Below are 56325 nucleotides of genomic sequence, written 5' to 3'. Positions count from 1 at the left end.
TTCAACAAGGAGCTGGCGCGCTATAATACGACGCTGGACTTTGCGGATGGTGGTCAGGATCGCGTGGGTGCATATTTTCACACGGGTGGGACCACGGGTATGCCCAAAGTGGCCCAGCATCTCTATTCGGGTATGGTTTACAACGGCTGGCTGGGGCAGCGGCTTTTGTTTACTGAGAAAGACAATATCATGTGCCCGCTGCCGCTGTTTCACGTGTTTGCCGTGCATGTGATCATGCAGGCGGCGATTGCCTCTGGCGCGCATGTGGTGTTCCCGACGCCAGCCGGATATCGCGGCGATGGCGTTTTTGACAACTTCTGGAAGCTTTGCGAGCGCTGGAAGATCAGTTTTATCATCACGGTTCCCACGGCGGTTTCCGCGCTGATGCAGCGGCCGGTGGATGCCGATATCTCGACCATTAAAACAGCATTTTCGGGATCGGCACCGATGCCGATGGAGCTGTTCAAGCGGTTTGAGAGTACCTGTGGGGTTGATATCGTCGAAGGCTATGGGTTGACCGAGGCAACCTGTCTTGTGTCATGCAATCCGCCAAGCGGCGCCAAAAAGGTTGGTTCGGTTGGATTGCCCTTTCCCCATACGGATGTGCGCATTTACAAGGGCACGCCGGATGGCCCGGTCGAATGCGGTGTTGACGAGGTAGGTGAGATTTGCATCTCTAACCCGGGTGTTTACGCGGGCAATACCTATACTGAGGCGGACAAAAACACTGACTTGTTCTATCACGAAAAGTACTTGCGCTCTGGGGATCTGGGACGCAAAGACGCGGACGGCTATTTGTGGATCACGGGCCGCGCTAAAGATCTGATTATTCGGGGCGGGCATAACATTGATCCTGCAGAGATCGAAGAGGCGCTCTTGGCCCATCACGACGTGGCCTTTGCCGGGGCGATTGGGCAGCCGGACGCCCATTCGGGTGAGGTGGCCTGTGCCTATGTCGAATTGATCGATGGTGCGTCTGTAAGCGCTGAGGACCTGCTCAAACATGCCAAGGTGCATGTGCATGAGCGCGCTGCACACCCCAAGCACGTTGAGGTGCTGCCCGAATTGCCCAAGACAGCAGTTGGCAAGGTGTTCAAGCCCGATCTGCGCAAGCGGGCGATCACGCGGGTTTTTGATGCGGTCCTTGAGAAAGAGGGTGTTGACGCGCGTGTGGCGCTTGTTGTGGATGACAAGAAACGTGGTTTGGTCGCGCAGTTGTCCGGGCAGGGTGCTGTTTCGGACGAAGATGTTTCTAAAGTGCTGGGTGCGTTTGTGGTGCCATGGGAGTGGGCCGCAGCATAACAGTAGGGGAGGGGGCCAGCCCCCTCTTTTGCCCAAGGCAAAATTTACCCCCGGGGTATTTCAGGACATTGAGAAGCGCATTGGCTCAGGACTTTAGCGCCAGTGCCAGATCCATGACGTTTGTGCCGGTTGGGCCCGATGTGAAGAGGGCGGTGCGTCGGCGCAGGAACACGCCGCTGTTTGCGTCGGTCAGGAAGGTTTTTGCCTCGTCCTGCCATGTGGAGCCGTCGACCAACCCGCCTGCGGCCTTTGTTGGACCGTCGGTGCCATCGGTGCCCGCCACAAGTACCGTAAGGGTATCTTGATCTGTAATTTCCTGGGCGAGGGCCAGCGCAAGCGCTTGGTTGCGCCCCCCTTCGCCCGGGTTAGCGGGCAGGATCACGGTGGGCTCGCCGCCATAAATCCGCAATCCTTTTGGGCTGTCGCGCAATTCCTGACCGATGCGCGGCGTAAGCGCAACGACGTCATCATATAGTGTTTCTTCGTTGGCGATTACGTCGAGGCCAAGTTCTCGGGCTTTGGTCGCGCATGCCGAACGGGCAATGGCGTTTGACGCGACAATATGGGGGTCAAAAGTAAATGAAGCGTCGGGGGCCGCATCGCCGATGCCAGAACCGATTACGCCAAGCGCGTCGCCTTCAACATCAGAGATTGCCAGTGTTGTAACATGCGCGCCTTGAAACCTGCTGAGCAGTCCGCCACCCTTGACAGCTGAGATTTCTTTGCGCCGCTTGTTCATCGCGTGGATGTCGAGCCCCTGGGACAGGAGCCGAGTGTTTTCGGCCTGTAGTTCGGCTAATGACATATCGCCAACGGGGCATTCGGCAAGGGCTGAGGCTCCGCCAGAGACAAGCATCAGGAGGTGACTGTTGGCTGGCATCGTAGCTACCACGTCTACCAAGGCCCGGCCACCACGCAGCGAATTTTCGTCCGGAACCGGATGAGCGGCCTCGATGATTTTCACGCCGTCGTCCAACCCGTCAGCATGGTCGTATTTGGTCACAACGAGCGCGGGAATGTCGTTGCCGAAATGCGCGCGCGCTGCTTTTGCCATGGCTGCTGCGGCTTTGCCGACGGCAAGGATTTGGTCCGGGCGTGCGGTGTTTTGCTCTTCCAAGGCGGTGGTCACGGCGATGTCGCCGCGCACTGCGTCGACACCTGCATTCCAGATTTCAGTGAGCAATTCTGCGCTGTTCATTTGGCTCTCCCGGTTTGCGCGCACATTGACCTAATTGGCGGCAATGTTCCAGTGCCGCAAGAGCAAAGTCAGGTAGTTTTGACGGCTCTTGTAACTAATTAGTTACATGTCCGGATCGTGTGAAGTTGCGCCGTGATCCGAGCTAGATATCTAGCCATATCGTTACCGGGCCGTCGTTCAGTAGGCGCACTTTCATTTCTGCGCCAAATTGACCGCGCGCGGTTGCAATGCCCAAGTTGGATAGCTGATCGGCGAAGTACTCGTAAAGGCGTTCACCATCCTGAGGGGCGGCGGCCGTTGAAAACCCCGGACGGTTTCCGCTGCGTGTATCTGCTGCCAGCGTAAATTGTGACACGACCAGCGCCGCGCGGCCCGTGTCGATCAGCGAGCGGTTCATTTTTCCGGCGTCATCCTGAAAAATGCGCAGCTTTGCGACCTTGGCCGCAAGCTTGTCTGCGTTATCTTTTGAGTCACCTTGCATGGCGCAGACCAAAATAAGAAGACCCGGTCCGATTTCGCCAACCACTTGGTTGTCGACCGTGACCGAGGCGTCGGAGACGCGTTGTACAAGAGCCCTCATCCCAGCAACCCTAACATTGCGCTGCCTTAGGTGCTTAGAGGTTGTCCGGTTGGGGCATGCCCAGCACGTGATAGCCGCCATCCACGCGGATTACTTCGCCGGTTGTACAATTGCCAGCATCGGATGCCAGGTAAACCGCCGTCCCGCCAATCGCCTCGAGCGTGGCATTGGCCCGCATTGGCGAGTTGATGTCGGTATGTTTGAAAGTTTTGCGCGCACCGCCGATCACCGCACCAGCCAAAGTCTTCATTGGGCCGGGAGAGATTGCGTTGACGCGAATACCATCCGGGCCAAGATCATTGGCAAGGTAGCGCGTGGCGCTTTCCAATGCGGCCTTGGCCACCCCCATGACATTGTAGAACGGGGTGACGCGGTTAGAGCCCTGATAGGTCATCGTCAGGATCGTACCACCGTTTTCGGCCATCATCGGATGTGCGCGACGGGCGATTTCGATCAATGAATAGCAGGAGATATCCAGCGAATTCTTGAAATTGTCGCGAGTAGTGTCGACAAATCGACCAGAAAGCTCATTTTTGTCGGAATAGGCGATGGCGTGAACCACAAAGTCGATGGTTGGCCACTTGGCGCTCAGCTCGTCAAAAGCGCGATCAAGGGAAGCATCGTCCGTGACGTCGACGTCTACCAGAAATTCACTATTCAGACCTGCGACCAGCGGGGCAACGCGTTTGCCAAAAGCCTCGCCCTGATAGGTAAAGGCCAGCTCGGCGCCGGCTTCGTGCATGGCCTTTGCAATGCCCCACGCGATGGAGCGTTCGTTTGCGACGCCCATGATCAGCCCACGTTTGCCCTTGAGTACTTGAGACATCGTCTTGTTATCCTTTGAATTTCGACAAGAGCATGGAGCCGTTCGTGCCACCGAACCCAAAGCTGTTTGTCATCACCGTGTCGAGACCAGCATTCTCAACGGTTTGCGTTGCGATCTCTTCTGGATTGATGGCGGGATCAAGCGTTTCGACATTGATCGAAGGAGTAATAAAGTCACCATCCAGCATGAGCAGGCAAAAGATTGCCTCCAGAGCTCCGGCGGCCCCCTGGGCGTGGCCGGTCATCGATTTGGTCGAAGAGATTGGCGGTTGCGATTTGCCTTCGAAGACACGACGCACGGCCTCTACTTCGCCGACGTCGCCAACCGGAGTCGAGGTGCCATGGGCATTGATATACGAGACACTACGCCCCTCGGGAAGTGTTTGCAGCGCAAGGCGCATGGCCCGTTCTCCGCCTTCACCAGAAGGGGCAACCATATCGTGCCCGTCCGAGGTCGCCGCGAAGCCTGTTACTTCGGCGTAGATCTTGGCACCGCGGGCTTGTGCGTGTTCGAGATCTTCGAGCACTACGATTCCGCCGCCTCCAGAGATCACGAATCCATCACGGTTTTCGTCGAACGCGCGTGACGCTTTTTCCGGGGCGTCGTTGCTTTTGGAGGACATGGCCCCCATCGCGTCGAACAAGCAGGACAAAGTCCAGTCTAACTCTTCGCCACCGCCTGCGAACATGACGTCTTGCTTACCCATCATGATCTGTTCAGCGGCGTTACCAATACAGTGCAGAGATGTGGAGCATGCGGAGGTGATTGAATAATTGATGCCCTTAATCTTAAACGCGGTCGCCAAATTTGCGGAAATCGTCGAAGACATGCACTTTGGCACCGCAAATGGGCCGATCCGCTTGGTTGCGCCGGTTTTCAGCACAGTCTGGTGAGCCGTCAGCATTGCGCTGGTCGATGGGCCGCCAGACCCGGCAACTAGGCCGGTGCGCTCGTTCACGACGTGATTTTCGCTCAGGCCTGCATCTGCGATTGCTTGTTGCATCGCGATGTGCGCATAGGCGGCACCGGGCCCCATGAAACGCAATGTCCGTTTGTCGATGTGCGCGGAAGCATCAACGTCGATTGAACCGGCAATCTGGCTGCGAAAACCATGCTCGGCCATCTCCGGGCTGGCCGTGATTCCAGACTTTCCCGCCTTGAGCGAGGCTGTGACCTCTTCGACGTTCGTTCCGATGGACGAGACGATGCCCAATCCGGTTACAACAACGCGACGCATTAGCGCTCTCCTGTTTTGGTCCAAGGTGTGGTGTCGGTTAGCTTTCCGACAGGGCAACCTTCATATCTTTGACTTCATAGATAACTTCTCCGTCGGCTTCGACAATACCATCCGCGACGCCCATAGTCAGACGGCGGGTCTGAATAGCCTTGGTGAAATCAACATAATAGGTCAGCACTTTGCGGTCCGGCCGTACCATGCCCTTGAGTTTAACCTCGCCTACGCCAAGCGCATAACCGCGCCCCTGCCAACCACGCCAGCCAAGGTTGAAACCTGTCAGCTGCCACAGGCCATCGAGTCCAAGGCAGCCTGGCATGATCGGGTTGCCGGGAAAGTGGCAGTCAAAAAACCAAAGATCCGGAGTAATGTCGAATTCGGCAACCACATGACCCTTGCCGTGTTTGCCTCCGTCACCAGAAACCTGAGTAATCCGATCCATCATCAGCATCGGTGGCGCCGGCAATTGCGCATTCCCAGGGCCAAAAAGTTCGCCACGGGCGCATTTGAGCAAGCCTTCTTTATCGAAGCTGGTGGGGTAGTCGGCCATTCGAATGGATCCCTCTCGGTTCTTTAGCTATTCCTGCTCCCTCTAGCACCGCGCTAAGGCGTCCTGCAAGGAAACAGTGGTATAGGTTGTTGACCTTGCAAATCATTTTCAATTGAAAAACGGGTCACAGAAGCGCTATATCAATTACTAAGAACCAAAATAGTGTGTTTTGTTATGGAAGCTACCGAAATCGGAACAAAGTGGCTTGCCGATGCAGGCCTGCGCCCGACACGGCAGCGTGTGGTGCTGGCTTCGTTGCTTGTCGGCGATGGAAACGATCGGCACGTCACCGCTGAGAGCCTTTTCGACTCCGTACGCAGTTCAGGAGAAAAGGTATCTCTTGCAACGGTTTACAATACGCTGCGTGCGTTTTGTGACGCGGGTTTGATGCAAGAAATCACGGTTGATGGGTCTAAGAGCTACTTTGATACCAACACCATTGATCACCCACATTTCTTTTGGGAAGACGAGCGTGAACTAACCGATGCGCCGCTGGAACAGCTAAGCATCGCGCGTTTACCCGATCCGCCTGCCGGTGCTGAGATATCAAAAGTTGATGTCGTTATCCGGTTGCGCCGGACTTAGGTCCTCTCTGAGATTGCACCAAATCCGACCCTGTGACAGCATACCGCAGCTGATGCAGGGAGCGATAATTTGAAAGCTGTGATTTGGCGCGCCTTTGGCGCGGCGCGGGATGTCTTGAATCTGGAACAAATGGAACAGCCAAAGCCTGAACCGGGAGAGGTGCGTGTTAGGATTTCCTATTCCGGTGTGAATCCCTCGGATGTAAAGGCGAGATCCGGCGCGCGCCCCGGCGTCACCAAACCACTTTTTAACGCGATCATTCCCCATAGTGACGGATCAGGTGTCATTGACGCCGTTGGCAGCAATGTTGATCCGGGGCGCGTTGGCGAACGGGTCTGGCTTTGGAACGGGCAATGGCAACGCGCGTATGGCACGTGTTCAGAGTATATTTGTTTACCGCAAGATCAGGCAGTTCCTTTGCCTGACACCATTTCTTTGGAAACAGGTGCTGTTCTCGGAATTCCAGGCCTAACTGCAAGCCATTGTGTTTTTGCGGGCGGTTCGGTGAAAGGTAAAGCCGTTCTTGTCAGCGGGGGAGGCGGCTCTGTCGGTTATCTGGCGGTGCAGCTTGCCAAATGGGGCGGCGCACGTGTCATTGCAACGTGTTCGCCCTCAGACGGCGATCGCGTCAAGGCGGCTGGGGCGGATGCAGTCTTAGACTACAAAGGCGCGACTTTGTCTGAGGAAATTCAAAAGGTCGCAGGAGAGAGCGCTATAGACTTGGCTGTAGAGGTCGAATTCGGGGCAAATGCGGCCATGCTGGCGGATGTCATGGCGCCAAATGGGCGGGTTGCGATTTACGGATCCGCTAAAGACATGACGCCAACTCTCCCATTTGGCCCAATGCTCTTCAAAGCGCTGACACTGGATATCGTGTTGATCTATATCTTATCCGAACAGGCGCGCGCGCATGCGATTCAGAAACTAAACGCGGCACTTTGCGACAATGCGCTAGCACCCGTCGACCCATCGGTTTTTACGCCTGAAAACGCGTTTCTGGCACACGAGGCAGTTGAAACCGGCCAGCGTAAAGGGCCCGTGCTCGTAAAGATGGATTGAAACGCAGCGGCGCTAAAACCATTGCCCCGGTTCCATCAACCCAAGATCCAGCAGTTGCCGTGAGTGCCATTCAAACGTCGTTGAATTGTACCATTTGAAATCTTCGATCGCAAAAGTGCTGCCGGGGTTTCGTTTCAGCGCCTTGGCGGTGCGAAACGAACAAATGGCCGCGGTAATATTATTGTGCCATGGGCAGGCGTAGGTGTTGAATTCTTCGTCGTTGAAAGTGAAATCTTCCCGCAGCTGAAGACCCGGCGCGGCTTTGAAAAGCGAAATCCGGTCGATTTTGCGCCGCTCAGCGGGAACGTGTTCTTCAAACCGCCAACGAAGGCCACCGTAGAAATTCAGTTGGCGTTCCTTCGGGTGATTGTGATTCTGTGGATCATTTCGCGCAAGTGCATAATATCCACTACGGTCGAGCTGTGCGTCTTCAAGAGAAACAGCATTTGGCGCGACCTTGAGGTCAGGCGCATAGAGGTCAACGACATACGACAAAATCGCGTCTCGGCGTTCTTCTGTCTGAAAGGCCAGCATTTCGCCAACTGTGCGGGTTTCGCAGAAAGGAAAAAACAGATATTCACTGTTGAAGCAATAATAAAACCATGTTCCTGGCGCTACGTCGTTGATCTGATTGACAGTACGCATGACGGTATCGCCGCGCGGATTTTCCAATGTCACTCTAACGCAAATTTCAGCCAGATCCTTTGCCATTGTAAAGGAGGCTGGCATGAACGCGATGATTGTCGTGAAGCCAAGGTCGATATGATGGCGCAGCGTCGTATCGATTTCGGTGTCGTCTTCCATAAAAATCAAGGCAACCGGACCGGCTTGCAGCTCTGATTTGCCGTTTTGAATGAGCTGTGAAACGGAGTCGAAACGCATTCTGTGCCTCTTGCTTCTTTTTCGCGAGACTCCGTCAAATTGCCGTGCATTGCAAGGCGCCCTGTTTATGATGTAGGGAAGCGCGCTCATACCGCGAAGGACGCTCTCATGGCTGATACAAAAAAGCTCTACATCAAAACCTATGGCTGTCAGATGAACGTTTATGACAGCGAGCGCATGGCCGAGGCCATGGGCGGCGCAGGGTATGAAACAACAGACACCCCGGATAACGCGGATATGATTTTGCTCAACACTTGTCACATACGTGAAAAAGCGGCTGAGAAAGTCTACTCGGAACTGGGGCGATTTAAGGGGCTAAAGGCTGAAAAACCTGACCTGAAAATTGGTGTCGCGGGATGCGTGGCACAGGCGGAAGGCGAAGAAATCATGCGCCGTCAGCCGATTGTGGATCTGGTGGTGGGCCCGCAAGCTTATCACCGTTTGCCCGAGATGGAAGCCAAGACACAGGACGGTGCCAAGGCGCTGGACACTGATTTCCCCGAGGAAGATAAGTTCGAGAAACTCAAGAACCGCCCCAAGGCCAAGCGTGGCCCGACCGCGTTTCTGACCGTTCAGGAAGGGTGCGATAAATTTTGCGCTTTCTGTGTTGTGCCCTATACGCGTGGAGCCGAGGTCAGTCGGCCAGTGGATCGCGTGCTGAGTGAGGCCCGCGATCTGGTGGAGCGCGGCGTGCGTGAGATAACGTTGCTGGGGCAGAATGTTAACGCCTATCACGGTGTTTCGGGTGGCGGCGACAAAACGCTTGCGCAACTGATCTGGGAGCTGGACAAAATCGATGGTCTGGAGCGGATACGCTTCACCACCAGCCACCCTAACGACATGATGGATGATCTGATCGAAGCCCATGGCACATGCTCCAAGTTGATGCCGTATCTGCATTTGCCTGTTCAGTCAGGCAGCAACAAAATTCTGAAACGGATGAATCGCAACCATGATCGCGAAAGCTATCTTCGCTTGATCGAACGTATCCGCGAGGCGCGCCCTGATATTCTGTTGTCGGGCGATTTCATCGTTGGTTTCCCGGAAGAAACCGAAGCAGATTTTCAGGACACGATGAATTTGATCGAAGAAGTTAAGTACGGGCAGGCGTACAGCTTTAAATATTCGACGCGTCCGGGAACTCCAGCGGCTGAGCGTCCTTTGGTGGACGATTCCGAGGCGAGCGATCGCCTCTACCGCCTGCAAGCGCTGGTTGCGCAACAGCAGCGCGAGATTCAGGATAGCATGGTCGGACGTGAAATTCAGGTTTTGTTTGAGCGGGCAGGGCGGTTTGACGGTCAGATGGTGGGCAAATCAGAGTATTTGCACGCCGTTCACGTGGCAGATTGCTCTGCTGCGATCGGCGAACTCGCCAAGGTCAGAATCGTTAAGAGCGGAACCAACTCGCTGGCTGGCGAACTCCTCTGACATTATTTTTAAACAGGAAACAATCTGGCTAAACAGGCCAGATTGGCGATGCGCTGATTAGGGACCTGCCCAATTTGAGCCACAATTTTGCCATTTTTTACAGGTGGTGGTCGTGGAACTCGGGATTAATCCTTCACATGTTGGCTAATTCCGCTAATCTTTGAAAATTAGTGAAGGCCTTGATTTCGAAAACGATTCACGGGATCGGCTTTCGGAGTGTATTGAGAGGATCAAGTCGTGGCGGATAAGACAAGTAAATCGATCCGGGCCGCGTTGGGGGGAGTCGCAGCTGTCTGCATGGCAATTGTGGCAATGGTTCCACCGGTGGCGGCACAAACCCAGCGGACTGTGTTGGGACAAGAATATATCCCGACTGTGTGGGTTGACCCGGACGGGTGCGAACACTGGGTTATGGATGATGGTGCCGAAGGGTATATGACACCGCACGTGAACCGGAACGGTATTCCTGTGTGTCGACGTGGCAGTGTGTGCGGTGTGATGAACTCGGATCAGTTTTTTGCAACCGACAAATATTACATCAACGCAGCAAATCGGCAGAGTCTGGCGCAGTTTTTTCAGAATTCAACCGCGTCTGCCTTTATCATTGCGGGCCATACAGACAGTCGTGCGTCTGATTCCTACAACATGCGTCTGAGCCACAATCGCGCCAATGCGGTGGCACAGGTTGCCCGTCAATCTGGCGCGCGTGTCGTGGACGTTCGTGGATATGGCGAGCGTGTCCCGCGGGCGAGCAATCGTACGGCATCTGGCATGGCACAGAACCGCCGCGTCGAAATCATTTGTCTGCGTTAAGGGAGAATGAAAATGAAACTTATCAAAGGTGTTCTCCTTCTATCGCTAAGTGTCGGTGTTGCGGCGTGTGACAACAAGGTCGACAAGACCGTCGACCGCGGTTTTGACAGTGATCACATCAGCACAATGACCGCCGGTATTTGGGTTGATCCAAACGGGTGTGACCATTGGATCATCGACGACGGCGTCGAGGGGTATCTGTCACAGCGGCTTGACCCATATGGTAAGCCGGTCTGTTCCGGTGCGGCCCCTCCCGGCGTGGCAACGGGCCCGTTCAAATCGGGATCGGCCTTTAAAGATCAGATTTGATCGACCGGGATGAAAAATTGGACCGCTTGCAGCGATGCAAGCGGTCTTTTTTCGTTTGGTCATGGAAAATTCATCCCACGGTGCTTGCACGTGCTAGCGCATCTTGGCACCATCGACACATAACGACTCTTTTTGTTTAGGAGACATGCTTGCCCACTGGCGCAATGACCCCACCGCCCGCAGCTCAACAGCCTACAGAAACCCTTATCGAGTTTCCGGATAATCGTTTGTTGATAGACCTTTGCGGGGAATATGATCGCAATCTGGCAGACATCGAACAAAAGGTTGGGGTGCAGATATTAAGGCGCGGCAATCAGTTGGCGATTCACGGCGAAGATGGCGCACGTGAGGAAGCGGCTCAAATCCTGTCCTCACTGTATGAACGTCTGGAAACCGGTAAATCCGTGGAACATGGAGATATTGACCGCGAAATCCGTATGGGCGGTTCAGAGGCCGATACTGGAACGCGGGCCGGTGATCAGCTTGAAATGTTCAAAGGCGGCACGGTTGAGATCAAGACGCGCAAAAAACTGGTGGAACCGCGCACCGACGCTCAAAAAGCTTACGTCATGTCGCTGTTCAACAATGAGCTCGCCTTTGGTATTGGTCCGGCTGGTACGGGCAAAACCTATCTTGCCGTGGCGGTTGGTGTTTCGCTGTTCATTCAAGGACATGTCGACCGCATCATCCTAAGTCGTCCTGCGGTCGAAGCTGGCGAAAAGCTGGGCTATCTGCCTGGCGATATGAAGGACAAGGTCGATCCGTATATGCAGCCGCTTTATGATGCGCTGAATGATTTCCTACCGGGCAAGCAGCTGGCAAAGTTGATCGAAGAGAAGCGAATCGAAATTGCTCCCCTCGCCTTTATGCGGGGGCGCACCTTGGCGAATGCCTTTGTGGTGCTGGACGAGGCGCAGAATGCCACAACCATGCAGATGAAGATGTTCCTGACCCGACTGGGTGAGGGATCACGTATGGTGATCACGGGGGATCGCAGTCAGGTTGACCTGCCACGCGGCGTGCAGTCTGGGCTAAGGGATGCCGAACGATTGCTCAGCCATATCGACAAGATCTCCTTCAATTACTTCACTGCGGACGATGTGGTTCGGCATCCGCTTGTGGCCGCGATCATCAAGGCATATGACGCGGACTCAGAGCGCGCACAGTCAGACAAGGACAGACGCGCCTGAATAAGGCAGCCCCTGTGCGAGAGAATGAACATGTTGATTGACGCGATCATCGAGGATGGACGATGGGAGGCCATCGATCTTGAAGGGTTGTCCGAGCGCGCTTGTCGCGCGGCGTTGTCCCATCTCGGTCTGGATGCAAACCAGTTTGAGGTGGCGCTACTGGCCTGTGATGACGCGCGCATTGCGACTCTGAACACCGAATTTCGCGACAAACCCGTGCCAACCAATGTGTTGAGCTGGCCAAGTGAAGAACGCGGCGTGCAAATTGATGGTGATACACCGGCGCTCCCAGGGCCGGGACTACTCGGTATGGCGGATGAGTTGGGTGACATTGCAATTGCGTGGGAAACCTGTGCGCGCGAGGCGGCAGAGGAAGGTAAAACCATGCACGATCATGTGACCCATTTGGCTGTTCACGGCCTGTTACACCTCTTGGGGTATGATCATGTCCGTGACAAAGATGCCACTTTGATGGAATCGCTTGAGACAGAGATACTTGGCAAATTGGGCATAGCGGACCCATATACTTAAAAAGGGGCGTATCCCCGACGGAAAGGAACAATGGGCGACAGTATCGACGGGTCTTCTAACGCAGCGCTTCGCGCGCAGCCTGTAGGCCAAAGCAAGAGTAAGGGCGGCATATTACGACGCCTGTTTTTTTCAGACACTTCCCAGACAAATGAGTCTTCGGGCGAGGCGGCAGTGTCGACACCCCCGCCGGTTCAAACCCATGGTATGATCAACCTGCGCCGTATGCGGGTTGAGGATGTGGCTATTCCGAAGGCAGACATCGTTGCGGTGCCGTCAACCATTACCAAGGCGGACCTTGTACAACTTTTCCGTGAAAGCGGTCTGACCCGGGTTCCGGTTTATGAAGGTACGCTGGATACGCCGATTGGTTTTGTTCACCTAAAAGATTTCGCATTGCGCCACGGGTTTAATGGGACCGGTGGACGGTTTTCGGTCAAGCTGGGCCTGCGCCCCTTGCTGTTTGTGCCGCCTTCGATGTCGATTGGCGTGTTGCTGACACGTATGCAGGCAGAGCGTCGTCACATGGCATTGGTGATTGACGAATATGGCGGCGTTGATGGCCTCGTTACGATTGAGGATTTGATTGAACAGGTCATCGGCGAAATCGAAGACGAACACGACATCGAGGAAGTCGACCTCTGGACCGAGGAAAAACCGGGATCTTATCTGGCTTATGCCAAGTCGCCGCTCGCAGAGTTTGAGGCGGCGATTGGTCGGTCTCTGACACATTACGAAGATGTGGATGTGGAAGAGGTCGATACGCTGGGTGGCTTGGCGTTCATGCTGTGTGGGCACGTCCCCGCCCGTGGCGAAGTTATGGAACTACCTGATGGTGTGACCTTTGAGGTGATAGATGCAGACCCACGCCGCATCAAACGTTTGCGTGTGATATTGCCTGAAAGCTCTATTGATGACTGACGGGCGTCGGCGTCGCTGGTTTCAATCGGTGACGCGGCGCGACTTGTTGGTGATGTTGGCGGCTGGCGGAGTTGCCGGTCTGGGCCACCCGCCGTTCGACCTTTTTTTCCTAACAATTGCTGGTCTGGGCGTCGCCGTTTTGTATTTGGGAAGAACCCAATCGCCTGGGCAAGCGTGGTGGCTTGGCTGGGGTCTTGGCGTCGGCTATTTTGCGGTCTCGATCCATTGGATCGTGGAACCGTTTTTTGTGGACCCTATGCGGCACGGTTGGATGGCGCCATTTGCCATTCTCTTCCTTTCGACTGGCCTTGGCCTATTTTGGGCACTAGCGTTTTGGGCAACACGCCGGGTCAGTAATGCGATTTGGCCGCTCGCGGTGTTCCTGTCTCTGGCAGAGTTGGCACGTGCATATGTCTTCGGTGGCTTCCCATGGGGTATGCCGGGCTATGTGTTGGTGGATTCCGTTGGTGGCCAGTTGGCGTCTTGGCTTGGTCCGCACGGGGTGAACCTGTTTGTGTTCCTGCTCGCGTGGCTGGTGTCAGTTGCCGCAAGCCGGGAAGGGCGCCAACGTTTTGCGCCTGCTATCGGCGCCATTTCGGTGGTTGCGGCTCTGTTTCTGACGCCCAGGGGCGATCTGCCGGTTGCAACTGATGCGCCAGTTGTTCGGTTGGTGCAACCCAACGCGCCGCAGCATTTGAAATGGGAACCGGAACACATGCGCCGGTTCTTCGATCGTGCAGTGCTCTACACAGCGGTTGGCGAGACTCGCCCGGAGCTGATCATTTGGCCGGAAACCTCGGTGCCGGTTTTACTGGATCGCGCCGGACATACGTTGGACGTGATTGCCGAGGCTGCAGCTGGCAAACCCGTTGTGCTCGGAGTCAACCGGACCGACGGCGTGCGCGCCTATAACTCTGCTGTCTTAATGGACGCGCAGGGGCAGGTCGCGCAGGTGTATGACAAGCACCACCTTGTTCCATTTGGAGAGTACATTCCATTGGGCAATATGCTGAGCTGGTTTGGTATTCGCGGATTTGCCAGCCAGCATGGCGATGGCTATTCCGCCGGTTCGGGCCCGGTTGTGATGGATTTGGGAAAGCTTGGCAAAGCGCTTCCCTTGATCTGCTACGAGGCGGTTTTCCCACAGGATGTTGGTGGAGCGGCGGAACGGCCGGACTTTTTAATGCAAGTGACCAACGATGCTTGGTTCGGAAACTTTTCAGGACCGTATCAGCATCTTGCCCAAGCACGGATGCGCGCGATTGAGCAGGGTCTGCCAATGGTGCGCGCGGCCAACACCGGTGTGTCTGCTGTCATATCGGCCAAGGGACGCGTCACCGCCTTTTTGCCGCTGAACGAAGAGGGGTACATCGACGCCGCGTTGCCGCCAGCAGCCACACCAACCATGTATTCGCGCACCGGCGACCTGCCGCTGGCTTTCGTTTTGCTTGTGGTTACTGGATTATTAACGCTACGTACGCGTTTCAAAAGCGATTGACCTAACGCGTCGTCCAGCGTAAGCCGGACTGCGTTATTCACCGTCACAACGGCTTCCTGGCGTGACGCGTTCAGAAACAATGGAGCACTTCATGAGCAGACAGAACTACACTTTCACTTCCGAAAGCGTTTCGGAAGGGCATCCCGATAAGGTATGCGACCGCATTTCCGATGCGGTATTGGACGCATTTTTGGCCGAGGAACCCGAAGCACGGGTTGCTGCAGAAACGTTTGCGACCACAAACCGGGTTGTGATCGGGGGCGAAGTTGGCCTGTCTGATCAGGCCAAGCTGACCGAGTATATGGGGCGCATCGACGATATTGCGCGTGCCTGTATCAAAGACATCGGATACGAGCAGGACAAGTTTCACCACGAAACCGTCGAGATCACCAACCTGTTGCACGAGCAATCCGCGCATATTGCCCAAGGCGTAGACGCGGCAGCCAACAAGGACGAGGGCGCTGGCGATCAAGGGATTATGTTTGGCTATGCCACACGTGAAACCGAAGCGCTAATGCCAGCCCCGATCCAGTATTCTCATGCCATTCTGCGCCGTTTGGCCGAAGTGCGTAAATCTGGTCAGGAACCGACGCTGGGGCCTGACGCGAAATCCCAGCTTTCGGTGATTTACGAAAATGGTGTTCCAGTTGGCGTCAGCTCAATTGTATTGTCAACCCAGCACATGGACGAAAACATGACCTCGGACGATGTGCGCGCGGTGGTCGAGCCATACATCCGTGAAGTTCTACCCGAAGGCTGGGTCAGTGGCGACACAGTCTGGCACGTGAACCCCACAGGCAAGTTTGTCATTGGCGGACCTGATGGCGACGCTGGACTAACCGGCCGCAAAATCATCGTTGATACTTATGGCGGTGCAGCCCCACACGGGGGGGGAGCGTTTTCTGGTAAAGACCCGACCAAAGTAGACCGTTCTGCCGCCTATGCAGCGCGCTATCTGGCCAAGAACGTTGTCGCGGCGGGCATGGCCGAGCGCTGCACGATCCAGCTCAGCTATGCGATTGGCGTTAGCCAACCTCTGTCGATCTATGCCGAAACACATGGCAGCGGTCAGGTCGCGCCAGTAGACATTGAAAAGGCAATTGGGCAGGTTATGGACCTGAGCCCGCGTGGCATTCGCGAACATCTGAGCCTGAACAAGCCGATCTATCAGCGCACAGCGGCTTATGGACACTTTGGCCGCCAGCCGGACGCCGATGGCGGTTTCAGTTGGGAAAAAACTGATCTGGTCGAGGTCCTTAAGAAAGCTGTTTGACGCTATTCAGCGATCTGACAAAAAGGCCAAAGCCTAAAACACGGGGCTTTGGCCTTTTTTTGTGCCAGAGATGTGCCAGTGATTGGACAATTCCCGCTCAAAACACTATGCCCGCGGCATGACAGATTCCAAACATCCATCAGGCGCTCCATGGCGCAATTTTTATGGTCGTTTCAAAGGTAAAGGCCTGCGCAAGAGCCAGGAAGCCTATCTCGATCAGGACCTGGCTGCGCTGTCCCCCGGAGCTGTGGATTGGGATGTGAACCCAGAACGCACACCGCTTGATCTGGCTAGCATTTTTGGCGACCGAGACGTCTGGCTGGAAATCGGGTTTGGGGGTGGTGAACATATGGTGCATCAGGCCGTGCAAAACCCAAATGTCGGGATCATTGGATGTGAACCCTATATCAACGGCGTCGCCATGTTGCTGGGCAAAATCCGCAAAGCCGGGGCAGCCAATGTGCGTGTACATCCCGGCGATGCGCGAGACATGTTCGATGTATTGCCCGAAGCAAGCATTTCACGCGCCTTTCTGCTTTATCCTGATCCTTGGCCGAAAAAGCGCCATCACCGCCGGCGGTTTGTAACGCCAGAGCACCTCGCACCGTTAGCAAAGGTTTTGAAACCGGGTGCGATTTTCCGTGTGGCAACAGATATCCCGGACTATGTACGCCAAACGTTGGAACAGGTGCCGCAGTTCGGTTTTGAGTGGTTGGCGGAACGCCCGGATGACTGGCGTGCACCCTGGGATGACTGGATCTCCACCCGCTATGAACAAAAAGCCTTTCGTGAGGGGCGTAGTCCGCACTACCTGACGTTCCGGCGAACCTGATTTCTGATCAGTAGTGCGTCACACGGCATGGACGACACCGGGGTGTTGCGCTAACAGAAAGACAACGATCTATAGAGGAAGCGCGCGCTCATGTCCGGACACGGCACCATCATTCCAATGACGTCTAATCCCTGTGGCCCGCTAACAGGCGAGGCGCATGTTCCCGGCGACAAATCCATTTCCCATCGCTCGCTTATTTTGGGTGCGATGGCCGTGGGGGAGACCAATATTTCCGGTTTGCTTGAAGGCGAAGACGTACTGGACACAGCCAAGGCCATGCGTGCCTTTGGGGCTGATGTAATTGAGCATGGAAATGGTGAATGGACTGTGCACGGTGTCGGTGTCGGCGGTTTTGCAGAACCGGACAACGTGATCGATTGCGGAAACTCCGGCACCGGTGTCCGCCTGATCATGGGAGCGATGGCAACCTCTGGAGTTACGGCCACTTTTACTGGCGACGCTAGTCTGAATAAACGCCCAATGGCGCGGGTGACTGATCCAATCGCGCTGTTTGGGGCGACATCTGTTGGTCGCTCGGGCGGGCGTTTGCCGATGACCATTGTTGGGGCGTCCGCACCCGTATCTGTAAACTATGAAGTGCCCATGCCCTCGGCACAGGTGAAATCAGCTGTTTTGCTCGCAGGGCTGAACGCACCGGGCCAAACTGTGGTGATCGAAAAAGAAGCCACGCGAGATCATACCGAACGCATGCTGAAGGGCTTTGGCGCTGAGATTTCCGTTGAAGAAACGAATCAAGGACGGGTCATCACTCTGAATGGACAGCCAGAGCTAAAGCCCCAGACGATTGTTGTGCCGCGCGACCCAAGCTCTGCAGCATTTCCGGTTTGCGCTGCGATTATCACGCCAGGTTCGGATGTGCTGGTGCCAAATATCGGGCTGAATCCAACACGCGCTGGATTGTTTACCACGCTACGTGAAATGGGTGCTGATCTGACTTATGAAAATGAACGCGAGGAAGGTGGCGAACCCGTTGCTGATCTTCGCGCCAAGTTTTCGCCTGATCTCAAGGGGATTGACGTAGATCCTGCGCGCGCGGCATCGATGATTGACGAATACCCGGTTCTGTCCGTGGTCGCGGCATTTGCGTCTGGCAACACAGTGATGAAGGGCGTCAAAGAGTTGCGCGTCAAGGAGTCCGATCGGATCGACGCTATGGCAACTGGCCTGCGTTTGAATGGTGTCAAAGTGGACGAGGGTGACGATTGGTGGGTCGTGCATGGGCTTGGCCACGGCAATATACCGGGCGGCGCCACATGTGAAAGCCATCTTGATCACCGCATCGCCATGAGTTTCATGGTGCTGGGCATGGCCGCCAACAATCCGGTTAGCGTTGACAACGGGAACCCGATTGCCACGTCGTTCCCGATTTTCGAACCGCTGATGAGCGCGCTCGGGGCAAACGTGGTCCGAACAGACACGTAAAATCGCAATTGGAGAATGCGCGCGCGTCAATTCTTCAAAGGCGGTTTTTGTTGCTTTTGCCAGTTTCGGCGTCATGATCGGCGGGATGTGAATGTGGGCAACCGATGTCGCCGTTTGGTCGGCTAGGATGTCCCAATCTGGGGTGTGAATGCAGCGAGCCTTTTGGATCAGTTTCGTAGTGGCAAGCGCAGCCTATTTGGCGATTGTGCTATGGGCATTGCCCTTTGTGTCGCAAGAAGCAGGCGGGCAAGTGCCGTTCGACCTGCGTCCTACGGGCTATTCAATGGAAGACGCTCAGGCATTTCTCAGCGCTCTCAGTGCGCCGGGGCGGGACTTCTACCTTGGTGTCCAGCATAAGCTGGATATCTTTTTTCCAGCAGTTTTGGCACTAACTTTCATCCTAGGCTTTCAGATGTTGTTTTCACGTTGGTGGGCCACATTCTTTGGCTTTGTCGCATTGTTGGGGGCCGCTTCTGATTATCTGGAGAATTATCTGGTGTCTGTCATGCTCACAATGCCGGTCGAGACGATTGAAGGTTCGCTGGTGAGCTTGTCCAGTTTTTGGACAATTAGCAAATCTATCTCCTCAACCCTTTGTTTTGCCGCCCTTTTGTTTGGCGCAGCCCGTGTATCTTTGCGGCGATGGGTGCTCTAAGGCTTGCTCGTGAGGCTAAAGCTTGAGATAGAGAGACGGCATAACATCAGCGAGGTTTCATGAGCTATACCATTGCAATTGACGGTCCGGCGGCGGCTGGGAAAGGGACCATTTCCAAGGCTGTTGCAGCGCATTTTGGCTTTGCACATCTCGATACGGGACTGCTATATCGAGCCGTTGGCGCGTGTGTTTTGCTCGGCGCGGACCCCGTCGAAGCCGCCAAGTCTCTGACATCTGAAGATTTGCAGGGCGACAATTTGCGTACCCCAGAGGTTGCGCAGTCAGCTAGCAAAGTAGCCGTCATTGGCGAAGTTCGCGCGGCGTTGATCGAGTTTCAGCGGGCATTTGCGCGACGTGCAGGCGGGGCGGTTTTGGATGGGCGCGACATTGGAACTGTGATTTGCCCGGAGGCGGAGGCGAAACTTTTTGTGACCGCCAGTGCCGAGGTGCGGGCGGACAGGAGGTTTGCGGAACTGGTGCAGAACGGAATGGATGTGAGCCGTGATACTGTGCTGGCAGATGTCGTTGAGCGCGACCGGCGGGATCGTGAGAGGGCTGAGGCACCGCTGGTGGCGGCGCAGGATGCGGTCGAAATAGATACGTCGAACCTGAGCATTGAAGAGGCGGTTTCTCGCGCAATTCAAGTCGTGGAAGGTCGCAAGAACGGTATTTAAATCATGAAGTTACGCAAGTTTTCAAACGGTCCGGATGTATCAGCAGTTGGCGTTGGCGCGATGTCTTTTTCAGACTTCTATGGACCGACGGATGAGGCGCGGAGCCACGCGATTTTGGATGCGGCAATGGATGTGGGGGTGACCCATTTGGACACTGCCAATGTCTATGGGATGGGCACGTCTGAGCAGCGGATTGGGACGTATCTGGCTGCGCGAGGCAAGGGCGCGCGGGACAGGTTTTTTATTGCAAGCAAGGCGGCGATCACTAAAGATGACGCCGGAAAACGATGTATTCGCAATGACTTGGCACACCTTGAGGCGGAGCTTGACCAGAGCTTGGTGCGGATGGGCATAGATTGTGTTGATCTGTTTTACGTGCACCGTCGTGACCCCGAAATGCCCATTGAAGACGTGGCGGGCGCTTTGGGTGAATTGGTGCGTCGGGGCAAGACAAAACACATTGGATTCAGTGAGATAGCACCCAGTTCTTTACGTAGAGCGCATGGAGAATTTCCTGTGTCCGCGGTGCAGTCTGAATATTCGCTGTCAGTGCGCGCGCCGGAATTGGGGTTGGTGCAAACCTGTGCAGAGTTGAATGTGGCGCTGGTGGCGTTTTCTCCGGTGGGTCGTTCCTTGCTTACGGACAACCCGCTTTCGTATGAACGCATTCTGGAAATCCCGTTCATGCGAAACAATCCACGGTTCATGGGGTCAAATTTTGACTTTAATATCAAAGAGTCAGACAAGTTCCGCGCCTTGGCCGCAGACATGGGTTTACCCGCCGCCGCGCTGGCGATTGCATGGGTTCTCGCTCAAGGCGAGCACGTTTTTGCCATCCCCGGCACACGCTCTGTCACCCACTTCAATGAGCTGGTGAGAGGGGCGGAAATCACGCTGAGCGACAGCGATTTGGCCACGATCGAGGCGGTGTTGCCGGTCGGCTGGGCACATGGAGATCGCTATGACGTGGTACAGTGGGTTGGCCCTGAGAGGTTCAGTTAGGGGTGAAATTCAACGTCGGTATTACGTCGGTATTCCGTCAGTATCGCGTCGGTGCGATTTTGCGGACTTCTCCGGATTGAAAGTGAGCTTTAGGATCGTGGATTAGCGCGCTGATATTATTGTGTTTTTTTTGGTTTGTGTAGGGTCTTGTTCATGAGTGACGAAAAATCGGTGGATCCATGGGTTAAAGATCGGTTGGACTATAGCGCGGTCGGGGAGAGCTTTGGTAATCTGATCCGGTCGGTTGACGATGCCAAGGTCATCTCGATTGAAGCCGGTTTTGGGCGAGGCAAAACGTTTTTTCGAAAAGCCTGGGCCAAGCAGCTTTGCATTGAAGGCGAAGTGGTTGTCGAGATCGATGCACAGCTTTCGGATCATTCCGGTGACCCGGTGGTGACGTTTATCGGCGCGTTGATCGACGCTTTGCCGAAAGAAGACAAAAGCGGGCGGCAAAAAGCATTTGAAAAGGGGAAACGCGTCGCGGGTTTGGCGGGGCGTATGACCGCGGGTGCTGTGCTGAGAGCAGGCACCGGGATGGCGCTTGATACAGCCGGAGACTACATTGCGTCGCAAGCGAGTGAGGTTCAATCGCTCGAAACGGCGGTGAATGCGGTTGAACAGGATTTGTCCAAGCAGGCGGGCAAGCTGATCGGGGCGCAGTTGGCCGCTGAGAAAGTGCGCCAAGAGGAGCTGCCGGAGCAGTTAACCGCATTGCGGGAGGCGTTGACAAAAAAGGGCAAGACGGATCGCGTTGTGATCCTGATTGACGAGTTGGACCGATGCCACCCGGATTATGCGATTGCGTTATTGGAGGCGATGAAGCTGGTCTTTGACCATCCGGGGTTTGTGTTCTGTTTGATGGTGAACGCCGCGTATTTGGAAAGTCTGGCGGCGCATCGGTTTGGAGAGATGAAGAGCGGGGAAAAGTACCTCGACAAATTTGTCGATATTCGTCTGAAACTGCCGGACACGGTTGAGGTGCGCGCGGCGGCGACAAAGGAGTTGTTCGGGACGTTGCCGTTAGAAGTGCCCTATGGAGATGCGCCCGAGTTTTCGGTGAAGGCGGCGGCGGAATTGGCGGAGCAAATTGTCTTGGCCTCAGTTTTGTCGATTCGACAGATCAAGCGGGCCTTGTTGAAGGTGGAATTGGCGATGCGGTGCTATCGCGATCAGCCGATAGATGGGCCGTTGTTGGTGTTTTTGGAGTTTCGGTCAAGGTTGTCTGCGGGTGAGGCTGAGACTATCTCAGATTTTCTGAAGCGTTCGAATTTGGTGCCTGAGTTGGCGCAAGTAGCGTGGACCGAGGGCAAATTCGGGGATCAGAAATTTTACAGAGGCAGATTACAGAAACTTCCTAACGAAAACCAATGTCGCTTGTTACTGACCATTCCACGAGATCGCTTTCTGCCTCCTGACGATAAACGCTACTATGATGAGTACAAGATCTGCGAGTTGTTATCGCAGCACTACGTCCCCAGTCATCAAGCCATGCTTGATGTGGTTGCGCGTTTCGATGCTGTGCCTGAGGCGAGTGCTCAGGAGATTTAAAATCGTGTGTGTTTCCCGGCATCACCCGACCCGCCGCTATGGGCGGGCCGTGTCGCCGAATATCAAACGCCCATTTCATCCCGAAGTAGGCGGCGCAGGATTTTGCCGGAGGGGGATTGGGGCACAGAGTCGACCAGTTTGAGGTGGCGGATCTGTTTGTAATGGGCGAGGCGGCCATCGAGATGGGCCTGGACGCTCTCTAGGGTTGCTTTTTCCTCGGTTGGGCAGACGACAAAGGCCATGGGCACCTCGCCGGCGTCATCATCGGCAATGCCGATCACGGCGGCGTCTGAGATCAGGGGATGGGTGAGCAGGGCGGCTTCGAGTTCGGCGGGGGCGACTTGAAAGCCTTTGTACTTGATCAGCTCTTTGACGCGGTCGGTGAGGGTGAGATAGCCATCATCGTCAAAGCAGCCGACATCGCCGGTATGCAACCAACCCTCTGCGTCGATGGTTTCGGCGGTGGCGCTGGGGTTGTTGAGATACCCTTTCATCACCTGGGGGCCGCGCACGAGGAGCTGGCCGGTTTCAGTGGGGGGCAGATCAGCGCCGGTTTCGGTGTCGATGATCTTGGCCTCGGTGTTTGAGATGGCGACACCGGAGGAGCCTGCACGCCCGCGCCCCTGCGGCGAGACATGGCTGACCGGGCTGAGCTCGGTCATGCCGTAGCCTTGGGCGACATGGGTGTTGAGCCGGGCGGCCAGTGCCTCGGCCACGTCTGCGCCAAGGGGGGCGGCAGCCGAAAAGATCTCGGTTATGAAAGACAGGTCGTATTTGTCGACGATCGGGTGTTTGGCGAGCGCGAGGGCGACGGGGGGCACGACCCAGAGGCGCCGGGTTTTGTGCTTCGCGACAAGATCGAGATACATTTCGAGGTCAAAGCGCGGGATGGTGATCAGCCCACATCCTGCGCTAATATACATGTTCATGAGAACCTGAAGCCCGTAGATGTGAAAAAAGGGCAAGAAGGCGAGGGTGGTTTCGCCGGGGTCAAAATCCATGGTGGCCATGGTTTGGTCGATATTCACGACAAGGTTCTGGTGGGTGAGCATGACCCCTTTTGGCAGGCCGGTTGTGCCCGAAGAATAGGGCAGGGCGACGACGTGGTTGGCGACATCGACGGGGGCCTGTTCGGTCTGAGGTGTGCCCATGAGGTCGGACAGGGGAACGGTGCCGTCGGGCGCGTCGCCAATGAAGGCGATGGTGTCTACGTTGGTGCCGGTGATCGCGTCTTTGGCGGTGTCGGCAAAGGGCGCGATGGTGATCAGCAGGTCGGCGTTGGCATCGGTGAGCTGATAGGTCACCTCGGGTGCGGTGTAGGTGGGGTTAATTGTTGTTGCTGTTCCACCGGCCCATGCAATGGCGTGGAACACGACGCAGTATTCGGGAATATTTGGGGCCATGATGGCGACGGTTTTGCCGGGGCCAAACCCGCGCGCGGTGAGGCCACCGGCGAGAGATTTCACGGCCGACATGAAGTCTGCCCCAGTGAGCGTGCGCCCGGATGGGCCATCGGTGAGGATGATCGCGGCGGGGTCGATCCCGTCGAACACGCGTTGGGTGACGGTTTTTTGTGAAAGTGCGACGTCTGGAAAAGTGCTTTTGACAATGGACATAAAAATTCCTCCCTCGGGTGACTTTAGAGGGATTGCCGGGATTTCCAAAGCGTCTTGGTTCCGGTCGGCTCGCGGGGGTCTCACCAAGCTGTGTATCGTCACTGGGCGTTTGGCGGCGTAGCGTTGAAGGAACAGAGCGCAGGAGGTCCGTATGTGGAGAGTTTTGTTGAGCATTATCCTGAGCGCGGGGATGGCGGTTGCGCAAAGCGACGAGCCGGAAGTCGCGCCTGAGTGGGTGCCCGAGGTCGAAGCTGAGTACGAACCGCCGATGACCTATGAGCGGTTGGGGCGGATTGTGTTTGCGTTGGACCCTGAGGCGGTGCCGCAGGGAGCGGGATTTCAGTTGGTGGTGGATGATGTGCCGGTTCTGATCATCACGGACCCAAACGCCGATCGGATGCGGGCATTGGTGCCGATCCGATCGGCGCAAGACCTGTCCAACGCGGATTTGATGCGGATGATGCAGGCCAATTTCGACAGCGCGCTAGATGCGCGATATGCGGTCGCGAACGGGACACTTTGGGCGACCTTTATTCATCCGCTGTCGCCGCTGAAAAAGAACCAGCTGATTTCGGGTTTGGCGCAGACCGTGAATGTGGCCAAAACCTATGGCTCGCTTTATTCGGGCGGTGCGCTGCAATTTGGCGGCGGGGACAGCAACAACCTGCAACGCCAGTTGATTGACGAATTGCTGAAGAAGGGCGAGGAGATTTAGGTGACTTGCGCCTTTCCGTTTCGTGATGTAATAATATAACGAAATTGAAAACTGATTTAGGCTGGCGAATTGATGGGCATGTTGCTGTTTGGTTGGGGCGACTTGTTCCCATTGTACGCTGTTGGTGCCAAGACCGCTTACATCGAGCCAGGAGCCCCTTGGGAGAATGGGTATTGCGAAAGCTTAAATGCACGCTTCCGAGACGAGCTGCTGAACGGGGAGGTCTTCTACAGCTTGCGAGAAGCGCAAATCCTGATTGAACAATGGAACCTCTCAGCGAATGCGTGCATTCGCCTGTCGGTCAGCGGGAAACACTACAACACCAAACGACCACATAGTGCCTTGGGCTACCGCCCACCGGCCTCGGAAACCATCGTCCCGATGTAACCCAGGCCAATCATGCACTAACATTCAAACTGGACCATTTAGGTGGGGCCGATCAACGCGACCTCTTTGATGCCAAACCTCTGACCTGCCACCTTAAATCAGATGCGCTGAGGTTTCATTTTGACGAAAGCGGACATTTGTTATTGGCGCAGCACCAAGCACTTTGGCATCGATGCTGCCATTTTTTATTGAGTTGACCAATGTTTGCCATGGCTCTGCGGCGAGTGCAGTTTTCGGGGCTCAGATGTTTGGGGGGGCATAGAGATATTCCATGTCTGGTTTCTCCGTGGCATAAAAATGCACCCATATGTAGGCATGGCTAAAGGCTGCGACGAGGAGAGCCGCAGAAGAATTGAAACCAATCGCAATGGCCCAGAACAACAGGAATGCATATAGGTACATCCCATTTTCAGTAAAACGGAAAATGCCGTCTTTGACCAATGGTGCGTTGCGATAACGCGTGTCGAAATGATCTCCACCCGCAGCACGTGCCATGCCGAAATACCGTTGCACGCTGTACATTGCGTAAAGGCCGGGTAGGAGTAGGCATAGGGTGAGTAGAGCGATGGCAGAATTGTTCAATCCCAAACTTCCGAGGTCTTGAAATGCCAACCACGCGAGTGACAGAAAGCGGCCTGAAAACAAAACAAAAAATGTGATCAGATACCCCTTAAAGCCAATCGTGTTACTGATCGCTGAGTTCTTGAGCTCGATACGCCATGCCAGCCAGACCCAAACCTGGTGCAAAATCGGAAAGGCGACTGCGGTCCAGAATGCTATGCAACTTGGTTTGCCGAGCAGGCCCCAGACAAATGTGACGACCACCAGCAGGGCAAAAAGGCTGCCGAAGTGCAGCATTTGCCCGGTACGCAATTCCGGTGCTGGTGAGGGTCGGGAGGGTTCTTTCAAATTGCTATCCGGCACGTTGCCCTACTTCCCTTTTGGTCTGCGTGTTCCGTCAAATGCCTTCGCTACACCAAAATAGCATAATTGAGACCTGGTTTCCGAAACTTTCTGCACGGCCGCCGGCACATCTTCTGCCGAGGGTTTAGTCAACGTCGGAATTGTTTCAGAGCTTGCTGAGGTTTCCGGATGTCCGATATCTCCGCCTCTTGCACAGCCCCGTTTTATCCTCTATACGCGCGAGCGTCGACAAGGCGATTGACGCCCAATAATCAAAGAGACGAGCAGGGTCGGTATGCCGACCCTCTTTGTTTTGGGCCCAAGACACAATCGTCTGACCAATCAGTTTCGCCACAAGGCGGGGCGCTCACTAAGACCGGCGGAGACAACCGCTCGGCCAGATAAAACGATTATAAAGGAATGAAACGCCACATGGCTAACGCAACTATGGAGGAATTCGAAGCCCTCCTGCAAGAAAGCTTCGAAATGGACACACCGGACGAGGGTTCGGTTGTCAAAGGCAAAGTCATCGCAGTTGAAGCGGGACAAGCCATCATCGACGTCGGCTACAAGATGGAAGGCCGCGTTGATCTGAAAGAATTCGCAAACCCTGGTGAAGCTCCTGAAATCGCTGTTGGCGACGAAGTGGAAGTGTACCTGCGCTCGGCTGAAAATGCCCGCGGCGAAGCGGTTATCTCGCGCGAGATGGCACGCCGTGAAGAAGCATGGGATCGCCTTGAGAAAGCATATGCCGACGACGCTCGTGTCGAAGGCGCGATCTTTGGCCGTGTCAAAGGTGGCTTTACGGTTGACCTCGGCGGCGCCGTGGCCTTCCTGCCCGGTTCGCAAGTTGACGTGCGCCCCGTGCGCGACGCTGGCCCTCTGATGGGTCTCAAGCAGCCATTCCAGATCCTGAAAATGGACCGTCGTCGTGGCAACATCGTGGTTTCGCGTCGTGCGATCCTCGAAGAGTCCCGCGCCGAGCAGCGCGCCGAAGTTATCGGCAACCTGTCCGAAGGTCAGGCCGTGGATGGTGTGGTCAAGAACATCACCGAATACGGTGCGTTTGTTGATCTGGGCGGTGTTGACGGCCTGTTGCACGTCACCGACATGGCGTGGCGCCGTGTGAACCACCCAAGCGAGATCCTGACGATCGGTGAAACCGTTAAGGTTCAGGTCATCAAGATCAACAAAGAGACGCACCGCATCTCCTTGGGCATGAAGCAGCTGCAGGAAGATCCATGGGATCTGGTTGCCGCCAAATACCCACTGTCGTCGGTCCACAAAGGCCGCGTCACCAACATCACCGATTACGGTGCATTTGTTGAGCTGGAGCCGGGTGTTGAAGGCCTGGTTCACGTCAGCGAAATGTCCTGGACCAAGAAAAACGTACATCCCGGCAAGATCGTTTCGACGAGCCAGGAAGTGGACGTTATGGTTCTGGAAATCGATGGCGCCAAGCGTCGCGTTTCCCTTGGTCTTAAGCAGACCATGCGCAACCCATGGGAAGTGTTCGCAGAAACCCATCCCGAAGGCGCAGCCGTGGAAGGCGAAGTCAAGAACATCACCGAATTCGGTCTGTTCATTGGCCTGCCCGGCGAGATCGACGGCATGGTTCACCTTTCGGACCTCAGCTGGGACGAGCGTGGCGAAGAAGCGATCCAGAACTACCGCAAGGGCGACATCGTTCAGGCCGTGGTTTCCGAAGTCGACATCGACAAAGAGCGCATCTCGCTGTCGATCAAGGCTCTGGGTGGCGACAAGTTCGCAGAAGCGGTTGGCGGCGTGAAGCGCGGCTCGATCGTGACCGTGAACGTGACCGCAATCGAAGACGGTGGCATCGAAGTGGAATACGAAGGCATGAAATCCTTCATCCGCCGCTCCGACCTGTCGCGTGACCGTGCAGAGCAACGCCCAGAGCGTTTCAATGTGGGTGACAAGGTTGATGTGCGCGTGACCAACGTTGACAGCAAGACACGTCGTCTGGGTCTGTCGATCAAGGCACGTGAGATCGCCGAAGAGAAAGAAGCCGTGGAACAGTATGGTTCGTCGGACTCGGGTGCATCGCTGGGCGATATCCTGGGTGCCGCGCTCAAGACGGGCGACGAATAAGCCGGTTCTGGTTATTCCTGAAAATAGAGAGGCCCCGTCGTATGACGGGGCCTTTTTTGGTTCGCAGCCTGGTGACCGTTTTGCGCGATCATATACCAGGTAAGATCACGGCTCTGGTTTACGGTGTGTTAACTTAATTGCCTTAAAAATCAGGGTTCCATGCCGGGTTTTCTGCGCTTGGTTGGGAGTGAACTTAGTGCCGTTTGGCGACGGCCGGCTGAAGATAGGCTGTTTGATGAAACTGGCTGTGATTTGGGCATTGAATGCCTTGGCAATGTTTCTTTCTGCCTCGTGTGTTTGGGCGGAGCAATCGCAACATACGTGTCATTCGATTGGAAACGATACCAAGCGATTGAGCTGCTACGACAGCGAGACAAAATTCAAGCCTAACAAGCCGGAAGCGACTCCAGCCAAACCTGTGGGCGTGGGAAAGCAGTGGCGGTTATCGCAGGAAGACAGTCTTTTGGACGGACGTACGGATGTCTGGCTAAGTGTCACCAGTGAAAACAGTCAACCCAATCAGATTGGTCGCGCAGAGGAGGCGCGGCTGTGGGTCCGGTGCATGAACAACAGCACCAACGTCTTTGTAACGTTCAATGACTATACCCCTGATAATCAGAACGTGCAGTACAAGTTGGATGATAGCGCCGTTGCAAAGAAATGGATGATCCATATGCAAGGTGGAGAAGGCATTGGGTTGTGGAACGGTAAGAGCGCAATTCCGTATGTAAGGACCTTTTTTGGTAAGGAAACGCTGGTGATCGCGTACAAGTCTTACAACAATATTAACCTTGAGTTCGAGTTCGATATTTCAGGCTTGCGCGATCGGATTGATCCTCTGGCGGAGAGCTGTAACTGGAGCCCATGAGAACGGTGGGGGTTTAGCCCTCGGACGGGAGGGGAACGGTGCGCGATGCCAGATCTGGGTGTTGATAAGCCTCGGGGTAAGGCATTGGAAATGTTGGCCCCAAGGGGATTGTGCCGTTCCATGATCGACCAAAATAGCCCTGTCGACAATGGATCAGGGATCCGCTGTTGCGCGCGCCGGGTAGGGCGTATGTCCGGCAGAGCCAGCGCCAGAGGTGCGGAAAATCGAGGATGCGGGCGCCGTTGAGTTTCATGCGAAGGTAATAGACGGGGTCGTGACGGTAAAGCGTCGGGAAAAGGCGCAGGTCGGCTTCGGCGAACGTGTCACCCGTAAGGAAGGGACGACCATCTGAGAGCAGGGTTTCTAAATGGGCGAGCGTTTCAAAATAGGCCTTAAAGGCGGCGGCGTAGATCTCTTGGTCAGACGAAAAGCCAGCCTTGTAAGCGCCGTTGTTGATGGTTGTATATATAAGGTCGTTTAAGGCGTCGATTTCGACGCGTAGCGGTTCGGGATAAAGATCGGGACGGTCTGGAATGGTGCTGCCAAGGGCACCTGCATTGGTGTTGAGCATCCGAATGATCTCGGCGCTTTCATTCGTGACAATGCGACAGGACTGTTTGTCATAAAGGATGGGGACTGAGGCTTCGGCGCTGTTTTCGAGCGCATAGATTTCCGTGGCGAGGCGCAGCGATTGGCCGGTGCCAGTTTCGCCTGTGCATTCTGGCAGGCGCGCGCCAGTCAGCGTTGCGATGCGATGCGGTGCAAATTCCCAGCGATTGGGCGAGACTGGGTCATCCTCGTTCGTGCGGTTAGGAAAAGCGACGTCCATTGTGATTGCATCACGCAGCCCCAACACCTCGCGGGCAAGTGTGACGCGGTGGCACCACGGGCAGTTGAGGGCGACATAGAGATGGTAGCGGTTTGGTTCGGGCGGAAAATCTGGACTTTCGCCAATAACGTGACGAAAGCCGCTGACGCCGCGGACAAATTCACCTGAGGCGCGGCGGGCAGCAGCATTGTGTTGGGATTCTTCCGTTGCTGTCTTTCGGTTGTCGGTCTTGGGTGGGCGAGAGGACATTGGCAGCTCGGGGTTGATTGAAAGGTTTGCACAGGATGACGCAAGTTGCATGGAGATACCATCTTCGCGTTTGTCCGTTGTTGTTGAAAGGTATGTGTTGCTGGCTTTGTCTTTGCGAATCAAAGGTTTCTCTGCGCTGCGGCGCGATTGTCGCGCGTGAAATTGTGGCGCTGGCGAGCGTCGGATTCGCGGGTTTTTGCCTAAAATCCGCGAAATTTTCGATAAACTTCAGGTCACTGCCGGGATTCCGTTTCCGTTTGTGTACATTCTTCCTATAGTCGAGGCCGATGCTCGCGAAGAAGACTTGCACGCCCAGGGAGATGTGAACCGATGATCCGTTCGGAACTGATACAAAAGATTGCCGATGAAAACCCCCACTTGTTCCAGCGCGACGTTGAGCGCATTGTGAACACCATTTTTGAAGAGATCACCGATGCAATGTCGCGTGGGGATCGGGTGGAGCTGCGGGGCTTTGGCGCGTTTTCGGTGAAGAAACGGGACGCCCGGACAGGGCGCAACCCACGCACGGGCGATTCGGTTGAAGTGGAAGAAAAACACGTGCCTTTCTTTAAGACGGGCAAGTTGCTCAGAGACCGACTGAACGGAAAATAAACGATGCGCTACATTCGCTATGCTTTTCTCGGCACCTTGGGGGTCGTGCTGATCTCTGTTGCCTTGGCCAACCGGGACATGGTGACGTTGACCCTTTTGCCTGAGGCATTGGGCAATTTGATCGGCTTTAACTTTTCGGTGGCGATGCCGCTGTTTTTTGTCCTGCTCGGTGCGGTGGCGCTGGGGGTTGCGATCGGTTTTGCATGGGAGTGGATGCGGGAGCACAAGCATCGCTCGGGCAAGAGCCGGGCAGAGAAGGAATTGCACCAGACCAAGCGCGAAGTGCGTCGGTTGAAGGGCAAACAGGCAGAAGGCAAGGACGAGGTTCTGGCCATTCTGGACGAGGCGAGCTGAGGCTTTGCAACCCTGACCGGGTTTGATAGGGCAGGGTTATGGATATTCGGGTCAAAATTTGCGGGTTGAGCGAGCCTGAACATGTGGTTGCTGCGGCGGAGGCTGGGGCGGCCTATGTGGGGTTTGTGTTCTTTCCAAAATCACCGCGCAATGTTGAGATTGACGCCGCACGCGCGCTGGCGCTTGAGGTGCCGGTGGGGGTGGCCAAAGTGGCGTTGACGGTGAATGCGGATGACGCGTTTCTGGACGAGCTGACCCGAAAAGTGCCGCTCGACATGATGCAGTTACACGGTGGCGAGAGCCCGGAGCGCGTAGCAGCAGTGCGCGCGCGATATGGCTTGCCGGTGATGAAGGCGGTGGGGATCGCGGATGAGAGTGATTTGCCGGCGATTGACGCCTATGGGGCGGTGGCGGATCAATTGCTGATAGATGCCAAGCCGCCCAGGGGCGCGGACCTGCCGGGCGGGAATGGGTTGGCGTTTGACTGGCGTTTGGTGAAGCGGAAATACTGGCCTTGTCCGTGGATGTTGGCGGGTGGATTGACGCCCGAGAATGTGGCACAGGCAGTACAAATGACAGGGGCGCGGCAGGTTGATGTGAGCTCTGGCGTGGAAAATGCGCCGGGGGCGAAGAGTGCCGAGCTGATCCGTGCGTTTGTGCAGGCGGCACAGGGTGATACCGCGCCGGTGCCGGTGCTGAAATAATTGTAATTGCAGCGAGTTAACGCAGTTTCAGCCCTGACGTTGGGTCATAGGAAAAGTGCGTGGCGAGATCTGTCAACTCGGCCGGGGTTGGCGGTATTGATTGCCATGCCATGCTGGCAACGCCCAACATACGCGGCATGAGCATGGGCCAGATCTGATCGTCCTGCGTGGTGAATTCAGACCAGAACGTGCCCTGCACGCCGATGATGCGATTGGCGAGGGCGGGGTCTGGAACCGGGTCCCATGAAACGGTGTCTTCCAGCGAGACAAAGGCGGCCCAGCCTGCGCCCCAATCGTCGGGGTCGCTGGTGTGGGCCATGTCGAGATAGACGTTTTGGGCCGGGCACATGACGACATCATAACCTGCGCGCGCGGCGTCCAGTCCGGGGCCTTGACCGGTCCAGCTGAAAAGGATGGCGTTGTTGCCGATGCCGCCATTGTTGCCCTTTTGGGCCTCTTCCCATGCGGCGGGGCGAAGTCCGGCGTTGGCGACGGTGCGGGCGAGTTTTGCGATCGTCCACCCGAGAAGGTCGTCGGTGGTTTCAAGCCCATGTTCCGCCATCAGCGCGCGGGCACGGGGGCTGCCCATCCAAGTGTCTTCGGGCAGCTCATCGCAGCCAAGATGCAAGTGGCCGAATGGGAACAGGCTACCGATTTCGAGCGCGAGCTTTTCGAGGATTTCCCATGTTTTGGGCATGGCCGGGTTGAGAACGTTGCGGGCGTATCCCTGAACCGAGCGTTCTTGCCCGGTGTCGTCGGGATCGCGGGTGTCGGGGAAGATTTTGGCGATGGCGAGGGCGTGCGCTGGGGCCTCGATCTCTGGCAGGACCTCGATATTGAGGTGTTTGGCGTGGGCGATAATGCGCTGAACATCGGATTTTGAGTAGGTGCCGCCCGCCTCGGCCATGTCGCTGAAGATGCCGGGCAGGAGATGGCCATCGCCGCGCAAGGCGGTTTGTTGCCAGAGTTCGGGTATGCTGTCGATCTCGATGCGGAACGCCTCGTCATCGGCGAAGTGCCAATGGAACCGGTTGAGTTTCAGGAGCGCCATCAGGTCGAGCAGGCGTAAGATTGTGGCGGGTTCGTAGAAATGGCGAGCGGTGTCGAGCTGTTGGCCGCGCCAGTCAAAACGGGGCGTGTCGGTGATACGACCGCAAGGGAGCGGGCCGTGTTGCAAGAGCAAGAGGAGTGTGACGCCCGCGTAGAACCGGCCGCCATAAGACGCGGAGGTGATGGTGATTGCGGTTTGGGTGACGTCGATTTCATAGGCGTCATTGGGCAAATCGCCCGCGATCAGGTTTATGGGATGGGTGCCGCGAAACGTCATACCCTGACGTGTGGCAAGGTCGGCCACGGCGGTAAGCGCCGCATCGTCAAAGGACAGGCCGTCAATGGAGAGGTGGCCGTTGGCTGGGGTCCAGCCGCAGGGCTGGGGCAGGATTGGCAAACCATTAACCGGGCGCGGGTCGGGTTGCGGCGGCGCACTGCGCCCGACGGGCGTGGCGGGCAGAAACAGGGTTTCTCCGTCGGTTTTGAGCCGGGGGCCAAGCGGCATCCACGCGCGGTTGGCGGGCGTGAATCCGCCCTCAAAGCAGAGGGTCACGGTGTGCGGTGTGTCTGGGTGCAGATCAGGCAGAGCGATTTCGGTATAGCCACCAACGCTTGTCAAAAGGGTGCCGCCAGAGATGACATCGTAAGGCGCGATACCGGAAAAACAAAAGACAGGCGCGGACAGGGCGCGGCGAGTCTGGATGAGGCAGACCAAGGTGTCGCCCGAGATGTGGCAGCTGTATTGCATATCAATCGAGCCCAATTTCGGAAACAAAATCATATACATCCGGGCGATAATACCCGTTGGTATATTCGATGGGGCGGCCCGACGGCAAATAGGCGGTACGCTTGATCTGGAGCAGGGCGGTGCCGGTTTCGACCTCTAACAGATCGGCCACCGAACTGGTGGCATTTGTGGCGGTCACACGTTGCAGTGCGCGGGTGGGCGCGGTGCCGTTCTGACGCAGGATTTCATAGATCGAAGTGCCGACCTTGTCCGGGTGGGGCAGGATATCGCCGGGCAGCGCGGAGTATTCCAGCGCCATGGGCGTGCCATCACCGCTACGCAAGCGATTAACGCGTGCAATCTGTTGATTAGGGCCAACGCCAAGCGCGGTGGATTCCTGTGTCGTGGGCTGGAACAATCCGGCCAGTAACACTTTGCTGGAAGACGTGATGCCGCGCATTTCGAGGTTTTCGGTAAACGAGATCAGCGTTGAGAGCGATTGTTCGTGCCGGTCCGGTTGGCTGCGCACAAAGGAACCAGCACCACGGCGCTGTTCGATCAGGCCCGCGTTGGCCAGCTCGCCAATGGCCTTGCGCACGGTGACACGGCTGATGCCAGCGATCTCGGCAATCTCGCGTTCTGAAGGCAGCTGTTCGTCCGGACGTAGGTCGCCGGATCCGATCAGATCGGATAGATGGCGAAAGAGTTGACGATAGCGGGATCCGCGCCCGCCAGCGTACCAGTTTTGCGGCTCAAGCTCGGCTATGAGATCCACCATACGCTGTCTCCTGTGGTCCAAAAAAACAATACCAAAGCGGCAACTTGGCTGCATTCCCAGATAGGCTTGGAATATTTTATAAGGAAAATCAAGGGGAAATGCGATTTGGCTTATTTTGGTATTAAACTGGTAGTAAAAATTTCGAAACGCGTTATCGTAAGGGGGTATCGGGCGATTCGTCGCACCGTTTCAGGGGGGAATTTATGACCGAAACCGTTGGTAACGCACTGGTTCAGGAGCGGCGCGCAAAAGGGAGTGCTATTCCAGAGTCGCTGTTTGGCTGGTTGCTGATCGCACCTGCGATGTTGTTCATCATGGTGATCGTTGCGTGGCCTCTGGCCGAGACGATCCGGTTGTCGTTTATGGAAGCAGGTCTGGGCGGTGAAGAATACGTTGGTCTTGAGAACTACCAGGACCTCGCCAGCAGCCGCCGGTTTCACCAGACGGTCGTGCGCACGTTTTACTGGATGTTCCTGTCGGTTGGTCTGAAGCTTGTGCTGGGATTGATCGGAGCGACGCTGTTGAATGCAGCGGTGCCGGGGAGGTCGTTGTTCCGGGTGCTGGTTATGCCGCCCTGGGTCATTCCAATGGCGATTGGCTGTATCGGTTGGCTGTGGCTGTATAACGGGTATTTTGGTGTGCTGTCGGGTACGATGCAGTGGATTGGCCTGACCGATGGTCCGTTTGAGTTCCTCGCGCATAAGCGGTCAGCGTTTTATTCGGCGGTGGTGACCGATGTCTGGGTTGGCACGCCGATGGTGACGTTGTTCTTCCTTGCGGCGATGCAGGGCGTGCCCAAAGACCTTTATGAAGCGGCCTATGTGGACGGGGCGGGCCGGTGGTATCGTTTCCGCCGGATCACGATCCCGCAGATCATGCCGGTGATTGTGTCGATGGCGCTGTTGTCCGCGATCTTCACGTTCAATTCGTTTGAGATCATCTGGATCCTGACCGAAGGCGGGCCGCGTGGAGCGACCACAACCCTGATCATCGACACATATAAGAAGGCGATCAGCAACTACAAATTTGGGGAAGGTGCGGCCCGTGCGGTGATCATCGTGGTTCTGCTGGGTGTGTTCAGCCTGATCTATCTGTTCTTCCTGAACAAAGTGAACCGTCATTACGGGAGCGGCAAGAAATGATGGACCGGTATACAAAACTCCAGATGGTGGGGATCTATGTCGCGGTTGCGATCTTCCTGACCTTCATGCTGTTGCCGTTTTTCGAAATGTTTATGGCGTCGTTGCGTCCCTTGGAGCATCTGTTTCGCTCGCCTTATCAATTCTGGTCTGACGATTTCAGCTTTCAGGCGTATCGGGACATGTGGGTGACGGTGCCATTGTTGGGGCGCTATATCCTGAACTCGATCTTTATTTCGCTGTCGGTGACGGCGATGACGATGGTGTTTGTAGTGCCTGCGGCCTATGCCTATGCGCGGCTGGAATTCCCGTTCAAGAACATTACGCTGGGTATTTTTCTGGGCGTGAACATGTTCACCGGCGCGGTTTTGTTGATCCCGCTTTACCGGGTGCTGCGCAGTCTGGGGCTGTTGAACACTTACTGGGCGATGATCGTGCCGGGGGTGGCGTTTTTGATCCCGACGGGCATCTGGCTGTTGCGGTCGTATCTGGCCAAGATCCCGCGCGAGCTGGAAGAGGCGGCGTTCGTGGATGGGGCCTCGCGGCTATATACGCTGCGCCGGGTGGTGCTGCCGCTGGCGGTTCCGGGGCTGATCGTGGTCAGTGTGGCGGTGTTTATCGGTGCCTATGCCCAGCAATTCCTTTTCGCAATCACGTTTAACCAGAAGCGTGAGTTGCAACCCCTGCCAGCCGGTTTGTTTGAGTTCATCGGCTATCAGGATGTGACCTGGAACCAGATGATGGCAGCTGCCCTTGTGGGTGTGCTGCCGGTCATGCTGATCTTTTTGTTCCTGCAAAAATATCTCGTCGCCGGACTGACAGCTGGCGCCGTGAAAGAATGACATCAAAAAATCTTCAAGGGAGAGAGAACATGAAAAAAACAAGACTGACACTTGCAGCAGCGTTGCTGACATCGACGGCGGGTGGTGCGTTTGCGGCGGATGGGGCCGAGTTGCATTTCATCATGTGCGGCGGCGAAGTCCGCGCCGCCGATCAGGCGGTCGTGGACCAGTTTCAGGCTGATTACGAAGGCGTTTCGGTAAACCTTGAGGCGGTGCCATGGGGCACTTGTCAGGACAAATCGCTGACGCTGGCCGCGGCCGGTGATCCGCCCTCGATCGCATATATGGGGTCGCGTACGTTACGCCAGCTGGCCAATAACGATCTGATCGTGCCGTCCGAGCTGTCAGAAGAACAGGTGTATCAGCCCGGTGTTCTGAACACGGTGACGATTGAAGGCACCACGTGGGGCTATCCACACGCGTTTTCGACAAAGGCGCTGTATATCAACTGTGGTATCGTCGAAGCGTCAGGTCAGGAATGTGCAGCGCCCAAGACGTGGGATGACATGTATGCCATGGCCAAGGGTGTGGTTGACAACACCGATGCGGCGGGCGTTGGGCTTGCGGGCAAAGATTTCGACAACACGATGCACCAGTTCCTGAACTATCTCTATTCCAACGGTGGCGTGGTGATTGATTCAGCGACCGGCGAGAACAAGCTGGACAGCAAGGAAACCCGCGAGACGCTGGAATTCTATGGCAAGCTGGCCGAGGTGGCGCAGGAAGGTCCAACCGCGTGGGAGCGCGATGGTCTGAAAGATCTGTTCAACGACGGCAAGATCGCGATGTATGTTCAGGGCCCATGGGGTGATGGACAGCACAACGACGATATCAATCAGCTGGTCGCACCCGTGCCTGCGGGCCCATCGGGAGAGTCTGGTACCATCCTGATCACGGACAGCATTGTTGTATTCAAAGGCTCTGGCCACGAAGACCTTGCCCAAGAGCTGGCGCGCCGGATCACATCTGGTGACAGCCAGTATGATCTGGACAGCAGCTGGGGTCTGACACCGATCCTGGATTATGAGGCCATGGGCCGCACGGATGTTTATTATAACGAGGGCATCTGGCCGACCTTCACCGCGCCGATTTCCACAGGTGGCCCAGAGCCGCTGGTTGAGGATTTCAAATCGTTGCAGTCGGTTTTCACCAACATGGTGCAGGGCATCATCCTAAAGGATGACAGCGTTGAAAACCTGGTGACGATTGCTGGCGAAGAGCTGGACGACGCGCTGTAAGCGTTTCGACTTGATCCGGGCGGGTCGGTTGGACGCCGCCCGGATTTTCGATTTCCTTTGAAAAGACAGAGACCATCATGGCAACGCTTGATCTTCTTTCCATAAGCAAATCCTTTGGCGCGGCCAAAGTGCTGCACGATATCAGTCTGGCAATCGAGGACCGCGAGTTTGTGGTGTTTGTCGGGCCATCCGGTTGTGGCAAATCCACGTTGTTGCGCATCATAGCCGGGTTGGAGGAAGCGACATCGGGTCAGATCATGATCGGCGGCGAGGACGTGAGCGCGGCCCCACCAGTGGAGCGCGGCATCTCGATGGTGTTTCAGTCTTATGCGCTTTATCCGCACCTGTCGGTCTATGAAAACATCGCCTTTCCGCTGAGAGTGCAGAAACTGCCGCAGGTCGAGATGGACGAACGCGTTCAACGGGCGGCGGGGATTTTGCAGCTGACCGACAAGCTGGACCTGAAACCGGGGCAGTTGTCAGGTGGTCAGCGTCAGCGAGTTGCTATTGGGCGGTCGATTGTGCGCAATCCCAAGGTGTTCCTGTTTGACGAACCGCTGTCCAATCTGGACGCGGCGTTGCGGGGTGACATGCGGGTTGAGCTGAGCCAATTGCACCGCCAGTTGGATGCGACCATGGTTTATGTGACCCACGATCAGGTCGAGGCGATGACAATGGCCGACCGTATTGTTGTGCTGAATGGCGGGCGGGTTGAGCAGTTTGGCACGCCGATGGAGTTGTATCATCATCCGCGCACCAAATTCGTGGCGTCCTTTATCGGGCAGCCCAATATGAACCTTGTGCCTGCAACCGTCGTGGCCGCCGATGCAAGTGGTGCGAAGGTGGCGCTGGAAGGTGGGCACGAGATGGTGCTGCCGGTTGCCGCGGGAACGCTGAGTTCGGGAGACAAGGTCGAGGTTGGTATTCGCCCTGAACACGTGGAACAGGATCGCCCCGGATTGGATGTGGCCGTGAACGTTCTGGAACGTCTGGGCGGGACGTCCATTGTGTATGGCAGTTTGCAGGATGGCGCACGGTTCTGCGCATCGTTGCCGGGGGATGCGGTGATCGCAGAGGGCGGATCGGTGCATCTGGGCGTGGCCCCGGAGGCCTGCCATCTGTTTGACGCAAGCGGGGACGTGTTGCGCCGGACCTCGGCGCCGGAGATCCAGTGATGCGCGTTGTCACGGCGGGCATCGGCCTGCGCGCAGGTCATGTTTTGTCGATCCTGAAAGAGACGCTGCCAGAGGTGGAATTTGTCGGATTCTATGATCCGCAACCAACCTTTCTGGAGAAGATCGGGGACGAGACGCCAAGGTATGACGATGTGGCCACAATGCTGGCCGAGGCTAAGCCCGATCTGTTTTTTGTCGGCTCGCCCAATGCGTTTCATCTGGAACATATCACGCTTGGCCTTGAGGCTGGTGTGCGGATGCTCACGGAAAAGCCGGTTGTCACCACGCGTGACGAGACAATGCAACTGGCGAAACTCCTGTCGGATCATGGGACCGATCAGGTGATGGTCGGCCTTGTGCTGCGTTATGCGCAACACATGGTCGACCTGCGCGCGGTGCTGGACCAGTTGGGACCGATCGTGTCGATGGAGGCCAACGAGCATATCGCGCCGTATCATGGGGCGTTTTTCATGCGCGACTGGCGGCGGATGGTGCGTTGGTCGGGTGGATTCATGTTGGAGAAATGCTGTCACGATCTGGATATCTATAACATGGTCACGGGGTCGCGACCGGTGCGGGTGGCGAGTTTTGGAGGGCGCAAATCCTTTGTGCCGGAACTTGCGCCCACGTCGAACACGGAAAACGAGATCATGCATCGCAAAGCCAGCGTGTGGGAGAGTGTTGACGATCCGTTTCAGTCGGATGGTGACATAATCGACCACCAGACCGCGTTGTTGCAGTTCGAAGACGGGGCGAGCATGACGTTTCACACCAGCCTGAACACGCCGGATGAACATCGCCGGTTCTGTGTCATGGGGGCGCTGGGCATGGCCGAGGGTGATTTCGTGCGCGGCTATCTGAAGGCGACGGCGCGGGATGGATCTGTGATTGCGGATCATGATTATACGAAGATGGATCAGAAACATGCCTCGGCCCATTACGGGGCGGACCATTTGATGGTGCGCGACATTGTGGCGTTCCTGAAAGGCGAGACTGAGGCGTTGCCAGTGGGCGTGGTCGACGCGTTGCAAGCCGGGTTGGTGGCGATGGCGCTGGATGAGGCGCGGGTGTCGGGTGGTGTTGTTGATATGAGCGAGACATGGGCCGAGTTCGACCGTTTTGGCCTTACGGGCTGAGCGCTGGGCGCTGGGCTTTTGAGGGTGCGCAATCGAGAGAGGCGGCGCGCCGATGCACGATGTCATGAATAAGAAAGAGTTTCAGATCAGATGAGTGATGCAGCGGGAAAATGGTTCACGACGCTGGAAACAGCGCGTCAGCCGCAGATTTGGCGGGACTGGGGGCGAAGCCTTGCCGTTGAAGAACTGCGCGCTTGGGTTGCGACGCAAGAGTATGACGAGCTGTGGTTTTGCGGGGCGGGGACAAGCGCGTATATCGGGGACATCATAGCCGCTGCGCTGCCTGGTACGCAGTCGATTGCGACAACGGATCTGGTGGCGCGTCCGCAGCATTACCTGAAGGGGCGCAGGCCGCTGGTGGTGAGCTTTGGGCGGTCTGGCAACAGTGCAGAGACGCTGGGCACACTGGACGCGCTGGACGCGTTGGCGCCAGATGCCCCGAGGCTGAACATCACCTGCAACGCGACATCGGCGCTGGCCACACGAGAGAGCGCGGCGCGCAAGGTGATCGTGTTGCCGGATGAGACGCATGATCAGGGTTTTGCGATGACGTCGAGTTTTTCGACCATGTTGCTGACGGCATTGGCATTGTTTGATGCGCCGTGTGATGTGGCGGGGCGGTTGGCCGCGCTGGCGGATCAGTTAGAGGCGCTGTTGCCACGGTTTGCCGGGCAACCCATGCCTGAGCGCGTGGTTTATGTGGGGTCTGGGCCGTTGGCTTTTGCGGCGCGTGAGGCGGCGTTGAAGGTGATGGAGTTGTCCGGCGGGCAGATACCGGCTCTGTGGGACAGCAGCCTTGGGTTTCGGCATGGGCCGAAGTCGTTTGTGACGGACGAGACTACAATCACGGTGTTCACCAGTCCCGACGCACCAACCGCGCAGTACGACGCAGATTTGGCAGAAGAGTTGCGGTCGCAGTTTCCTAACGCGCGGGTCGAAACCATTGGCGCGGCTGGGGAAATCGGGATCGATATGCCGTTTGGCACAGCCTGGGCCGCGCCGCTATGCGTGGCGGCGGCGCAGGTGCGCGGCGCGGCGTGGTCAGAGCAGTTGGGGTTGAATGTGGATGACCCGTTCAAGGGGCAGGGCACGCTGAGCCGGGTTGTGTCGGGCGTTACGCTTTATCCGGTGGAAACGCCGTGATTGTCGGGCTGGATATTGGCGGCACCAAGATCGAGGCGCAGGTGTTTGACGCGGATTGGACAGAGGTGGCGCGGCTGCGTCGCCCGACACCAGCTGATTACGACGGGCTGGTTGCGGCGGTGGCCGGGGTGATTGAAGAGGCCCAAGCCGAGACCGCGCCGTTTGAGGCGATTGGGATCGGGGCGGCGGGGCTGATCCATCCTGATACGGGGCTGGCGACCACAGCGAACCTGCCGGCCATGGGGCGGCCCTTGCCCGGCGATATCGCGGCGCGGCTGGGGCGTAACGTGACTTATGTAAACGACTGCCGGGCGCTGGCATTGTCAGAATCGGTGTTTGGCGCAGGCAAGGGCAAACGGTGCGTTGTGGCGCTGATCATCGGGACCGGAATTGGCGGTGGGATCGCGATCAATGATCGGCTGCTACAGGGGCCGACCCTGACCGGAGGGGAGTTTGGCCATATCGCAGCGCCAGCGCATTTGATTGCAGCGCACGGATTGCCGGTGGAGCAATGCGGCTGTGGTCGGATGGCCTGTATCGAGACTTATGTCTCGGGTCCCGGCATGGCGCGGTTGGCGAAGCATCTGACGGGCAAGGATGTGACCCCGCCCGAGATCGCTGCACGCCGGGATGGCGACATGGCGCAGGTGTGGGACATCTGGTGTGCGCTGGCGGGTGAGATGCTGTTGGGGCTGACGTTGACGGTGGATCCGGATGTGATCGTGCTGGGCGGCGGTTTGAGCCGGATCGAGGGCGTGACGCAGGCGCTGGAAGACGCGACACGCGCGGCCCAGATTGGCGCGTTCAACGTGCCGCCCGTGGTGTTGGCCAGCGGTGGTGACAGCAGTGGCGCACGCGGTGCGGCCTATGCGGCGTGGCAGGAGTGCGGGGCATGACCGAGATGCTGAAACAGGTGATTGCGCGCAACCGCGCGGGCGAGGCTGTTGCCATTCCATCGGTGTGTTCGGCGCATCCGGATGTGTTGCGCGCCTCGATCAGGATGGCCGATGTGCTGGGCCGGCCGCTGGTTGTAGAGGCGACGTCCAATCAGGTGAACCAGCATGGTGGCTACATGGGGATGCGCCCCGAGGCGTTCATCGCCTATGTGCACGCGATTGCCGACGAAGTTGGTGCGGATCGCGCAGCGGTGCAGTTTGGCGGCGACCATCTGGGCACGCAGGTGTGGCGCGCAGGTGATGCGGCTGCAGCCATGCAGGAGGCGCGGGTCCTGGTGAGGGATTACGTCGCCGCTGGGTTTGACAAAATCCACTTGGATTGCTCGGAAGGGTGCCGCGGTGAGGCCGCGCAGTTGGATGACACAACAACGGCGACGCGGTCGGCGGATCTGGCGCGGGCGTGTTTAGAGGTGCGGGACGATCTGTTGTTTGTCGTAGGCACCGAAGTGCCCCCACCGGGTGGCGCACGTATGGATGAGGATGGACATATTCCGCCGACAGATGCAGGTGCCGCACGGGCGACGCTGGCGGCGCATGACGCGGTGTTTGGCGATATGGCCTCGATGATTGGCGGGTTGGTTGTACAGCCCGGTGTTGAGTTCAGCCCAACGCAGGTGCACGCCCTGCCAATGGAGCGCGACCCCGGTCTGGCCGATGCGATTGCGGACCGGCCCGGTGTCTGCCTTGAGGCGCATTCGACGGATTATCAGGATGGGGCGGTGTTTCCACGGCTGGCTGAATTGGGTTTTGCCTTTCAAAAGGTCGGTCCGGCGTTGACCTTTGCCTATCGTGAGGCGATGTACGCGCTGGATGGGTTGCGGCAGGACAAGGGGGCGCTGGAGCGGTGTATGGAAGACATCATGTTGCGCGATCCCAAATACTGGCAAGGGCATTATCACGGCGCGGAAGAGTCTCTGTATCAACAGCGCCATTTCGGGCTGGCCGATCGTATTCGGTATTATTGGCCACAGGATGCGGCGCGGGCCGGGGTTCAGGCATTGTTTGACGATCTGCCGGAAGTGATTTCTGATGATGCTCTGTCCAAGGCATTTGCGCCTGAGGTGCTGGATCGCGCAGAGGCGGGGCACGGGCCCTTGGCGCAGCGATTGATCGAGGCGCAAATTCAGCAGGCGCTGAACCCGTACTTCTTTGGAGAGATGGCATGAGCGAATGGGTGACACCGGAGCGCGTTTTTGATGGTCAGGTGCTGACCTCGGGGTGTTCGGTGCGCCTTGTTGCGGGGCGTGTGGTTGAGATTGCGCCACGCCGCGCCGATGCGCGGGCGATTGCGGGCATTTTGTCGCCGGGATTTGTGGATTTGCAGGTCAATGGCGGGGGCGGCGTATTGCTGAACTCTAACCCGACACCAGAGGGGATGCTGACAATCGCCGTGGCGCATCGTGCGTGTGGAACGGTGGCAATCCTGCCGACGGTGATCACGGATGAGGCGGATGTCTTGGCGCGGGCGGCGGAGGCGGTTTTGGCGGTCAGAGGGCAGGCCGGGATCATCGGGTTGCACATTGAGGGGCCGCATATTTCACAGACGCGTCGGGGCACACATGCGGCGCGGTTTGTGCGGCCGATGGAGCAGGCGACGCTGGACATCGTGGCTGGATTGCGGAGCGCGGATGTGCCGGTGATGCTGACCCTCGCCCCTGAGGTTGCAAGCTGCGAAGACGTTGCGAGGCTGACGGCGATGGGCGTTGTGGTGTCGATTGGCCATTCGGATGCCACGGCGGAACAGGTTGAGGCGGCGATTGTCGCTGGCGCATGTTGTGGGACACATTTGTTCAATGCGATGGCCCCCATGACCAGCCGGGAGCCGGGGGTTGTTGGCGCGATCCTGCATTCGGAGGTGCCGTTTGGGATCATTTGCGACGGGTATCATGTGGATGATCGCATGATACGGCTGGCGCTGCGCGCGGCAGGCCCTGAGGCGCGGGCCTTTTTGGTGTCTGACGCGATGGCGACGATTGGAGGGCCGGATCAGTTTGCGCTGTATGACGAGGTGGTTCATCTGCGTGACGGGCGTTTGATCAATGCCGAAGGCGGATTGGCGGGGGCGCACATCACACAGGCACGCGGTGTTCAGCGGCTGGTGGCGGACATCGGTCTGTCGCTGGAACAAGCGTTGCAGATGGCCGTGAGCACACCGGCACGGGTGATGGGCCAGCCGGGTTTGGCGCGGCTGGAGGCGCGCGCGCTGGAGGATGTGCTGGTTCTCTCGGAGCAGTTGGAGCTTGTGGGAACGCTGGCGCAAATGACGCAGGTCGCGCCTGTGCAGTCGTGACGTTGCCGAGGCAATTCGCTTTGCGCTTGCCCTGATCGCGGCCCCGCTTTAGGACATGTGGACGATTGACAGGCGGGCGCCAATGGCGACCGCTGCGCGAGCATGGGGCGGACAGATGGCCAACGATCTTTTCAATTCATTCATGACGGGCCCTGATGAAAAGGGCAGGTTCGGCGATTTCGGGGGCCGGTTTGTCAGTGAAACGCTGATGCCGCTGATCCTTGACCTTGAGGCCGAGTATGAAAAAGCCAAGGACGATCCGTCGTTCTGGGCCGAGATGGACGACCTGTGGAAGCATTACGTGGGCCGCCCAAGCCCGCTCTACTTTGCGCCACGTCTGACCGAGAGCCTGGGCGGGGCCAAGATTTACCTCAAGCGCGACGAGCTGAACCACACTGGCGCACATAAGATCAACAATGTGCTGGGCCAGATCATTCTGGCGCGCCGCATGGGCAAGACCCGGATTATCGCTGAAACCGGTGCAGGCCAGCATGGCGTGGCCACGGCGACTGTTTGTGCCAAGTTTGGTTTGAAATGCGTGGTCTATATGGGTGCGCATGACGTGCAGCGTCAGGCACCAAACGTGTTTCGGATGCGTCTGTTGGGCGCAGAGGTGGTGCCGGTGACGTCTGGTCGCGGCACGTTGAAAGACGCGATGAATGACGCGCTGCGTGACTGGGTCACAAACGTGCATGAGACGTTTTACTGCATCGGTACGGTGGCGGGGCCGCATCCCTATCCGGCGATGGTGCGCGATTTCCAGTCGATCATTGGCAAGGAAGTGCGCTGGCAATTGGCCGAGCAAGAAGGCGAAGGGCGTTTGCCTGATACTGTGATTGCCGCGATTGGGGGCGGATCAAACGCCATGGGGCTGTTCTATCCGTTCCTTGACGATCCATCGGTTAACATCATTGGCGTCGAAGCGGGCGGCAAGGGTGTGAACGAGGATATGGAGCATTGCGCTTCACTGACGGGGGGGCGTCCGGGCGTGTTGCACGGCAACCGCACCTATCTGTTACAGGATGATGATGGGCAGATCCTCGAAGGGTATTCGATTTCTGCAGGTCTGGATTATCCGGGGATCGGACCGGAGCATAGCTGGCTGCATGAAATCGGACGTGCGAAATACGTGTCGGTCACCGACAAGGAAGCGCTGGAAGCGTTCCAGTATTGCTGTGCGCAAGAGGGGATCATCCCCGCGCTAGAGCCCAGCCATGCATTGGCGCATGTGATGAAGATTGCCGGTGATCTGCCTAAAGACCACATTCTGGTAATGAACATGTGCGGGCGGGGCGATAAGGACGTTCAGACCGTGGCGAAGCACCTTGGTTTTGACATGAGCGACACCGAAGGGCGTGAAGCGCACTGATTTTTTACCTTTGGCGAGCGTATTTTTGAAACACTGAAAGCGGGGTCTGAAAAGGCCCCGTTTTTTTGTTTAGACGGCGTAGTCCTGAAGGATGCGCAGAGGCACGATGTCCAGCGCACGCTGGTGCGTGGCGGCAAGGTTTACATTTGGCGCGCAGCCTTCGTCATGGGCCTGAAGAAAACGCGCGGCGCACAGGCACCATTGATCGCCGGGTGTGAGGCCAGGAAAGTTGAACTCGGGCCGTGGGGTCGACAGATCATTGCCGACATATTTGGAATAAGCAAGGAACTCGGCTGTCATCACGGCGCAGACCGTATGGCTGCCCTGATCCTGATCGCAGGTGTTGCAATGCCCGTCGCGAAAGAACCCGGTGAGCGGATCAGACGAGCAGGGGGACAGTTCGGTGCCAAGCGCGTTTATGGCGGGGTCTTTGTTGATCATGAGGGCATCTTGGCATGGGGATGGGCCTTGGGCAAATGTTGCGTGCGGATTTAAATGGGCATTTCATTTTCCGGATTGACGCATCGTGCATTTGCGGGAAAGGCTGGCGTCTATGAGACAGATTACAGAACCCGCCCGCCAGATAGATGTGATCCACGAAACCGATGTTCTGGTTGTCGGCTCTGGCCCCGGTGGGTTATCGGCGGCGCTGGCGGCGGCGCGCGCCGGGGTTGAGGTGACGCTGGTTGAGCGGTTTGGCTGTTTTGGCGGCAATATCACGGTGGTCGGTGTCGAGGGGATGCATTGGTATCGCCATGAAAAGACCGTAGAATCCATGGGCATCCCCAAAGAATTTGAGGACGCGGCCAAAAACGCCGGCGCCGCCGTGCCAGAGAGCCAGTCATTGAGTTATGAGATCGACAGCGAGGGATTCAAGCTGGTCGCGGACAAGATGGTCGAAGAGGCGGGCATTCACCCGATGCTGCACCGCCAGTTTGTGGCCCCGATCATGGAAGGCGACGCAATTGTCGGCATCATCACCGAGTCCAAGGCCGGGCGCGAGGCGATCCTGGCCAAACGTGTGATTGATGCAACCGGGGATGCGGATGTGGCGCACCGGGCGGGTGCACCTACGGTGATGACCCCGCGCGAGGATATGATGGCTGCATCGGTGATGTTCCATCTGGCCGGGGTGGACAAAACCAAATTCATGCAAGGTATTCACACCGACCCCCAGACCTATGCCGATTGGGGCGGCGGGGGCGAGTGGAATATCGAAACCACGGGCAAGGAGGACGAGATGTTTTCGCCCTTCCTTGGCAAGCCGTTCAAACAGGCAATAGACGCAGGGTTGATCCCGCCGCATCTCAATACAATTGCGGGCACATGGGGGGCGATGCACGACAGTGGTGAGCTGACCTACATGAACCTTGTGCATATGGATGGGATTGACGGGACCGATCCGGACAGCCTGACCCAAGGCGAGATCGAGGGGCGAAAACAGGCGATGCTGGCGATTGAAGCGCTGCGCCGGTTCACGCCGGGCTGCGCCGAGGCGCGGCTACGCAACTTTGGTATGAGCCTTGGGATACGAGATACGCGCAAGGTGGACACACGCTATACCATGCGCGAGATCGATGTGCGCGAGCAAGGCCGGTTCGAGGATTCCATCGGAATTTTCCCTGAATTTATAGATGGTTATGGCATATTAATCCTGCCCACGACGGGGCGGTATTTTCAGGTGCCTTATCGCAATCTGTTGCCCAAAAAGGTCAAGAACCTGTTGGTATCCGGGCGCGCGACAGGGGCCGAGCGCATCGCTCATGCCGCCACCCGCAACATGGCGTGCTGTGCAGTGGTTGGTCAAGGGGCAGGCGTTGCGGCGGCCATGTCGATCAAGCAACAAGGGCGCGATCTGGATCAGATGGACGTGCTGGATATTCAGGCCGAGCTGGAACGACAGGGCGCGCGGGTGCACTAAGGTCTGGCTGACCGGTGGAATGGTTGTTGTCATTTTGGCAAAGAAAAGCGACGCTCCTTGGCGCGGAATTCCTGTAGTTCGGGTGATTGAGAAATATTGTTACTTGATTAGGTAGTATTGTTTTGCGCCCGCATCAGCGCCGCAAATGTACTCAGCAATGGGTTGAGCGACCCGGCTCAGCGCGCAAAAGCGGGCGCTGTGGTCCTAGGGGGCGGACTCCAGTGGTAAGAGAGGATGCTCTCCCGGTGAGCGCGGCGCCGCGGTTTTGCGTATATCAGGGGATCTTTCCCTGCCCCCATGTCGAGCTCCACATCTGACGCGCATACGGCGCGAAACCAATGAAAAATAGGAAAATATTATTTTGAGAGAATGGCAGAGAGACCGAAGGTGATGGGGTATGTTGAAAACGATAGAGCACTTGACGAGCGTTATCCGGGTAACATTGACCAAGGAAGATCAGGGTCTGGTGCTTAGCAAGGGTCGGTTGACCGGGTGCTGGGTGCAGGTGAACACCGGACTAAACGGCGTGCTGAGTCGCTTGAGATTTTTCATCTGAACTGTCCCTGTGTGACCTCTTTGAGCGCAAATGCGCTGTTTCGTGAACGGCCCATTTTGGCCGAGGCGCTGATGGTGCGGTTTGAGACGCGGCCCGATAATGTTATGCTGGTGCCGCCGAAACGGTGCGCCGCGAGATGGTCGAGATCGGTCTTGAAATGCGAGGCATCGCGCGCAAGGTTTTGATTTTGAACGTTGAAATGCCCACATCCGAAACACGGGTGTCGCCGCCTAGAAGGAGGCTGAGGCGAATGTGATCCGGCGGCGCGAAGAGAAGAACGCAACCCATTCGTTGCTTAACTCCACCAAGGCGATGGTCGGAAACCCGATCATATTGCGCCGGGAGGAGCTGGAAGCCATCGCTGGCAAAGCGGCGCATCTGACGGTGCATAACGGCACCAAAGGCATGATGGACGACATTGTGCAAAAGCGTGACTAAGACCCAAAGCGAACCTGCCAGATATGGCGGTTCCGTTTCCTTTGGCGTCCTTCATTCATCTTGCCAGAAATACTTGCGGGGGTCCGGGGGCAGCGCGCCCCCGGCCTTACCTTATTGTGCCGCCGCCGCAATGGCACGGAACATGGCAACATTGCTCGCGTGGGCGCCGCCTTCGCGGAAACCCTTATCAGCGGCATTGGTGGCGATCACGATGCCAAGCGGCTGATTGATATAGATATATTGCCCGTAAATGCCGCGCCCCAGAAACTCACCATGGGTGGCGTTGATGGGGATCCACCATTGATAGCCATACTGAATCTTGCCGGGCTGAGTCTTGTCGCTGGCGATTGTGCTGGCCGTGACCCAGTCGGCGGGCACAATTTGGGCGCCATTTGCAAAACCGTTTTGCAGGAACATCTGTGCAAAGCGGGCATAGTCGCGGGTGCGTAGGTTCAGACCACCAAGCACAAAGGCAACCCCGTCGCCATCGGTGATGTAATAGGGCGCTTCTTCAAGGCCTAGTGGGGCAATGATTTTTTCTGACAGGAGCGATGCGATATCCCGCCCCGTCGCACCGCGTATCACCATCGACAATACATGTGTGTCGATCGACACGTATTGCCACTGGGTGCCCGGCGCGATGAAAGTCTCGGCCAGCGCCTCGGTAAAGCCGTCCATGGAGCCCCCGAGCGCGAGGGTGCGGCTCATGCGGTTGATGTCGGAATTGAAGTCGAGGTAATCCTCGTCAAAGCTTACACCGGAAGACATTTGCAGCACGTCGCGGATACTTGCGCCGTCATAAGCGCCGCCCGCCAGTGATGGCGCGTATTGGGTGACGGGGTCGTCGAGCGAGGCGATGTGACCTTCGGCCACGACCACACCAAAAAGGGCCGAAAGAAAGGATTTCGCCACCGAGAAGGACATGCGCCTGTCGGTGTCGGTGGTGCCTTGGTAATAGCTTTCGTGCACCAATGCGCTGTCTTTGAGAACCACAAGCGCGGTAACCGCGCGGTCATTGGTCCATTGTTTAAAGCCGGTAGGCATCGAGAGGGGTGCGCCCGCGGGCAGCTCAAAGACCGGACCGGTGCCACGTTCGACTGTCACGTTGGGAAAAGCGAGATTCATGCCGGAGAAGTTGGCGACAATCTTGTCCGCGTCATAGAGCGTAACCACCGAATAGAGGCGGCTGATCTGCTCGCGTTTCCAGACAAAGACGACCACAGCGGCAAGGATCAGCATCAACAGGATGCGGCCAAGCCATTTACCAAATGTGCGCATGATGTCCCTCGTTTTGCCCTGAACCGGATATGAGCAGAGCCCCCCAGATCAGGCAAGCGCGACGTCAGGGCAAGCGCGCTGGTCCCTGCCAATCGACCCAACGGCCATGGAAATCGACGCGCCCCAGAGTGAGTGTTATGTCGCCGGGCCAAAGACGCAGGGTGAGCCCTGCGCCCGGCGACGCGTTGTCGGCCTCGTATGAGAGCCATGCCAGCGGCGCCTCAGGCGAGGCGGTTGCACCGGCGGCCTCAATTAGCGCGGTTCCACGCGCCTGAACCGCGGGCGGGAAATACTGCCACGCGACGGTGTGATAGATCAGGTGTACCTGACCCGGCTGGTGGGCGAGACGGGGTCCAAGCCAATCGATGGCGTCAGCGCGATCAACAGCTGCGTCGTGCAAGGCTATGGCGGCGCGGGTACGGGTGACACGGTCGGATTGGTCGGGCCAGAGATAGGCCAAGAGGCGCAGGCGGTTATCGTCTGATGTGGGCGTGAGCGGGTTGAGGTCAACGCCGCGCCGATCCGCGATTTTGGGCCGTATCGCAGGTGGTAGCGCGCCGGTCCAGTCGGGGGCGAGGCGTACGTCGCTTGCGGGACCGAAGGTGGTGCCATCGAGGGTGAGCTGGAACTGATCAAACATCAGGTTGAGCCCGCCGGACGCGCCCAGTTCCGAAAGGCGCAGAGGCAGGTCAAATTTGTCTGCCAATAGGTGCGCGGTGGGGATCAAAACAGCGGCGCGGCGGACCTCGTTGGTTTGGGGCGCGTTGCTGATCCAGTCGGTGAGGAAATTGTCATGAGTGAGCAGGGCCGCCAGGATTGTTGCCTGAAACTCGTCATCGGGGGCTGTGTTTGGCGGGTAGACGGCGGCAAGCTGAGCGTCTTGGTTGCGCAGAACCAATGCGTGCAGGCCGCCGCAGATGCGCAAGGGCAGAGATGCGGCCATGGGCCCGATGTCACCTTGCCAAGCGGCACATTTTGCGGCGAGCGCGGTCTCGGCGGGCCAGTGATCGGCCAAGAGGCGCAGCAGGCGGCCCATAAAAGGACTGTCCATGCCTTCGCAAGATCGGGCTTGTGACAAGAACGCGTCGCGCAGGGCGCTGGGGGCAGCGCTCATTTGAACTTGTCCATGAGCATCTGCATCTTGGAGCGCGTTTCCTGAGGCTCTGGTGTGGGTTCGATGGGTTTTGAGGGTTCGGCGGTTTCGGCCTTGGGTTTGGGAGACTTGGAGGAGCGGGGCGGGGCGACGCGTAGGGCGACGGCGTTCATGAATTTGCCGCTATCGCCCGAGGCGAGATGCGGTGCGCCATCGGCAATGCCGCGCAACACGTCATCAAGCCAGCCTGTGTCAGCCTTTGGGAAATCGCGCAGAACATAGCCCGAAACCGCGTTTTTGTTGCCCGGATGGCCGATGCCAAGGCGTACGCGGTCGTAGTGCGGGCCGATATGCTGGTGAATCGAGCGCAAACCATTGTGGCCTGCGTGCCCGCCACCCGATTTGACGCGGCATTTGCCCGGTGCGAGGTCAAGTTCGTCATGGAAGACGGTGATGTCTGTGCTGTCCAGTTTGTAAAACCGCATCGCTTCGCCCACGGATTGGCCGGAGAGGTTCATGAAGGTTTCGGGCTTGAGCAGCATCACCTTTTCGGAACCAAGGCGGCCTTCGGTGAGGCTGCCCTGAAACTTGCCCTTCCACGGGCCAAAACCGTGATCTGAGGCGATATGATCGAGCGCCATGAAACCGATATTGTGCCGGTTTTGTGCATACTTGGCACCGGGATTGCCGAGGCCGACAAATAGTTTCATGGGAAAGTTCCTCGTTTCGCGTGTTGGTTGCTCTATACGGGATGGAGGCTTAGGACTCAATTCAGCAGAAATACGGGGGAGGTGGACATGAGCGTGCATGTGCATAAAGGGATCGAGATCGAGCTGCCTGATTGGCTGGTGGGCAGTCGGATTGAAGATAAGATCGCCGCCGGGGAATACGAGAACAAGGAAAGCGAGGCCGCGCTGAAGCGTATTCGCGCGGGGTGGAGCGTGCTGGAGATAGGCGCAGGGCTTGGGTTTGTAAGCTCGGTTTGTGCCGCGCAGGCGGGGGCGGAGAACGTCGTGAGCGTGGAGGCGAACCCCAAGATGCTCGACCCGATCCGCAACAATCTGAAACGCAACGGGTATGAGGATGTGACGCTGTTGCATGGGGCCGTGGTGGGGGATGATCACGAAAACGAAACGGTAAAATTTCGTGCCGGATCGCTGTTTTGGGGTGGCGCCATTGTCGAGGACGGCAAGAGCCATGATGACATGGTCGAGGTGCCTGCAGTGCCGATGAGCCATCTGTTGATGATCTACGAGCCGAAATTTGTGATGATGGACATTGAAGGCGCGGAACAATGGCTGTTTGAGCGCCCCTGGCCCAGATGCGTGAAACATGTGGTGATGGAAATCCATCCCGGTAAATACGAACCTCGCGTGATCAAGCGGATCGTGGATTGCATGTCAAAATCGGGGTTGACCTATGATCCGGTGATGTCGAGCGGGCGCACGCTGGGGTTTATGCGGGTTGGTAAGGGTAAGGCGTGACAACGGGGCCGTTGTTTTGAAACGGATGAATGGCGGCAATAGACTTTGGTCGCATATTGCGGGTTCTGCCTTGGGTAAAATCAAATAAAAACAAACACTTTTACGTTGCGTAATGCGGCGGATGTTTTGCATGAGTATTGACGGGGGGCGTGTCCGAGGCGTTAGATTGCATGTGCAATAAATCGTTCGGGGGACGTCATGACCAAACTCCTTGGCCAAAACGGATCTGTGTCCAGACGCGGTTTGATCATGGGCGGGCTGGCTGCGCTGAGCTGTTCAACGCCGGTTTTTGCGTCGGATGGCGCGATTGATCTCAACTGGAAGCAGCTGAAGCCAGATGTGGCGCGCCGGTATGCGGCGCCAACCCAACCGTTGTCCCATAGCGCCGCCCCAACCCGTACCTTTAGCGATCCGCGTGCGTTTATGGTGGTCAAGGATTACAACGGCAAACGCGTGCGATTGCCGGGGTTTCTGATCCCATTGGAGATGACAGCGCAGGGCAGTAGCGAGTTTCTATTGGTGCCGTTTGTCGGGGCCTGCATCCATATTCCGCCGCCCCCGCCCAACCAGATTGTGCATGTGACAACGCAAGCACCCTATGAGGTGCAGGGGCTGTTTGAACCGGTCTATGCGGTTGGAATGCTGAACACGGTCTTGACCGAGAGCGTGTATGCGCAGGCGAGCTATACGCTTGAAGTGGAAGAATTTGAGCCGGTGTCACTGTGATTTCAGGGCCGGAGAATGTGTATTTGAAAGGGAGCCGAAAAATGAGTCTGAAGACGGTAAAGTCATGGATTGCCGGGGCGCTGGCTGTTGGGTGTTTTGCAACGGCGGGTGCCGCGCAGACTCCTAATCCCGCGCCGGTTGGAGAACCATCCACTGTTGAAGATATGCAGGCGGCGTTGTTTGGGGGCATTCCGGGGGATCGTTGGAAAGAAGGCCTGTTGTTTGAGGGAATTTCGCCGCATCCGTGGCTGAACTCGGCGTCGAACTGGTTTCCGGGTACCGAAGATGTGCAACCGGACGAAATGCGCATCATCTTTATGGGTACGTCACCGATTATTCGCCCCGGTCAGATGAACACGTCGATCCTTGTTCAGCTGGGTAATGGCGAGAATTTTGTCTTTGATATCGGTGAAGGGTCGGTTGCCAATTACAACGCGTCCAACATTGCGTTGAATGAGTTAGACAAGATTTTCATCACACACCTGCATGTCGATCACTATGGATCGCTGCCGTATATCTACGTATTTGGCGGCTGGTCCGGGCGTTGGCACAACCCGTTGCGGGTGTGGGGGCCGTCCAGCAACGCGCCTGAATATGGCATGGCCGCGATGATCGACGGCATGATGAAAATGTTGGCATGGCACCGCCGCGCATTCAGCGTGTTTCCGGTGGGCGAGGGCCATGACATTCAGGTCAATGAGTTTGACTACCTTGATGAAGGTGGCGTGATCTATGACGAAAACGGTGTGACCGTCACCCATTGGCAGCGTAGCCACGCGATGGATGGGGCATCGGCGTATCGTCTGGATTGGAACGACATGTGCTTTGTCTGGACGGGTGATGGCCGCCCGAACATGCGTGATGCAAAATATGCCAAAGGCTGTGATGTCTATGTGACCGAAGCACAGACAGAGCTGGTGGAAATCAGCGCAGGTGTTGCGGGTGTGCCGCCGTTTCTGGCGCGGTATACGATCGATACGCACCATACGCCGGGATATGCGGCGGGTTATATCGCCAACCTCGTGCAGCCACGGATGTTCCTGACCACGCATATGCCGTTTGATCCCTATCTGAACGAAGAGACGGTTGCGGAAATTCGCGAGCACTGGAAAGGGCCGTATCACTTTGGTGCGCCCGACGGGATCGTGGTGAATGTCACCAAGGATCAGATCTGGGTGCGAGAAGGGATCATCCCGGATTATCCGAACAACCGCGCGCCACAGTTCAACTTTGACAATGATCAGCTGCGCGTGCCAGCACCGCAATACGCACGGGAAGAGATCCAGAACGCGGATATTCGGGCGACCGAGATCGATCCGGAATTGTATTATCCCGAAGGGTATCACCCTGAGTTGTTGACCGATTGGCCGACCGGGGATCGTGACCTGATTATCAATATCGAAGACCTGCCGCCAAGCCTGAGAGAGGGTATGGGCGACACCTGGCGCAAGCGTAAAGCCGCGCGTGAGGCAAATGGTCTGGAATGATTGAAGCGGGCGGTCCGCGCGATTGTGTGGGCCGTTCACTTGGCTCAATTGCAACAAAAAACGGCGCCCCGAGGGAGGCGCCGTTTTCCATCGTCCGAAGGCTCGGAGCGATTATTCTTCTGCAGTTGCCTCTTCGGCCACTGCTTCTGCTTCGCCGTCACCTTCTTCGTTTTCGGAAGAACGCAGACCCGATGGGGCCGAGATGTTGGCGATCACGAAGTCGCGGTCGATGGTTGCTTTGGCACCCGATGGCAGGGTCACGTTGGAGATGGTGACGGTGTCGCCCACTTCCAGACCGGCCAGATCGACGGTGATTTTCTCAGGGATGTCACCCGCAGTCACGTTCAGCTCGACTTCAGGGCGTACAATCGTCAGAACGCCGCCCTTTTTGATGCCGGGGGCTTCTTCTTCGTTGATGAAGTCCACGTGAATGAAGATGTTGATTTTCGAGGTGCGGCGCAGGCGCAGCAGGTCGATATGGGTCGGAAGATCTTTGACCACGTCGCGCTGAACGCCGCGGCAGATCACACGAACGTCTTCTTCACCTTCAACTTTGAGGTTCCACAGCGTGGACAAGAAGCGGCCTGCTTTGAGTTTTTTCAGCAGAACGTTGAACGGGATCTGGATCGCTTGTGGGTCGGCTTCGCCGCCATAGACAACACCAGGAACAAATCCGTCGCGACGCGCTTGACGAGCGGCGCCCTTGCCTGTCCCCGTGCGTGCTTCGGCGTGAAGATCAGGAATCTGACCAGCCATATTGAATACTCCATAAATAGGGCGGGGATCCTCCAAGGCTGTATCCCCGCGTGAAGCCGCGTCCTTAGCCCGGTTTTGGTCAATTGCAAAGGGGGATTCGTACGCATTTTTGTCGAAAATGCGCAGGTTCAGCCGATATAGGCGCGCAGAACGCCGCCCGCCTGTATTATTTGGTCGTAGAGCTCAAATTCAGGTGCGCGTGCAGTCCGTAGCTTGCGTTCAACCTCGGGCGAGATCGGCGCAGGGATCGAGGGGGATACGTTTTTGGGTTTTGGCTCAATCTCGCGTTCGAACCGTTCGCTGAGAAAGTCGCGCAAGGCGCGCTGATGTTCATAGGCAAAGAGGTGGTGCACGGGCACGATGCCACCGGGGATCGAGAGAAAGGCCCGTTGGCTGCCGACGCCCGCCGGTTTGCTGGGATTGTCGGAAATCACATCCAGAACAAACTCATCAAAGCTGACGCCGCCGTGACAATAGGGATTGTCACCCATGCGGTCGGGGCTGCGGTATTTGTACCAGCTGCGGATCACATCGACAGGGTCGCGCATTACGGCAAGGCGTTCGGGATTCTGGCGATACGTCTCTTGGAGAAAAGGGGCAAGGCGGCTGTGATACTTGCCCATTGTCATATGCTTGGTGCCCTTGCGAAATGCGATATCGGCAAGGGGGCGCAGCTTGGTTTCGTATGCGGTGGTGCCAGTTTTTGGCACCGCAAGCATGGTGAGTTTCTGCTTGAAGAATACCAGCACGTTGACGGCCCCGTTTTTGTTGTTCTGCCCGCTGTCTTTATCGCGCAACGGGCAAAGGTTTGTCAAAGCGCCACGTCAGGGTTGCCAGTGTCCTTCGAACCCTTCTGGGATCAGCAGTATGTCGCGGTCCAGATCATTGATATTACGCCGCCCACAAAGGGCCATAGAGAGGTCGAGTTCTTTGTGAATAACCTCGAGCGCCTTAGTCACGCCAGCCTCGCCCATGGCACCAAGGCCGTAGACAAATGCGCGTCCGATATAGGTGCCCTTGGCCCCCATCGCCATCGCCTTGAGCACGTCCTGACCCGAGCGGAT

At 57.0% G+C, this 56325-nt stretch carries 57 protein-coding genes, 1 pseudogene and 1 riboswitch (2 of these 59 only partly in view); of the genes and pseudogenes, 40 read left to right on the top strand and 18 right to left on the bottom strand.

The window, feature by feature from the left end; all coding sequences use genetic code 11:
* Positions 1 to 1302, top strand: the 3' portion of a protein-coding gene (locus tag CLV88_RS11095) for an acyl-CoA synthetase (RefSeq protein WP_106608454.1). 585 nt of this gene lie to the left of the window's left edge; the window shows 1302 of its 1887 coding nt (coding positions 586-1887); its start codon lies beyond the left edge, outside the window; the stop codon is at positions 1300 to 1302.
* 85 nt (positions 1303 to 1387) lie between these two features.
* Here the strand turns inward: CLV88_RS11095 and CLV88_RS11090 are convergent, their stop codons facing one another.
* From CLV88_RS11090 to fabA, 5 genes are all read right to left on the bottom strand, one after another.
* Complete coding sequence (locus tag CLV88_RS11090) at positions 1388 to 2500, bottom strand: DUF4147 domain-containing protein (protein ID WP_106608453.1); 1113 nt, start codon at positions 2498 to 2500, stop codon at positions 1388 to 1390.
* Between the two features lie 142 nt (positions 2501 to 2642).
* Positions 2643 to 3080, bottom strand: coding sequence for a D-aminoacyl-tRNA deacylase (dtd, locus tag CLV88_RS11085; protein ID WP_106608452.1), 438 nt, complete (start codon positions 3078 to 3080; stop codon positions 2643 to 2645).
* A gap of 34 nt (positions 3081 to 3114) precedes the next feature.
* Positions 3115 to 3906: an enoyl-ACP reductase FabI gene (locus CLV88_RS11080; protein WP_106608451.1), complete on the bottom strand. Its 792-nt coding sequence runs from the start codon at positions 3904 to 3906 to the stop codon at positions 3115 to 3117.
* A gap of 7 nt (positions 3907 to 3913) precedes the next feature.
* Entirely contained in the window at positions 3914 to 5143 is a 1230-nt protein-coding gene (gene fabB, locus CLV88_RS11075; RefSeq protein ID WP_106608450.1) for a beta-ketoacyl-ACP synthase I, read from the bottom strand.
* Positions 5144 to 5180: 37 nt separating this feature from the next.
* Entirely contained in the window at positions 5181 to 5690 is a 510-nt protein-coding gene (gene fabA, locus CLV88_RS11070; protein WP_106608449.1) for a bifunctional 3-hydroxydecanoyl-ACP dehydratase/trans-2-decenoyl-ACP isomerase, read from the bottom strand.
* 174 nt (positions 5691 to 5864) lie between these two features.
* On the opposite strand from fabA, the gene irr reads away from it, so the two are divergent.
* Together irr and CLV88_RS11060 are read left to right on the top strand one after the other, a co-directional pair.
* Positions 5865 to 6275 carry a Fur family transcriptional regulator Irr gene (gene irr / locus CLV88_RS11065; RefSeq protein WP_106608448.1) on the top strand — a complete coding sequence of 137 codons (411 nt, stop codon included), beginning with the start codon at positions 5865 to 5867 and terminating at the stop codon, positions 6273 to 6275.
* A gap of 69 nt (positions 6276 to 6344) precedes the next feature.
* On the top strand, positions 6345 to 7334 hold the full coding sequence (locus CLV88_RS11060; RefSeq protein ID WP_106608447.1) for an NADPH:quinone reductase: 990 nt from the start codon (positions 6345 to 6347) through the stop codon (positions 7332 to 7334).
* A gap of 12 nt (positions 7335 to 7346) precedes the next feature.
* Here the strand turns inward: CLV88_RS11060 and CLV88_RS11055 are convergent, their stop codons facing one another.
* On the bottom strand, positions 7347 to 8216 hold the full coding sequence (locus CLV88_RS11055; protein WP_106608446.1) for a hypothetical protein: 870 nt from the start codon (positions 8214 to 8216) through the stop codon (positions 7347 to 7349).
* 108 nt (positions 8217 to 8324) lie between these two features.
* Here CLV88_RS11055 and miaB point away from each other — a divergent pair, with 108 nt between their 5' ends.
* The 14 genes from miaB (at position 8325) to CLV88_RS10985 (ending at position 22330) form a co-directional block, all read left to right on the top strand.
* Positions 8325 to 9644, top strand: a complete 1320-nt coding sequence (gene miaB / locus CLV88_RS11050) for a tRNA (N6-isopentenyl adenosine(37)-C2)-methylthiotransferase MiaB (protein ID WP_106608445.1) — start codon at positions 8325 to 8327, stop codon at positions 9642 to 9644.
* 312 nt (positions 9645 to 9956) lie between these two features.
* Entirely contained in the window at positions 9957 to 10457 is a 501-nt protein-coding gene (locus CLV88_RS11045; RefSeq protein ID WP_243403639.1) for an OmpA family protein, read from the top strand.
* A gap of 12 nt (positions 10458 to 10469) precedes the next feature.
* Positions 10470 to 10766: a hypothetical protein gene (locus tag CLV88_RS11040; protein WP_106608443.1), complete on the top strand. Its 297-nt coding sequence runs from the start codon at positions 10470 to 10472 to the stop codon at positions 10764 to 10766.
* Between the two features lie 164 nt (positions 10767 to 10930).
* Entirely contained in the window at positions 10931 to 11956 is a 1026-nt protein-coding gene (locus CLV88_RS11035) for a PhoH family protein (protein WP_106608442.1), read from the top strand.
* Between the two features lie 30 nt (positions 11957 to 11986).
* A complete protein-coding gene (gene ybeY, locus CLV88_RS11030; protein WP_106608494.1) occupies positions 11987 to 12487 on the top strand; it encodes an rRNA maturation RNase YbeY in 501 nt (166 codons plus the stop codon).
* A gap of 30 nt (positions 12488 to 12517) precedes the next feature.
* Entirely contained in the window at positions 12518 to 13405 is an 888-nt protein-coding gene (locus tag CLV88_RS11025) for a CBS domain-containing protein (protein WP_106608441.1), read from the top strand.
* Positions 13398 to 14903, top strand: coding sequence for an apolipoprotein N-acyltransferase (lnt, locus tag CLV88_RS11020; RefSeq protein ID WP_106608440.1), 1506 nt, complete (start codon positions 13398 to 13400; stop codon positions 14901 to 14903). Before CLV88_RS11025 ends, lnt begins: the two co-directional genes overlap by 8 nt.
* Positions 14904 to 14940: 37 nt before the next feature.
* A riboswitch (SAM-SAH riboswitch) is annotated at positions 14941 to 14990 on the top strand.
* Between the two features lie 4 nt (positions 14991 to 14994).
* A complete protein-coding gene (metK, locus tag CLV88_RS11015) occupies positions 14995 to 16176 on the top strand; it encodes a methionine adenosyltransferase (protein WP_106608439.1) in 1182 nt (393 codons plus the stop codon).
* 118 nt (positions 16177 to 16294) lie between these two features.
* Complete coding sequence (gene trmB, locus CLV88_RS11010; protein WP_106608438.1) at positions 16295 to 17008, top strand: tRNA (guanosine(46)-N7)-methyltransferase TrmB; 714 nt, start codon at positions 16295 to 16297, stop codon at positions 17006 to 17008.
* Between the two features lie 90 nt (positions 17009 to 17098).
* Complete coding sequence (aroA, locus tag CLV88_RS11005) at positions 17099 to 18451, top strand: 3-phosphoshikimate 1-carboxyvinyltransferase (RefSeq protein WP_106608437.1); 1353 nt, start codon at positions 17099 to 17101, stop codon at positions 18449 to 18451.
* A 148-nt stretch (positions 18452 to 18599) separates the two neighbouring features.
* Positions 18600 to 19106 (top strand): hypothetical protein, encoded by a 507-nt coding sequence (locus CLV88_RS11000; protein WP_106608436.1) that lies wholly within the window; start codon positions 18600 to 18602, stop codon positions 19104 to 19106.
* A gap of 59 nt (positions 19107 to 19165) precedes the next feature.
* Positions 19166 to 19780, top strand: a complete 615-nt coding sequence (locus CLV88_RS10995) for a (d)CMP kinase (RefSeq protein WP_106608435.1) — start codon at positions 19166 to 19168, stop codon at positions 19778 to 19780.
* A 3-nt stretch (positions 19781 to 19783) separates the two neighbouring features.
* The gene (locus CLV88_RS10990; protein ID WP_106608434.1) at positions 19784 to 20782 is read left to right on the top strand and encodes an aldo/keto reductase; all 999 of its coding nucleotides are present in this window, start codon (positions 19784 to 19786) and stop codon (positions 20780 to 20782) included.
* 153 nt (positions 20783 to 20935) lie between these two features.
* Positions 20936 to 22330 (top strand): KAP family P-loop NTPase fold protein, encoded by a 1395-nt coding sequence (locus CLV88_RS10985; RefSeq protein WP_106608433.1) that lies wholly within the window; start codon positions 20936 to 20938, stop codon positions 22328 to 22330.
* 62 nt (positions 22331 to 22392) lie between these two features.
* On the opposite strand, the gene CLV88_RS10980 is transcribed toward CLV88_RS10985, so the two are convergent.
* A complete protein-coding gene (locus tag CLV88_RS10980; protein ID WP_106608432.1) occupies positions 22393 to 23946 on the bottom strand; it encodes an AMP-binding protein in 1554 nt (517 codons plus the stop codon).
* Positions 23947 to 24097: 151 nt separating this feature from the next.
* Between CLV88_RS10980 and CLV88_RS10975 the strand changes: the two genes are divergently transcribed.
* A complete protein-coding gene (locus tag CLV88_RS10975; protein WP_106608431.1) occupies positions 24098 to 24661 on the top strand; it encodes a hypothetical protein in 564 nt (187 codons plus the stop codon).
* A 117-nt stretch (positions 24662 to 24778) separates the two neighbouring features.
* Positions 24779 to 25048: pseudogene (locus tag CLV88_RS10970) on the top strand (integrase core domain-containing protein); the annotation flags it as partial.
* A gap of 240 nt (positions 25049 to 25288) precedes the next feature.
* Here CLV88_RS10970 and CLV88_RS10965 read toward each other — a convergent pair.
* Positions 25289 to 25957, bottom strand: a complete 669-nt coding sequence (locus CLV88_RS10965; RefSeq protein ID WP_165798865.1) for a methyltransferase — start codon at positions 25955 to 25957, stop codon at positions 25289 to 25291.
* Positions 25958 to 26383: 426 nt separating this feature from the next.
* Here CLV88_RS10965 and rpsA point away from each other — a divergent pair, with 426 nt between their 5' ends.
* Together rpsA and CLV88_RS10955 are read left to right on the top strand one after the other, a co-directional pair.
* Complete coding sequence (gene rpsA / locus CLV88_RS10960; protein WP_106608429.1) at positions 26384 to 28063, top strand: 30S ribosomal protein S1; 1680 nt, start codon at positions 26384 to 26386, stop codon at positions 28061 to 28063.
* A gap of 196 nt (positions 28064 to 28259) precedes the next feature.
* Positions 28260 to 28931 carry a type VI secretion system-associated protein TagO gene (locus CLV88_RS10955; RefSeq protein ID WP_133169945.1) on the top strand — a complete coding sequence of 224 codons (672 nt, stop codon included), beginning with the start codon at positions 28260 to 28262 and terminating at the stop codon, positions 28929 to 28931.
* Between the two features lie 13 nt (positions 28932 to 28944).
* On the opposite strand, the gene CLV88_RS10950 is transcribed toward CLV88_RS10955, so the two are convergent.
* Complete coding sequence (locus tag CLV88_RS10950; RefSeq protein ID WP_243403635.1) at positions 28945 to 30060, bottom strand: glutathione S-transferase C-terminal domain-containing protein; 1116 nt, start codon at positions 30058 to 30060, stop codon at positions 28945 to 28947.
* Positions 30061 to 30339: 279 nt separating this feature from the next.
* Here CLV88_RS10950 and ihfB point away from each other — a divergent pair, with 279 nt between their 5' ends.
* The 3 genes from ihfB to CLV88_RS10935 are packed head-to-tail and all read left to right on the top strand — an operon-like array spanning position 30340 to position 31679.
* On the top strand, positions 30340 to 30621 hold the full coding sequence (gene ihfB / locus CLV88_RS10945) for an integration host factor subunit beta (RefSeq protein WP_106608427.1): 282 nt from the start codon (positions 30340 to 30342) through the stop codon (positions 30619 to 30621).
* Positions 30622 to 30624: 3 nt separating this feature from the next.
* Positions 30625 to 30975 carry a lipopolysaccharide assembly protein LapA domain-containing protein gene (locus CLV88_RS10940; protein WP_106608426.1) on the top strand — a complete coding sequence of 117 codons (351 nt, stop codon included), beginning with the start codon at positions 30625 to 30627 and terminating at the stop codon, positions 30973 to 30975.
* 38 nt (positions 30976 to 31013) lie between these two features.
* On the top strand, positions 31014 to 31679 hold the full coding sequence (locus tag CLV88_RS10935; protein WP_106608425.1) for a phosphoribosylanthranilate isomerase: 666 nt from the start codon (positions 31014 to 31016) through the stop codon (positions 31677 to 31679).
* A 16-nt stretch (positions 31680 to 31695) separates the two neighbouring features.
* On the opposite strand, the gene CLV88_RS10930 is transcribed toward CLV88_RS10935, so the two are convergent.
* Both CLV88_RS10930 and CLV88_RS10925 read right to left on the bottom strand, forming a co-directional pair.
* Positions 31696 to 33510 (bottom strand): beta-N-acetylhexosaminidase, encoded by a 1815-nt coding sequence (locus CLV88_RS10930; protein ID WP_243403634.1) that lies wholly within the window; start codon positions 33508 to 33510, stop codon positions 31696 to 31698.
* Complete coding sequence (locus tag CLV88_RS10925; RefSeq protein WP_106608423.1) at positions 33479 to 34234, bottom strand: GntR family transcriptional regulator; 756 nt, start codon at positions 34232 to 34234, stop codon at positions 33479 to 33481. The genes CLV88_RS10930 and CLV88_RS10925 overlap by 32 nt, the downstream gene beginning before the upstream one ends.
* A gap of 203 nt (positions 34235 to 34437) precedes the next feature.
* Here CLV88_RS10925 and CLV88_RS10920 point away from each other — a divergent pair, with 203 nt between their 5' ends.
* The 10 genes from CLV88_RS10920 to trpB all read left to right on the top strand — a co-directional run bounded on the left by CLV88_RS10920 (position 34438) and on the right by trpB (position 45522).
* On the top strand, positions 34438 to 35376 hold the full coding sequence (locus tag CLV88_RS10920) for a carbohydrate ABC transporter permease (RefSeq protein WP_106608422.1): 939 nt from the start codon (positions 34438 to 34440) through the stop codon (positions 35374 to 35376).
* Positions 35373 to 36215, top strand: coding sequence for a carbohydrate ABC transporter permease (locus CLV88_RS10915; RefSeq protein ID WP_106608421.1), 843 nt, complete (start codon positions 35373 to 35375; stop codon positions 36213 to 36215). The genes CLV88_RS10920 and CLV88_RS10915 overlap by 4 nt, the downstream gene beginning before the upstream one ends.
* A 29-nt stretch (positions 36216 to 36244) precedes the next feature.
* On the top strand, positions 36245 to 37453 hold the full coding sequence (locus CLV88_RS10910; RefSeq protein ID WP_106608420.1) for an ABC transporter substrate-binding protein: 1209 nt from the start codon (positions 36245 to 36247) through the stop codon (positions 37451 to 37453).
* 77 nt (positions 37454 to 37530) lie between these two features.
* Positions 37531 to 38628 (top strand): ABC transporter ATP-binding protein, encoded by a 1098-nt coding sequence (locus tag CLV88_RS10905; protein WP_106608419.1) that lies wholly within the window; start codon positions 37531 to 37533, stop codon positions 38626 to 38628.
* Positions 38628 to 39764, top strand: coding sequence for a Gfo/Idh/MocA family protein (locus tag CLV88_RS10900; protein WP_106608418.1), 1137 nt, complete (start codon positions 38628 to 38630; stop codon positions 39762 to 39764). The genes CLV88_RS10905 and CLV88_RS10900 overlap by 1 nt, the downstream gene beginning before the upstream one ends.
* Before the next feature lie 90 nt (positions 39765 to 39854).
* Positions 39855 to 40907, top strand: coding sequence for an SIS domain-containing protein (locus CLV88_RS10895; RefSeq protein ID WP_106608417.1), 1053 nt, complete (start codon positions 39855 to 39857; stop codon positions 40905 to 40907).
* Entirely contained in the window at positions 40904 to 41803 is a 900-nt protein-coding gene (locus tag CLV88_RS10890; protein ID WP_106608416.1) for an ROK family protein, read from the top strand. Before CLV88_RS10895 ends, CLV88_RS10890 begins: the two co-directional genes overlap by 4 nt.
* Entirely contained in the window at positions 41800 to 43029 is a 1230-nt protein-coding gene (locus CLV88_RS10885) for a class II D-tagatose-bisphosphate aldolase non-catalytic subunit (RefSeq protein ID WP_106608415.1), read from the top strand. Before CLV88_RS10890 ends, CLV88_RS10885 begins: the two co-directional genes overlap by 4 nt.
* A complete protein-coding gene (locus tag CLV88_RS10880) occupies positions 43026 to 44153 on the top strand; it encodes an N-acetylglucosamine-6-phosphate deacetylase (RefSeq protein WP_106608414.1) in 1128 nt (375 codons plus the stop codon). Before CLV88_RS10885 ends, CLV88_RS10880 begins: the two co-directional genes overlap by 4 nt.
* Positions 44154 to 44268: 115 nt before the next feature.
* The gene (gene trpB, locus CLV88_RS10875) at positions 44269 to 45522 is read left to right on the top strand and encodes a tryptophan synthase subunit beta (protein WP_106608492.1); all 1254 of its coding nucleotides are present in this window, start codon (positions 44269 to 44271) and stop codon (positions 45520 to 45522) included.
* Positions 45523 to 45591: 69 nt separating this feature from the next.
* On the opposite strand, the gene CLV88_RS10870 is transcribed toward trpB, so the two are convergent.
* On the bottom strand, positions 45592 to 45963 hold the full coding sequence (locus tag CLV88_RS10870) for a DUF2237 family protein (protein WP_106608413.1): 372 nt from the start codon (positions 45961 to 45963) through the stop codon (positions 45592 to 45594).
* Between the two features lie 112 nt (positions 45964 to 46075).
* Here CLV88_RS10870 and CLV88_RS10865 point away from each other — a divergent pair, with 112 nt between their 5' ends.
* From CLV88_RS10865 to CLV88_RS10860, 3 genes are all read left to right on the top strand, one after another.
* Positions 46076 to 47443 (top strand): FAD-dependent oxidoreductase, encoded by a 1368-nt coding sequence (locus tag CLV88_RS10865; RefSeq protein WP_106608412.1) that lies wholly within the window; start codon positions 46076 to 46078, stop codon positions 47441 to 47443.
* Between the two features lie 397 nt (positions 47444 to 47840).
* Positions 47841 to 47999 carry a hypothetical protein gene (locus tag CLV88_RS23025; protein ID WP_165798864.1) on the top strand — a complete coding sequence of 53 codons (159 nt, stop codon included), beginning with the start codon at positions 47841 to 47843 and terminating at the stop codon, positions 47997 to 47999.
* Positions 48000 to 48251: 252 nt separating this feature from the next.
* Positions 48252 to 48437, top strand: coding sequence for an SPFH domain-containing protein (locus CLV88_RS10860; RefSeq protein ID WP_106608411.1), 186 nt, complete (start codon positions 48252 to 48254; stop codon positions 48435 to 48437).
* Positions 48438 to 48548: 111 nt separating this feature from the next.
* Here CLV88_RS10860 and CLV88_RS10855 read toward each other — a convergent pair whose 3' ends face one another.
* The 3 genes from CLV88_RS10855 to pth all read right to left on the bottom strand — a co-directional run bounded on the left by CLV88_RS10855 (position 48549) and on the right by pth (position 51518).
* Positions 48549 to 49715 carry a serine hydrolase domain-containing protein gene (locus tag CLV88_RS10855; protein ID WP_106608410.1) on the bottom strand — a complete coding sequence of 389 codons (1167 nt, stop codon included), beginning with the start codon at positions 49713 to 49715 and terminating at the stop codon, positions 48549 to 48551.
* A gap of 64 nt (positions 49716 to 49779) precedes the next feature.
* Complete coding sequence (locus tag CLV88_RS10850) at positions 49780 to 50829, bottom strand: DUF2332 domain-containing protein (protein WP_106608409.1); 1050 nt, start codon at positions 50827 to 50829, stop codon at positions 49780 to 49782.
* Complete coding sequence (gene pth, locus CLV88_RS10845) at positions 50826 to 51518, bottom strand: aminoacyl-tRNA hydrolase (protein ID WP_106608408.1); 693 nt, start codon at positions 51516 to 51518, stop codon at positions 50826 to 50828. The genes CLV88_RS10850 and pth overlap by 4 nt, the downstream gene beginning before the upstream one ends.
* Positions 51519 to 51605: 87 nt before the next feature.
* On the opposite strand from pth, the gene CLV88_RS10840 reads away from it, so the two are divergent.
* The 3 genes from CLV88_RS10840 (at position 51606) to gntH (ending at position 54505) form a co-directional block, all read left to right on the top strand.
* Positions 51606 to 52292: an FkbM family methyltransferase gene (locus CLV88_RS10840; protein ID WP_106608407.1), complete on the top strand. Its 687-nt coding sequence runs from the start codon at positions 51606 to 51608 to the stop codon at positions 52290 to 52292.
* A gap of 198 nt (positions 52293 to 52490) precedes the next feature.
* On the top strand, positions 52491 to 53018 hold the full coding sequence (locus tag CLV88_RS10835; protein WP_243403633.1) for a DUF3299 domain-containing protein: 528 nt from the start codon (positions 52491 to 52493) through the stop codon (positions 53016 to 53018).
* A gap of 41 nt (positions 53019 to 53059) precedes the next feature.
* The gene (gntH, locus tag CLV88_RS10830; RefSeq protein ID WP_106608406.1) at positions 53060 to 54505 is read left to right on the top strand and encodes a guanitoxin biosynthesis MBL fold metallo-hydrolase GntH; all 1446 of its coding nucleotides are present in this window, start codon (positions 53060 to 53062) and stop codon (positions 54503 to 54505) included.
* Between the two features lie 111 nt (positions 54506 to 54616).
* Here gntH and CLV88_RS10825 read toward each other — a convergent pair whose 3' ends face one another.
* The 3 genes from CLV88_RS10825 to CLV88_RS10815 form a co-directional block, all read right to left on the bottom strand.
* Positions 54617 to 55261: a 50S ribosomal protein L25/general stress protein Ctc gene (locus CLV88_RS10825; RefSeq protein ID WP_106608405.1), complete on the bottom strand. Its 645-nt coding sequence runs from the start codon at positions 55259 to 55261 to the stop codon at positions 54617 to 54619.
* A gap of 128 nt (positions 55262 to 55389) precedes the next feature.
* Positions 55390 to 56076 (bottom strand): hypothetical protein, encoded by a 687-nt coding sequence (locus CLV88_RS10820; protein WP_243403632.1) that lies wholly within the window; start codon positions 56074 to 56076, stop codon positions 55390 to 55392.
* 9 nt (positions 56077 to 56085) lie between these two features.
* Positions 56086 to 56325: the 3' portion of an alpha-hydroxy acid oxidase gene (locus CLV88_RS10815; protein WP_106608404.1), read on the bottom strand. It continues 927 nt past the right edge of the window; 240 of the gene's 1167 nt are visible here — the last part of the coding sequence; its start codon lies beyond the right edge, outside the window — the gene reads right to left on this strand; it ends in the stop codon at positions 56086 to 56088.

The organism is Shimia abyssi (genome assembly GCF_003014475.1).
Classification (GTDB): domain Bacteria; phylum Pseudomonadota; class Alphaproteobacteria; order Rhodobacterales; family Rhodobacteraceae; genus Shimia; species Shimia abyssi.
Note: the sequence above shows the minus strand (reverse complement) of the source record. Positions and strands in the feature narration are given on the sequence as shown.

Bases quoted from the DNA above. Each gene is read 5' to 3' on its own strand.
- CLV88_RS11090 (WP_106608453.1), bottom strand. From the start codon at position 2,500: ATGAACAGCGCAGAATTGCTCACTGAAATCTGGAATGCAGGTGTCGAC.
- dtd (WP_106608452.1), bottom strand. From the start codon at position 3,080: ATGAGGGCTCTTGTACAACGCGTCTCCGACGCCTCGGTCACGGTCGAC.
- CLV88_RS11080 (WP_106608451.1), bottom strand. From the start codon at position 3,906: ATGTCTCAAGTACTCAAGGGCAAACGTGGGCTGATCATGGGCGTCGCA.
- fabB (WP_106608450.1), bottom strand. From the start codon at position 5,143: ATGCGTCGCGTTGTTGTAACCGGATTGGGCATCGTCTCGTCCATCGGA.
- fabA (WP_106608449.1), bottom strand. From the start codon at position 5,690: ATGGCCGACTACCCCACCAGCTTCGATAAAGAAGGCTTGCTCAAATGC.
- irr (WP_106608448.1), top strand. From the start codon at position 5,865: ATGGAAGCTACCGAAATCGGAACAAAGTGGCTTGCCGATGCAGGCCTG.
- CLV88_RS11055 (WP_106608446.1), bottom strand. From the start codon at position 8,216: ATGCGTTTCGACTCCGTTTCACAGCTCATTCAAAACGGCAAATCAGAG.
- miaB (WP_106608445.1), top strand. From the start codon at position 8,325: ATGGCTGATACAAAAAAGCTCTACATCAAAACCTATGGCTGTCAGATG.
- CLV88_RS11045 (WP_243403639.1), top strand. From the start codon at position 9,957: ATGGTTCCACCGGTGGCGGCACAAACCCAGCGGACTGTGTTGGGACAA.
- CLV88_RS11040 (WP_106608443.1), top strand. From the start codon at position 10,470: ATGAAACTTATCAAAGGTGTTCTCCTTCTATCGCTAAGTGTCGGTGTT.
- CLV88_RS11035 (WP_106608442.1), top strand. From the start codon at position 10,931: ATGACCCCACCGCCCGCAGCTCAACAGCCTACAGAAACCCTTATCGAG.
- ybeY (WP_106608494.1), top strand. From the start codon at position 11,987: ATGTTGATTGACGCGATCATCGAGGATGGACGATGGGAGGCCATCGAT.
- CLV88_RS11025 (WP_106608441.1), top strand. From the start codon at position 12,518: ATGGGCGACAGTATCGACGGGTCTTCTAACGCAGCGCTTCGCGCGCAG.
- lnt (WP_106608440.1), top strand. From the start codon at position 13,398: ATGACTGACGGGCGTCGGCGTCGCTGGTTTCAATCGGTGACGCGGCGC.
- metK (WP_106608439.1), top strand. From the start codon at position 14,995: ATGAGCAGACAGAACTACACTTTCACTTCCGAAAGCGTTTCGGAAGGG.
- trmB (WP_106608438.1), top strand. From the start codon at position 16,295: ATGACAGATTCCAAACATCCATCAGGCGCTCCATGGCGCAATTTTTAT.
- aroA (WP_106608437.1), top strand. From the start codon at position 17,099: ATGTCCGGACACGGCACCATCATTCCAATGACGTCTAATCCCTGTGGC.
- CLV88_RS11000 (WP_106608436.1), top strand. From the start codon at position 18,600: ATGCAGCGAGCCTTTTGGATCAGTTTCGTAGTGGCAAGCGCAGCCTAT.
- CLV88_RS10995 (WP_106608435.1), top strand. From the start codon at position 19,166: ATGAGCTATACCATTGCAATTGACGGTCCGGCGGCGGCTGGGAAAGGG.
- CLV88_RS10990 (WP_106608434.1), top strand. From the start codon at position 19,784: ATGAAGTTACGCAAGTTTTCAAACGGTCCGGATGTATCAGCAGTTGGC.
- CLV88_RS10985 (WP_106608433.1), top strand. From the start codon at position 20,936: ATGAGTGACGAAAAATCGGTGGATCCATGGGTTAAAGATCGGTTGGAC.
- CLV88_RS10980 (WP_106608432.1), bottom strand. From the start codon at position 23,946: ATGTCCATTGTCAAAAGCACTTTTCCAGACGTCGCACTTTCACAAAAA.
- CLV88_RS10975 (WP_106608431.1), top strand. From the start codon at position 24,098: ATGTGGAGAGTTTTGTTGAGCATTATCCTGAGCGCGGGGATGGCGGTT.
- rpsA (WP_106608429.1), top strand. From the start codon at position 26,384: ATGGCTAACGCAACTATGGAGGAATTCGAAGCCCTCCTGCAAGAAAGC.
- CLV88_RS10950 (WP_243403635.1), bottom strand. From the start codon at position 30,060: ATGCAACTTGCGTCATCCTGTGCAAACCTTTCAATCAACCCCGAGCTG.
- ihfB (WP_106608427.1), top strand. From the start codon at position 30,340: ATGATCCGTTCGGAACTGATACAAAAGATTGCCGATGAAAACCCCCAC.
- CLV88_RS10940 (WP_106608426.1), top strand. From the start codon at position 30,625: ATGCGCTACATTCGCTATGCTTTTCTCGGCACCTTGGGGGTCGTGCTG.
- CLV88_RS10935 (WP_106608425.1), top strand. From the start codon at position 31,014: ATGGATATTCGGGTCAAAATTTGCGGGTTGAGCGAGCCTGAACATGTG.
- CLV88_RS10930 (WP_243403634.1), bottom strand. From the start codon at position 33,510: ATGATTTTGTTTCCGAAATTGGGCTCGATTGATATGCAATACAGCTGC.
- CLV88_RS10925 (WP_106608423.1), bottom strand. From the start codon at position 34,234: ATGGTGGATCTCATAGCCGAGCTTGAGCCGCAAAACTGGTACGCTGGC.
- CLV88_RS10920 (WP_106608422.1), top strand. From the start codon at position 34,438: ATGACCGAAACCGTTGGTAACGCACTGGTTCAGGAGCGGCGCGCAAAA.
- CLV88_RS10915 (WP_106608421.1), top strand. From the start codon at position 35,373: ATGATGGACCGGTATACAAAACTCCAGATGGTGGGGATCTATGTCGCG.
- CLV88_RS10910 (WP_106608420.1), top strand. From the start codon at position 36,245: ATGAAAAAAACAAGACTGACACTTGCAGCAGCGTTGCTGACATCGACG.
- CLV88_RS10905 (WP_106608419.1), top strand. From the start codon at position 37,531: ATGGCAACGCTTGATCTTCTTTCCATAAGCAAATCCTTTGGCGCGGCC.
- CLV88_RS10900 (WP_106608418.1), top strand. From the start codon at position 38,628: ATGCGCGTTGTCACGGCGGGCATCGGCCTGCGCGCAGGTCATGTTTTG.
- CLV88_RS10895 (WP_106608417.1), top strand. From the start codon at position 39,855: ATGAGTGATGCAGCGGGAAAATGGTTCACGACGCTGGAAACAGCGCGT.
- CLV88_RS10885 (WP_106608415.1), top strand. From the start codon at position 41,800: ATGACCGAGATGCTGAAACAGGTGATTGCGCGCAACCGCGCGGGCGAG.
- CLV88_RS10880 (WP_106608414.1), top strand. From the start codon at position 43,026: ATGAGCGAATGGGTGACACCGGAGCGCGTTTTTGATGGTCAGGTGCTG.
- trpB (WP_106608492.1), top strand. From the start codon at position 44,269: ATGGCCAACGATCTTTTCAATTCATTCATGACGGGCCCTGATGAAAAG.
- CLV88_RS10870 (WP_106608413.1), bottom strand. From the start codon at position 45,963: ATGATCAACAAAGACCCCGCCATAAACGCGCTTGGCACCGAACTGTCC.
- CLV88_RS10865 (WP_106608412.1), top strand. From the start codon at position 46,076: ATGAGACAGATTACAGAACCCGCCCGCCAGATAGATGTGATCCACGAA.
- CLV88_RS23025 (WP_165798864.1), top strand. From the start codon at position 47,841: ATGTTGAAAACGATAGAGCACTTGACGAGCGTTATCCGGGTAACATTG.
- CLV88_RS10855 (WP_106608410.1), bottom strand. From the start codon at position 49,715: ATGCGCACATTTGGTAAATGGCTTGGCCGCATCCTGTTGATGCTGATC.
- CLV88_RS10850 (WP_106608409.1), bottom strand. From the start codon at position 50,829: ATGAGCGCTGCCCCCAGCGCCCTGCGCGACGCGTTCTTGTCACAAGCC.
- pth (WP_106608408.1), bottom strand. From the start codon at position 51,518: ATGAAACTATTTGTCGGCCTCGGCAATCCCGGTGCCAAGTATGCACAA.
- CLV88_RS10840 (WP_106608407.1), top strand. From the start codon at position 51,606: ATGAGCGTGCATGTGCATAAAGGGATCGAGATCGAGCTGCCTGATTGG.
- CLV88_RS10835 (WP_243403633.1), top strand. From the start codon at position 52,491: ATGACCAAACTCCTTGGCCAAAACGGATCTGTGTCCAGACGCGGTTTG.
- gntH (WP_106608406.1), top strand. From the start codon at position 53,060: ATGAGTCTGAAGACGGTAAAGTCATGGATTGCCGGGGCGCTGGCTGTT.
- CLV88_RS10825 (WP_106608405.1), bottom strand. From the start codon at position 55,261: ATGGCTGGTCAGATTCCTGATCTTCACGCCGAAGCACGCACGGGGACA.